The organism is Dysgonomonas sp. UBA7710 (assembly GCF_002482385.1).
GTDB lineage: Bacteria > Bacteroidota > Bacteroidia > Bacteroidales > Dysgonomonadaceae > Dysgonomonas.
Genome location: NZ_DLFW01000019.1, coordinates 1 through 56,444, shown reverse-complemented (window position 1 = coordinate 56,444; position 56,444 = coordinate 1). Strand labels below are relative to the sequence as shown.

Genomic DNA, 56,444 nt, shown 5'->3' with positions numbered 1-56,444 from the left:
TATGCGCTAGCCTTGTCGTGCGTCAGCCTGTGCCGTTAGCTTTATGGAGGGGGTACCCGTAGGATGAAAAGACGAAAAAAACGGAAACGTGTTTGAGCTGATCGGCTGATTCGGATTATACAATATTTCCAGCGAGTTTTTCCGTTTCGTCTTTTAGTCCGTTACGGGTCGGCCTTTGAAGCGGGGCGCTAAAGCGTTTTTGGTTCCTTTTGCGGCTTTGGGCAAAAGGAACACAAGCAATCTCTGATTGCGCGTAGCATTAAAAAATCCAACATTTTTATATTACAATAATCACTTCAACTACTCATTGGCATTAATAATGAAAGATGAAAACTCAAGATGGCTTTTAAGATAAAAAATTTGATAACTTCTAATAAAAAAGAGAAAATGATACGATATATATTTATAACAACCGCGCTGTTGACTCTTAACATCCAGTCACCCGCGCAAAGCGTCTCGCTCGATTTTCCGCACTTTGCGGGGCAGGAGTACCACTTCTGGGCCTTCCGCGGAGAAAAGCGGGACACTATCGCTTCGGGCAAGCTCGACGAACACGGGAGGGGCAAACTCGTCTTACCCGACCGTATGAAAGGACACCGGGGTATGACGCAATGGATGCTCGTAAACGGCGGAGGACTGGATATTATCTTTGCCGGAGAGGAAAGTTTCTCCGTTTCCTGTCCCGAAGCAGAACCTTCGGAAGAAAGCATAACTTATACAGGCTCACGTGAAAACGTGTACCTGTACCCGCGTTTCCGCCGCCAGCAGGATATACTCGGAAAGGCGGACGCCATGCGCATCGCTGCGGAAGCATATAACGACAATCCCGAATTACTGTCCTTCTTTGACACAGAACTACAGAAACAAGCGAGGGCGTACAACCGCCTGCAGGAAGAAACAGCCGTAAATGGCTTGTATGCCGCCCGCTTCGCTCAAATAGCGGACATCAGCAGGGGATTGCCTCCGGTATTCACCGCCGACCAACAGCTCACGGACAGCCTGATGAAAGACTTCATCCTGAACAAACTGGATATGGAGACACTCTATACTTCGGGACACTGGGACAATGTATTGCAACAGTTTACAGACCGCTATACCTACGATGAAAAAGTTCAGGGACAGTTTATCCCCGATGCTATACGCCTGCTCAACCGCACGCAGTCCGGCGAAGCCTATGCGGCGTTAGCGGAAAACGTCATTATCGCCTGCGAAAAGCAGAACTGGTATGACCGGGAGATAGAGCTGGCCTTTTTCCTGCTGAACGACGACAGGATAAAACAGCCGGAGGGAAAGACCGCCGCGCTCTATACCCTTCTGAAAGTCCGCAAAGGCGGCAAAGCTCCGGCACTGACGCAGGGGACGCTCCCCGCTACAAAGACCATACTCGCCTTCTACGATTCGGGTTGCGGCACCTGTACGGGACAGATGGGACGGCTGGCGGAAATGTACCCACGGTTGAAAGCACAGGGCTATGAAGTGGTTTCGCTTTCGTCCGATTCCGATAAAGGCGCATTCGACGCCTATGCGGAAAATCTGCCGTGGGAAAGCAAGTATTGCGATCTTGAAGGTTATGCGGGAAAGGATTTCCGTAACTACGGCATAATGGGTACGCCCACCTTCTATTTACTTGATGCGGAGGGCATCATTCAGGGACGGTACGCGCAAGTGGAGGATATTCCGGGAGCAGGCGAATAGGCCGAACCTGAAGAGTCTTTCCTTTACAGGTATCCGGTGATGTATTGACAACAGGTAAAAACAGTGATAATTCACTATTGACTACATAAATTCTTTTATATTCCTTTGTAATGTATCAGGCAGAAAGCAAAAAACAGATATCCGTCCGATAACAAATAAATATTTGAAGAAATCTTTGTATTCATATACAATAATATAAAACAGATAAATCTTGGAAGCAAGACCCATAAAAGAACAGGATGAGGACGGCCACGGCCGCTTTTATTGTAACGGTAAATACAAATCATTATTTATTCATACCCGTTATATAAAGTAGTCTATATATCACACAACCTGATATTATAGAATCTGCTTCATATATTTAATACTTCGCAGACTGCTACCACTTGTGAAAGCCGTACAGTCTTTTTTAAATTCGATTTCCTCGCCTTTTATTCAATAGGACATTCCATTGTATAAGATTTACTCTGAACATCAGCTAAAACGGTCAAAAAGAAACTAAAAATGAACCCAAATGAAGATACTAATAAAATATATTCTGTTAAAATTAAAACAAATTCTTAGTTAATTCAAAGAAAATTCAAAATCGAGTATTCAATTTGCATTGTATTTTGTTGCTAGACTGCTATAGAGTTATTTACTTGATTTTCATCTAACGAACGGATTCGGAATATATTTTCCAAGTGTCTTTTATATATTTATCGTCTATATATATTTTGAGTCTGTTCGGGATGACTCCATGGGCATGTTAGTGTTAAAGAAAGCCTGTCGGGATGACAGGCTTCTTTTTGTTGTAAAAATCTCAAAAAAATCTACGGATCTTTATTACCCGTAGACTCCAACAGACTCATTAACAAAACGATACACTAAGAAAGTCTATTTTACAGGTAATTATCAATTAGCATTTTATTCATATTTAAGGGAAACATTATCAGTATTTAAATTTCTTTTAAACGCGCCAAAGCCGGCACCGTGTTAATAGTCTTTTTTACAGCGGACAGAATACAATTCTGTTTCATAATGTGTATTATTAAACACATCTGCATCCAGATCATCCAAGTTCCTATATCTAAATCCACTGCCATACAGAGGACTGCACGTAAAAAAATTCGCTTCTTCCCCATAGTCATTATTACTTCCGGCTCTGAGATTAATATATCCGGTCAACAATACGGAAAACCCACCCTGTTTTGCAGAAAAACTCAAGCCATCCGGAAACACACCTCCGAGGACAGCACATTGAGATTTCATCGCCTTGCCATGTGCATCTGAAGGACCGCCCGGCGGACGGGGACCATAAAAATTATATTCCCAGGCAGAATTCCATGGTATGCTATTATTGAAAGCCTCGCGTTGCGCCTTAGTATATTGACTGTACTTCTCCGCATTTTGATAGATTTCTTTTTCCAGTTGATTCCACTCCCTATCGCTGGGAACATGCCAACCATCAGGACATATGCCCTGCAATTTTCCATCCTTAGCCCCGGGTGCGCTTTCCAGTGCCGATACGCTTTCGACCTCTTTATCGCCCGGTACAGAACTTCCGTTTGATTGACTGCGGTCTTCATTATTGCCAATCCAGTATCCGCTTGTGGCTGCAGGAAAACTGTATAGCAGACCTTGTTGGCGTTGCCATGTCGAAGGAGGATTACCATTGTCTGCCGGGGTACCATTGGGATAATAATAGCTTTTCGTCGTATTTGTATCAGCATTTGTACTTAGAACGATACCGCTTGCGGAAGGAGGGATATACCGCAGGTTTTCCAGAAACCACTGTCCTGCCGCACCGAAGTTCCCAGTCAGGTATTGTTCACTATCACGGGTATCGGTCATATATTCCACGCCGGCACCCACTGCTCCGTTTCCTCCATTTCCACCGGATAAGGGCTGCCACTGAGTTCCATCCCATACATAAACACCTTTTGGTATTCCGTTACAGGCATCTTCATAAACATTATATACTGTCAGGCCTATATGCCGGGAGTTTTCAGCACCATCGTATCCGTTCGTAAACATCGGAGAAAGTTTATTCTGATCGGAAAGCTTTACCCTTGGCAGCATCATTCCTTTTTTCGAATTTTCCGTGCCGTCATTCCTTTGCTCTTCTTTTAAGTCCAGCAGGGCGCCATGCACAGGTTCTATTCCCGCACCGATTGTTATCTGTCCGGATATCCGCCCTGCATAAAGCATTAAGGATAACATCACTAATAATGTTGTTAACCAGCAACTTGCAGCATTCTTCACTTTTTGAACTTGATTGTTATATAGGGCAGGTATTATGTTACGGTGCATTCTGTAATGGTTTCCTGCCTCTATTGTGTCTCCTGTCGGATCATCAGAAGAAAAAATTAATTTACAGGTAATTTCGATCTGTTGGCTCTCTTTCATGATAATAGTTTTGTTTATTTAGTGTTTTTCAAGCCTTTCCGGACAAATAAATCTTTATTATCAAAAGAATAGCGACATCAATAAGTCGTGTTCGTTTGATTTCATTATTAGATATACCCGCAAAAATATTTAGAAATTTTGAATTTTTCAACAGAGGCATAAGACAGGATTTTAACCTTTGGTTGTCACTTATTACAAATTAACATATTTATCTCTGTATATCAGATATATATACAAAACACTCCTGAAATAATCCTTCATGCCCGCAAGTCAAAAACAGTGATAATTCACTATTGTTTTTTATTTACTCTTATTCTTACTTTGCAGTCAATTACATTACAAAGCTAAGTTTAAAGAACACAAAAATGAGAAATTATGCAATAATCCTATCCGTAATGTTTTTTCTTTGCGGATTTTCCCTTAACGCTCAGGTTACGATAGGCATGGGGGAAGCACCCACTGACGGTGCACTACTACAACTCAAGGAAAGCGAAGTTACGGACGACGGGCCCAACGCCACCAAAGGGCTTGAATTTCCACGGGTGCAATTAACCAATGAGAATAACCTGTATCCCATGTTTTATGACAATTCAGCTTCCGGTCCTACTCCGGCCTATACACAAAACAAGTCTACATTGGATAAAACCCATTGCGGACTTATAGTATATAATACAAATGGATCAAATCCTTTTCAAAAAGGCCTGTACATATGGAACGGAAGCAAATGGATAGCTGCCGCCTCCGCTCCTGTTACTCCGTGGAGGGAATCCGTTTCCCAAAAAATGATCGATTCGGAGAATAGCGGTATCTACAGGACAGGAAATGTAACTATCGGTACAACGCACGCCAAAACGGAGGACATCATTAATGAGGCTGCCCTCCATGTGGCATCGGCAAGTAAAGGAGTACTGCTTCCGAAGGTTGACCTGAAAAGCGCGACGGATATAGAAACACTCGGAAAACAAACGGGGGAGAAACTGTCCGAAGGGTTGCTGGTGTACAACACCGGAAATACGCTGAAACCTCAGGGGTATATGCACTGGAGCGGAACGGAATGGAGACTGATCAGCAATGTATCATCAGCTACTCCCCGGATAAACAACTGGTTTTATATGCCGCCTATTGCCTTTGCTACCGATCAGGATAAGAAGGGAGTAGAGGTAAATCTCTATAATGAATACATAAAGCAATTCGTAAACATAGACCCAAAAAAAAGAAGTACCGGCGCACCTTCGAGCATTCCTTATATCCCCGCCGCCGATCAGTTATACTATTACATTACATACGCTGATCCGGCTGTATTCACAATCAATAGCATCAGTGATAAGGGTGTAATGAATTATGATGTTACGGCCGCCGCCACGGAAGCCTCTTATATAAACATTGTATTTGTTTTGAAATAAACCGGCGGTAAAATAAAAACGATGACAAGGATATTGAAAATAATTGATAATCAATTAATACCCCGAGTCGGATAAACAAAGAAATATGAGTTCATTAATTTATATATTATATAAAATTCTGCAAAACGGGAAACGTCTGTTTACTGTTTTGCTTTTGTTTTGCATAGCGTTTACCGCTAAAGCTCAGCTGATGGCTCCGGCAGGCATCGATCCATCTTCTGCTCCTTTGAGATTATGGCTAAGGGCCGATATATTGGATATAGCAGGGTCAGCTACTCCTGCCAATGGCGGAAATGTAAACTTATGGAGGGATGCAAGTCTAAAAAGCAAGGCTGCTTATCATCCATACTCGAATACGGCACAGCAAAAAGCGCCGTTATACAAAGCCAATAGCTGGAGTATGAATTTCTATCCTTCCGTATATTTTGACCGGGTAGAGAATTCATATTTACGGTATTTGAGTACTTCAACCGGAATCATGACCAAGAAGTCACCAGATCAGTTTACAGCCTTTGTTGTCGCAAATGTTGATTTCGCACCGGTGCCGAAAGCAGATGGGCAAAGCTGTGTTTATTTTATGGGATTTGGTACTGAAGATGCTTTCACCGCTAATACTAACGGTAATAGCGGTGGTGACAACCGGCGCGGTCCTGCATTCGGGATGACTGGCGGACGTTGGGGAAATGAAGCCGATAGCGGTGGAAAAGGCCGTTTTTATAGTTATAACACAGGAAACAACTTTGATGGCAAAGAGGAGCTTTTCGCGGCAGGATCGACTACAATAGCGGTGTATCAGGTGAGCAAAAAAAATTATATCCAATATGAAGCCGATGCGCATGTGGAACAGGTAACCAAAAGTTCCAGCAGTCTATTAAATCACGACAAAATTACTATGAACGAGAAAAGTATGGTTGGAACAGGAAGCCGTCCTGCGCGTAACGTAATCGGGGATATTGCAGAGATAATCATCTACGAAGGGCTTTTAACGAAAGACCAGAAGGATAAAGTCTACACTTATCTGGCTATGAAATACGGAATTACTCTTGGCGGGGCCGTTACTGCAGGAAGCAAACCGGAGGGATTCAATTATAAGTTTTCAGAGGGGGGGTATTTCTGGTTAGGAAAATCTCTCCAGGTCTATAAAGATTATCATTATGATGTGGCTTCCATATTTACCGATAGAATCAGCCTCATTTCTAATACTAAAAGTCGTTCTACTGCCGAAGATAACTTTATAACCATTGGTTTAAGAGACCCTTTGGAAGAATTACCGGATCAGGTCGCTATCGCATGGGGACATAATGGCGGTTCTGTAAAGAAAAAGACTGTGCCGGCCGCCAGATGCGCGCCATACCAGTATGATTTCGACAGGATATGGATGATAGACCGTGCCCTGACCTTAGGCGAAGATAATTCAAAGAAAGAGCTGGTACTGAAAGCTTCTGCAGAAAAAGGAAAATCCGAGATATATCCTTTCGAGGGTAAAGGCTGGGATACATACCTGCTGATAGCCAAAAACGAAACGAATGCGAAAAATAAAAACTGGAATCTGGTAATACCAGCAACTATACAGTTTGACTATGATAACGGAATATGGGAGCAGGTATTCAATTTCGAACTTGATGAGAATGTCAGCACCCTCTACTTTTCAATCGGTGGTACGGAAAACGAATCAGCCTGCGCCGAGTGCAAATTTACAGGAGTAGACGATTTACTGATGACCAGAAAAAAGGTGGATGGTAAGAATTGGTCTGTTAATCTAGCTAAAAGTGGGACAACAACAACGACTCTACGCAATATGCCATCCGCAAAGGGACTAATCTCGATGGATGCGGAATTCAAGGCGGAAAACGGAGTATCGTTGAGGATAGACGCGCCTTCGAAGCACGACAAAACACATCCCGTGCACCTGAGGGCGAATGGTGCCGCCAATGCTATATCGTCCATAAAATATACATTCAGCCAACCCTCCAATGTAGAGTTTTCGATAGGGGATATCGATTTCAACGAATACGTGAATATATACGGCTATTGTGAGGTAGGCGGCAGCATAACGCGCCCCAAAGAAGTAACACAACCCCCTCTGAAAGGTTTAGATAAACTCTGGGGCTACACATACAAGATAAATAATGTAAGTGAATTTTACGGAACCGGAGCGGCCTCAATAGGCAGGGGTAAGCCCCGGGGGAAGGTGTCGGTCAGCTTCGGAAAAGCCGTGAGGGTGGTCGTAATAGAATATTCCAGTACAAAAAGCGGAGACAGATGGCTCGACCTCTTCCCGCTATCCTTCTCCTGTCCGCCGCAGTTGCCCCCGCCTAACGATGCTGGCTACGCCTTCCAGAAGAGAGGGCCACGGGAACTCGATATCTGCGAAACCGCGGATTATACCTTTACTATCATGAATGCCAATGTGGATTGCGGCCGTGAACCTGTCCACTTCAAAGATTATCTGCCTGAGGGAATGTACTGGATTCCCGGCTCGCTGATAATAGACGGTGAAGCCCTCGATGCCAGCCAACCGATTGTTATGCAAGACCGGATGCTCGACCTCAGCATGCTCATTCGTGGTTCGGGTTTCAAGACAACGTTTAAGGCGCAGGCGGCATTTACCGATGATGCGCTAAGCAACCGCGATTACTATAACGGATCGTTAACGACGAATCCGGCGAATGGCGAATCATACGCTAAAATTACTTATACCCGCAAAGATAACGGGAATGAAGGTACATTACATGCTACCGACGCTTATTATACTTCGGGGACAGACCGGCGGACAAAGACGGAAGTAAAAGGAACAAAATCATATAAGAATATCATTACATCGATGGAATTCAAGCCGTCGGAATGCTTCAGGCAAAATCAGGAAATAGAAGTCAAAGTGAAGATACATAATCCTAACCGGGCGATACAAAGTGACGCAAATAACCAACTGTATTTTGAAAGCTATTTCAATGAAAATTGTACATATAAACCTAACTCGTTGAAAATAGACGGGAATCCGGTAAGCGATACGGCCTCGGGTGTGACCATAGGTACAGGAGACGACAACGGGCTTATAACGCTCGAAGGCGTGTCCGGATTCAGCCTGCCGGCCGGAGGCGATGTTGAAATATCTTATGTGATTCAGGTTCCGGGGAAAGATGCTCTGACTTACGTGACTATAAACAATAGGAAAGAATATGACGATCTGGGAATCGGTCACGTATTGAGCATGATAACTGATGATATTTGTTTGCAAAACGCATTCCTTAATGCATTGGGTGAGTATGCCATCGGCTATTGTAATTCGAAGGGAACCATCATCTCCAACAGGATGATACCTTCCAGATTGAAATAAACAAGGAACTATTTTTCATCAGGAATTGAGGTTCCTGATGAATATTCCCTATAAAAACTAATAACCAACTACATAACCATAAATCAATCACTTTAATAGAAAACAGATGAAGAAAAAGTATCTCCTAGCGTTAATCATCGCTGTTCTGTCGTTCCCGGCTTGCGAACAGGACATAGAGCAGGAAAGCAGTATCCAAGACAGTCCGGATTCCCGGCCCGTTGTTTCGGTAGAAAACAAGAGGGGCGGAAAAGATGGCGTCAGTTATACCCTTAACGGGGTGTCCATGATTTCGGACATTGTATCCCTGACCGAAAAAAACGTTATCTTCAACAGCACGGCAGAAGAAATATCGGAAGGAATGTTCAGCCTATCGGATGTTTCTCCGGAACTGGCCGTTTCCCTAAAGAAGGATAATATCCTGTATATCCGATCGGGACAATATACAGGCTTAAAGAAAATCACCGGCATCAAAGCAGACGGTCCGGGTATTTTTCATCTGGAGACTACCCGCGCCCAACTGGGTGAAGTCTTTCAAGGGGGAACCATCGATGTATCCGTCGACTTGTATAAGGCGAGTATCGCGCAGAAAAAATCGAATCTGAAGTCGGTCAGGGCTTATTCATGCGAAATAATGGACCTGCAGGATGAATACGACCTGGGTAACGGATTTAAATTCAATCCCGCGACGAATATCAGCATGACTTACACCTTCAGAATGGCTTTCTCCAAAACACAGGTACTACCGTCCGAGATAGTGAATACCTTCGAAGTACAGCTTGCCCTTAATCCGGCTCTAAGCTTTGCGGAGTCACTCAACCATACAGGCAATTACGAACTGTCTCAATACATACCGCAGGCATTGCTGGATTATATCAAATCTCAGAGTTTCGATTTCAAAATACCGATTAATACACTGGGTATCGACTCATTGGCCGCTACGCTGAAAGTAAAAGACATCAAAATACCGCTTCGCATAGAGGCGAATCTGTCTGACCAGAGCACACTGTCTTATGGACTGAACGGAAACTACAAGATAGGCTATTCCGTAGCAATCAACGGGTTGAAGCCGACAGTAACTCCTATTTATGAAAATAATCTTGCTGCAACTAACCCTTCCATGTCCGATACATACGGAGAACTATTGACCAGCACAACAATAGACATCACACCCGATATTTCCATTCTGGACGGGGCTTACTCGGTGAATGGAACCTTATCTATGGAAAACAGGACCAGTACTTACGGCCATATCAGCCTGCCGGGAAAAGAGCCTGTCTTCGGATCTAAAGGCGTGAATATAACCAAACTGATAGCGAACCTCGACCTTATATTACTCAAGATACCGGTAACTATTATCAATACTGAAGAAGAATTGTGGAATATCGGTACAATCGTTAAGCCGGTCATATACTCCGATCTGAAATACTCACTGCCTGCATCTTACACGGACGACTATGGTGTTTTGGGCAATATTGTCCAAGTTGGAAGTTTCAAGCGAACTTACAAGAATACAGATTTTTCGCTAAATTATAAGTATCCGATCCTTGGCAAGAAGATTCCTGAAGAATTGACTATCAGTTATGATATTTACGCAGAAAACGGAACTACAAAGCTGACTTCCGTAAAAGACGCAGTTATCCGCCCTACAGAGATTACGTCAAACAGTTTCAAATTCAAACAGGATATTCTCTTTTCCGGAGAAACCTCTTACGAAAAGGTTGGAGAAGAGAGAGTGAAAATAGGCTTTTTCTATATTACGGTGCCGGTCTATGGAAATGTGAGCCGATGCCAGTCGAAGAGCTATCTCAAGAATATCGTTATCCAAGACAATAACGGATACGTGTATGAAGGTATCTTCAACACGGCGAGAAATATTGTAGAAAACAGCATTCAGATAAACAGACCGTAAAAAACGTCAGACAATCGATTATAAAAAACGAGCCGGATTGAACCCGGCCCGTTTTTCTTTATAAAATACCAATTGATATTGTAACCTTGCGGTACTATTTCCATATCTATTCAAAATCAATATCCCATATTCCACATACTTTTTCCAGATTAACTAAAGAAGAGGCATACTTTTTCATTGTCTCCAGATATTGCTCCTGTACCTCATTATAACTACGCTGCGCAATCAGCACTTCCAATATGTTGGTCTCACCTCGTTTGTATTTATATACTATACCATCGAGTACCTTTCGTGACTCTTCGAGCAAGCCTGATTCATACTGACTCAATTGCTTCTTAATCGCTTCAAATTGATAAAACGCCTGAGAAACTTCCGTTTGAATTTGCAGAAGAGCATTATCTATTTCATATTTGCTCTGTTCCGTAAAATAATTCGCAACTTTTATCGCTCCTTTATTAAAATTTGAGAATTTGAGAGGGATCGATATTCCGACAGTCATCATATTACGTGTGGGGAAAAATCCACGCCAATCCCTTTCATATCCTGCGGTCACACCTAAGTCTATCCAACGCTCCGAACGAGCCAGACGAAGCTGATTTATGGCAATTTCACTGTTTTTGTGGGCAGCCATAAGATCAATCCTGCTATCGGAAGCTGTGGTAATCAACTCGGATAGCACAAAATTACGGTTCAACTCATTCCATTTACCAACAGGGATATTCAACGTATCTACCGTAGCACCCATATATTGGTTCAGCACAACCAATGCCGATTTATATTCTGCTTTCTGGCCGTATATTTCATTCAATAAGGAGACTGCTTCGAGTTTCGACTGACGTGCATCATTTTCTGTAATCTCACCCATACGAAAACGTAAACTATCCGAACGGCTGAGCTGGAGCATATACTCATACGAACTCCGTTTTACATTCAGAAGTTCACGCTGATAAATCGCATTGAGAAAAGCCTCGGCTGCTTCAGCACGCAATTCCTGGAAAAAGTGCTCCAATGCTAATTTCGATAACTCAGCTTCGCTTTTGGCTACCCTTACTCTGGCACCTCGTTTGTTTCCTAACTCAAGCGTATAACCCAATCCAACTTTATAAACATCTTCGGAAGCTTCGAAAGTCAATTCCGGATCGGGCATCACTTTGGCTACTATTACTCCGGCATCTGCAATTTTAACATTGTATTTCTCTATCAGCAAACTCAAATTATTTCTACCGACACTATTCAGATAGTGCCCGAATTGAATTGATTGAACGGGAGAATTATCAGTCAAAATATTTTGCGCTTGAATACGCACAATGTTTCCTGTTAGCAGAAAGGTCGTAAAAAATATGATTAATTTATTCATTTTCATTTTTCTTCATTTTTAGGATTTTCACTTTCGATTCCACCAAATAGTAAAAAACAGGTAGGGCGAATAGCGTAATAATTGTCGAAAACATCAGACCGTAAACAATTACTGTTGCCAATGGACGCTGCACATCCGATCCAATACCCGTTGCCAACGATGCAGGCAATAATCCTAATATGGCAACCGTAGCAGTCATCAGAATTGGGCGAAAGCGGTGTCGAGCCCCATTGATTACTGCATTACGCAGCCTCATGCCCTCTTTACGCAAATTATTAATGTGAGAGATCATAATAACGCCATTCTGTATAGCAACACCAAATAAAGCTATAAATCCTACTGCTGAAGATACATTAAGGGTCATTCCTCGCACATTCAGCGCCAGCATCCCACCGAAAACAGCCAACGGAACAATGCATAATACCAGTCCTGCCTGCCGGAATTTTCCGAATGCGGCATAAAGCAGAATGAACATAATAGAAAGTGCTAATGGGATTATCATTGCCAGTCGTGAATAGGCACGATTTTGGTTCTCAAACTGCCCGCCCCATTTAATATGGTAGTTATGATGGTCGTACTCCACATTTTTCTCAATTGCTGTTTGCGCCTCATTAAGGAACGATGACAGGTCGCGTCCGCGCAGATTCAGTTTTACAGTCAGATGGCGTTTATTCATCTCACGTGTTATGGTACTTTCTCCAGTGCTTAAACTTATATCTGCTACCTGCGATAAAGGGATTTTCGCTCCTGTAGCCGAAGTGAGCATCAATCCTGCAATCTTCTCGGGAGAGTTACGCGATTCTTCCCTATATTTGCAAGTAATATCGTAAACCCTGTCACCCTTAAAAATCTGCGAAATAGCTTTACCTCCGATAGCAATTTCAATCAGATCGCTCACGTCCGAGATATTAAGCCCATAGCGGGCAATAGCATCCCGATCCATATGTATCTGCAATTGGGGCAAAGGAGGTTCCTGATCTATATCCAAATCGACAGCTCCACGCACCTGTTCAAGCGTTGACAGCAATTCTTCAGCTATACGGCGGGTTTCCCTAAAATCCTCTCCGTACACCTTCACAACCAACTCGCTATGCGCTCCCGAGATTTTATCCATTACTCCATCGATCATCGGCTGACTGAAACCTACCCTGAAACCAGGCAAGGATTCATACTCGGCTGCAAGCTCCTCAATCAGGTCGTTTTTGGTTTTACCCCCCGGCCACTCACTATATGGTTTTATACCGACTGAAACCTCGAAATGCGATGGAGTAAAAGGGTCTGTCCCATCGTCGTTGCGTCCTGCTTGCACGGCGATATAGGTAACTTCCGAATATTTCATCGTGCGTTGGCGTAATGTATCGGAAAGTTCCCGTGATTTTTCCACCGTAATACCGGGAGGTAGATTCACTTGCAACCAGATTGATCCCTCATCCAGAGAAGGTAAAAAATCTTTACCTACCGATATGGTCAATCCGATAGCTCCCACAAATATAACTACCACGGTTATAATTATCTTCTTCGGTTTCTTAACAAGCCGTTCAATTGCAGACGAATATGTCTGTGTTAATTTTTCCAACCACTTGTTATGGTAAATTTTTTGAGGTTTTCTATAAATTACAAAACCTAATCCCGGAATAAGAAACAGCGCGACAAGCAGAGCTCCAATCAGAGCATATCCCACCGTGAATGCCATAGGGGTGAATAGCTTTTGTTCTACGCGCTCAAAAGCAAACAATGGCATATAAGCCAATATAATGATAACGGTGGCGAAAAGGATTGGTTTGGCTACCATTTGAACGCGCCTGGCAATTGAAATCTCTTCGAGCGGTTCGTCCGGATGGTCTTCACGTTTTTTTAATATAGTCTCCATCATTACAATGGCTCCGTCGACTATGATACCGAAGTCTATCGCCCCAAGTGACAACAAGTTTGCCGGAATATTGGTCAGATGCATCATTATGAAAGCGAACAGCAACGACAACGGTATGGTTACAGCCACCAGCAAAGCTCCCCGCCAGCTTCCAAGAAATACAATAAGCACCACGATTACCAGCAACATACCTTCGAGCAGGGTATGCGAAACGGTATTCAGGGTTGTGTTTACGAGCTCTGTACGATCAAGAAAAACATGAATATGCGCTCCCTCGGGAAGGATTTCATTATTCAACTCTTCAACAGCAGCATGTATTCCATCCAATACTTTCGAAGGATTTTCGTGTTTGAGCAACAATACGATCCCTTCAATGCTTTCGGAGTATTCACGGATACGGTCAGTATAACCGAAAACACCTTTTCGTTCGAGATTACCATACTTCAATTTTCCTAAATCGTTGAGGAAAATGGGAACCCCTTTTTCTGAACTAACTACAATTTTTCCAAGATCGGACAGGTCGGAGATCAGGCCGATACCACGTACCACATATCCCAGATCGCCCCGGTTCAGTACACTTCCTCCCACATTCGAGTTATTGTTTTCAATTGCATCTACCACGTCGCTCAGCGCAAGATGGTATTGCTCTAACTTTTGCGGATCTATCTCTACCTGATATTGCGTTGTTATTCCTCCGAAATTACTCACATCAGCGACTCCGGGAACCTGTTTAATCCGTGGAATAATCACCCAGTTTTGCATATCAGTGAGTTCACGCAATGAATGTTGGTCGCTCTCGATAATATAGCGATAAATTTCGCCCGTAGGCGAAGTCAGAGGGTCGAGTTCAGCAACGGCTCCATAAGGCAAGTCTACCTCATTTATACGCTCCTGTACCCGCTGACGACTCCAATAATCCTCAATACCATCTTCGAAAACGATCGTAATCATTGACAATCCGAAGGTGCTCTTGCTTCGCATTACGTGCATTCCGGGCAAACCGTTCAATGCCCGTTCGATGGGGATAGTAATCTGTTGCTCAACCTCTTCGGCTGCCAGTCCCGGCACTTGTGTCACGACCTGTGATGTCACGTCGGCAATATCGGGATAGGCCTCTACAGATAGCTGTTTCCAGGAATAATAACCAAAAACGGAAATCAGAACAAACAACGCGGCAATAATCCATCGTTTTTGTATGGATAATAACATCAAATTCTTTTTCATGACTCTTTATCTTAAATAGTATCCACCTTCACTTATAACCTTATCTCCACGGTTGAGTCCATGAGTAATCACTATTCTCCCGTTTTTGGTCTCCTCGGTCCGGACCGGAGTGCGAACGAACATGTTCTCTCCTTTTTGGACAAAAACATAGTTCTCCTTATCGTTTTGGAGTAACGTTTTTCCGGGAACAGTTATGCAATTGGTGGGATTATCGAGAAAATGGACGGTCGTATACATTCCCAATTTGAGAAGTTGCTCTTTGTTATCGCAAACCGATAATACTTTTATTGATCTGGTTTCTTCGTCTACAGCCTCATCCACATGATAGACTACTCCTTTTATCGATTTTCCGGGGAAAGCAGAAATCTCAATATCCATATTATCGCCTTCGTGAATGAAGCGGATGTCTTTTTCCTTTACCTGTGCCACTACCCATACTTTGCTCAGGTCGGCTACAATGGCTACAGGCTCGCTATCGCTGTTGATATATTGCCCGGTGACGATGCTGTTTTTTATGACATTCCCGGAAATAGGTGAACGGATAATCAAGGCTTGCCCCAAGACCATATTATGAGGATTGGTTTGATAGACCTTAAGTGCGGCTATACTATTTTCATACTCTTTTTCGGCAATTGACAACACATTTTGTGCTTCTTCCAACTCTCTTTGCGAACCGACACCGTTTTTTATAAGGTCTTCCTTACGTTTTAGGTCTTTTTGGGCAAGGTCGCGTTCTGACTGAGCCTGATAAAAATCTTTTTGGGCAGAGGTGAAGTCTGGCGATATAATTTCAAACAAAGGAGTATTAACCTCAACTTGCTGTCCTAATCGTACATACAATTTCACAACTCTACCCGGGAAAGGTGGCGCAATGTATGCAAATTGGGTAGGAATGGCCTGTACGGTTCCGGAAGTGATGACCTCTTTGACAAACGGTTCTATAGCCACCTCTTCAATCTTGATTTTATCTGATAACAAGCCGCCTTGCAGATAAACGGTATCGCCTTTGAACGTGTATGCTTTTTCTGTTTGTTCAGTGGTCCGATGGGCGCATGCTGTCATGATTATGAACAATAGCAGCAAAATAGTAGTGTTTCTGACTTTCATAAATATTCATTTTTGTATTATTTCTTACGATCTTGACTCTATATCGCATGATTCCCATTTGACTGAACTGACTCCGTTTTCAAGGGTCAGGAAAGAAGCGATCTTCTCGATAGTCGTATCCTGTTTCGAAAGGCTGATAATATCCACTTCGATGATTGCCAGACCGGGAACTTCCGAATCATGGCTACTAAGAGAGCTTAGTAGTAGTCCGTTATTATTGGAGAGGTATTGTACGAACAAAACGCGAATATGATTTTCGACCGGTTCTTTGCAGCAGGCGACAAATTTATAATGGAACTCTTCGGCATCAGTACTTACAAATACTTTCGCTTTCATCAGTTTATTAGACAACGGGCGCATAAACAGATGGATGGCTATAATAAATGCTGCCCCAGTTATTGGTTCATAGATGTATCCAAGTCCACAAAAAGCCCCTATAGCAGCCGTACACCATAGGGTTGCAGCCGTATTGAGTCCCCTTATCGATGCACCGTCTTTTATAATGACGCCTGCACCCAGAAACCCGATACCGCTAATGATGTACGAAAGAACCCTTGCCTCAGCAGTCCCTCCTATTTTACAAGCCATTACCATGAATATAGCTGCTCCGAGAGCGACAAGCGCGTTGGTACGAAGCCCGGTAGCCCGTTGGCGCAACTGACGCTCAAGCCCTATGCATAAGCCTAAAACCAAGGCTAAACCTATGTTTAAAACGAAAGAAAGCATTGTTTTTGTTTTTTATCGTGTTATAACCATCTGTGATATTTGCGGATATACCAATTTTTAACAGTCTGGGTCAGTAAGCAATAACCCGAAAGGATACCTACTAGCCACGGGAAGTAACTCCACGGAAGAGGGACTAGGCCAATGGAAGCTCCCAATCTTGAGAACGGAATAATAATGCCTACGGCCATAACAGCCAGTGTGGTTGTCATTACAAGCCATGAAGCACGGCTTTGGATAAACGGAATCCTTCGGGTGCGGATCATGTGTACAATCAACGTTTGCGAAAGCAACCCTTCGATAAACCATCCGGACTGGAACAACGGAGCCATCTCCGGACAGTTCGCCCTGAAAACAAACCACATTACCAAATAGGTAACAATATCGAAAATAGAACTGATAGGTCCGATTCTAATCATAAAACGCCCAAGGTCGGAAGCATCCCACTTGCGTGGTTTCATCAGATACTCCTTATCCACCGTGTCGAACGGAATAGTCGTTTGTGAGATGTCGTACAATAGATTCTGAAGCAACAGATGCACGGGCAGCATCGGTAGAAATGGTAAAAATGCGCTGGCAATCATCACACTGAATACATTCCCGAAATTGGAACTGGCCGTCATCTTTATGTACTTCATAATGTTGCCGAATATTTTACGCCCTTCAAGTACCCCCTCTTCCAAAACCATCAAATCTTTTTCCAACAGAATGATATCGGCACTCTCTTTGGCTATATCAACAGCGGTATCTACTGAAATCCCGATATCAGCTTGACGAAGTGCCGAAGCGTCGTTTATACCATCACCAAGAAACCCGACAGTGTTTCCTTTCTCCTGCAACAGCGTTATTATACGTGTTTTTTGCATTGGAGTTAGTTTTGCGAAAACTTTTATTTTGCCGATCCTTGCGATCAAATCTTCGTCCGCCATGTCTTCAATCTCATGTCCCAGCAATGTGTATTCGGTATCGACTCCGACCTGACGGCAAATAGTTCTTACCACACCTTCGTTATCTCCTGAAAGTACTTTTACCTCAACACCGTGCTCGTGCAGTTGTCTGATAGCTCCGGCTGCCGATGCTTTGGGCGGGTCGAGAAAAGCCAAAAGCCCGATTAACACCATATCCGATTCATCGGCTATGCCAAAGCTGTGATCTTTTTCCACCCAGCTTTTTTGCGCAATAGCAAGTACACGTAAACCTTCCCTATTCAGGTTTGATGTGTCCGACATCACTGAAATACGTAAGGCCTTATCTATTTCTACCACTTTACCGTTGAACTCCATATGAGAGCAGATATTCAAAATTTCTTCAACTGCTCCTTTGGTGATGATTTGACATTTGCTCTTCTTATCCTCGACAACCACCGACATACGACGGCGGATGAAATCAAATGGTATTTCATCTATTTTGGAATATTCTTTTTCGAGATTATGAAATCCGAGTTCTTCGGTATGTGACAGGATAGCCTTATCCATCAGATTTTTTAGTCCGGTCTGAAAAAAACTATTAAAATAGGCATGCCGCAATACGCGGATATCTTCTTCGCCAGCCATATTCAGATAGCGCTCCAATACAATTTTATCATGGGTCAGTGTCCCGGTCTTATCAGTGCACAAAATATTCATCGCTCCAAAATTCTGAATGGCATTCAGATTCTTGACAATCGTTTTACGCTTCGACATTTTAACTGCCCCTTTGGCAAGGTTTGAAGTTACGATCATCGGCAACATTTCAGGAGTGAGTCCTACAGCAACCGAAACGGCGAAAATGAAAGCTTGCAACCAGTCGCCTTTTGTGATACCGTTGACTAAAAATACAAACGGAACCATAACCAACATAAAACGTATCAGCAGAACGCTAACCTTGTTTATACCCTTATCGAAGCTAGTTTGCGCACGCACGCCGACAATACATTTGGCTATAGTACCCATATATGTATTGTTTCCGGTAGTAACAACGATCGCTTTGGCTGAGCCACTGATAACATTTGAACCCATGAAGCAAATGTTACTGAGTTCGATTACGCTTCCTGTTTTCGGCGGTTGTTCGGTGAGGCCGGGTGTTTTTTCGACAGCATCGGACTCGCCTGTCAAAGAAGCTTGGCTAACAAAAAAGTCTTTTGCCTCTACTATACGAATATCAGCAGGAATCATATCTCCTGCCGAAAGAAATATAACATCACCCGGAACAAGCTCTGTGAAATTAATATCGAAGAACATTTCATGCCCGCACCTAAAGACTGACACTTTATTGTTTACCAGCTTTTGTAAGGCTTCGCTCGCACGTTTCGATTTCCATTCCTGTTGGAAACGCAGTAAACCGCTGATGGTAACCATCGATGTTATTATTATCACGGTCATCCATTCCCTATCCTCCGGCGATGCCAACAACACGTCAAGAATAATGGAAATCACAGCCAAAAACATCAGTATTCCGATAAAGGGATTGATGAAGGCTTTTATCAGCATAGCGAACCAACTGCTTCGCTTTTCGGATACAATTTCATTTTTACCGACTTTCTTCAGACGTTGCGCAGCTTCCGCCTGATACAAGCCTCTCTTACGGGATTCAAAATAGGTATAGATATGTTTACCGGATTGAGATGCAGCAAGGAATAGCCTTTCGCTGTCGAAGTTTAATCCCGCAGATTTTTTCTTTGTTTTATTCCAAAATTTCATCATAACCTAACTTTTTTTACCGTTTTCAGGCGCAAATGTAGAATGATGAAAAAGAAATAGCTATTAGGAAACCATTAGACTGCTATTAGAATATCATTAGAATCTTGTAACGGAATAGTCTAAATATGGGGTATTTCGACAACAAAAGTTGTTCCTTCTCCTCTAACGGAGTGAATAGTTAATGTACCCTTGTGTAGCAGGATTATTTTTTGAGTTAAGGCCAGACCTATACCTTGTCCTTTGATATGGGTAGTGTTCGAGCCTCTGTAAAAAGGCGTGAATATTTTTTCGATTTCGTCCGCAGAAATACCTATGCCTGTGTCGGAAAAGCGAACAATTGTATTTCTTCCATAGAACGATATCTGGACATCAGACGATTGGTCGTTTGAAAACTTACAGTTGTTTTCAATGAGATTTACAAATGCGGTTTTCAACAGATAGGCATTACCGCATACTGTTATAACCTTGTCGTCTTCGGCATCCTGATCGAAAATCAAATCAATAGAGTATTCTTTATTCGCTTTCAGAACTGTCTCGCGCGCATCCAGCAAGAGTTCGTCCATTCTCAACTCTTCGGTGGATATGCGGCTTATGTCATAGTTTGCCTTAGCCAGATCGAGTAACCCGGTTATTAGATGTTTTAGCTTTTCGGCATCGCTCAGTGCATTAACGATAACTGTACGGTATTCCTCTTCCGAACGATCTTCCCGAAGTTGCGCCACTTCCAATTCGGCGATCAGTGCTGCGAGCGGAGTGCGTAATTCATGCGCCACATTACTTACAAACATTTTCTGATTATCGAACGATTGCTCCAACCTGTCGAGCATTTGATTGAAAGTTTCCGCCAATTCATCCAATTCGTCATGCTCTTTTTTTACATACAGCCGTGTATTTAGATTCGATTCGCTGATGGCATCTACTTTTTCAACGATCCGGCTTACCGGACGTAAAGCCCCTCTAGCCAACAAATATCCTATCACTGCAATGATTCCCAATCCGACCCCCCACAGAATTATTAACAAAGTAGTCAGCCGTGTCAACTTTGCATAGCCGTAACCATCATAAGCTGCGGCAGTTATTACATAATCTACCCCTTTATAGGGATATGTCATTGCAATGCCCTGATATTTATCTTCGTAGAATTCAATCTCTTTCTTAGTTATTGCCGTTGTTATCAGTCCGGGAGCCTCTTTAATGATGTCTATTTCTTGTGCATCATGATATAACAACCGGAAGTCTGTTGTATATACTGCAACTTCTACTTCATCTATAAACTGCCGGTTGTTGTGATATATCGACTGCATCGTTTGTGCATCCACCTTATCACTCAAGAACAGATTCGCTTTTGTTACGGCCTCCCGGGTAAGATCGCGGAAAAACTCCTTTTCGCGGGTATGTTCGGAAAAAAGAAAAATAACCAGAACCACAGCTGAAAAGATCGCGGCAGTAACACAGGTATATCTCAACGTCAGTTTATGTCTGATTTTCATCTTCGGAATATAAGATAAAACCCATACCTGGCTTGGTCTGAATTAATTTCGAGCCAAAATTACGGTCTATTTTGTTACGCAGATAGTTTATATAAACATCTATAAAATTCGTTCCCGTATCGAAATGCGTGTTCCATACTTTCTCTGCAATTTCAGCTCGGGAAAGCACCCGTTCGGGATTGCGAACCATATAGACTAACAGATTAAATTCCTTCGGTGTCAATTTTATCTCCTGTTCCTCTCTGTATACAGTTTTAGTTAGTAAGTCAACCCTCAGGCTGGCGTAACTAAGCTCCTTTTCCTGTGGTGTTTCTGTCGTTGCTTTACGTTTAAGCAGGACCCTGATTCTTGCCTCTAATTCGCGTATATCGAATGGCTTGACCATATAGTCATCTGCTCCGGCATCGAATCCTTCCAATTTATCATCAGTCGAGCCAAGTGCTGTAAGCATGATTACAGGAGTGCTTTTATTCAGTTCCTTTATCTCTTTAACCAGTTCGAAGCCATTCATTCCTGGAAGTACAATATCAGAAATAACAAGATCATATTCACCGGAGCGGAATAATCTTATCCCCATCTCCGCATCATAGGCGACATAAACGACATACCCCATCTCCTCCAATCCACGACAGAGAAGGTCAGCCACACGTCGTTCATCCTCTATAATTAAAATTTTATTCATCTCGCAACTGATATATGTTACAAAAGTAAATTATTTAGAAGATATTACAAAGGGTTAGTCACGAAACGGGATATAAACGGATTCACATCAGAAATTATTTTCTCCCGCATTAACAAACAGGGTTACTTTTAATCCAGCTTTTCTATAAAAATAGTAACGGATGAAGTAGTCGCGGGAATGTTACCATTTGCAGCGATAGAATCGCTGGCATTAAGGGTTACCCGGTAAACCTCCCTTGTATTATGCAGTGTGATTATAAGATAAGCAAGATCCCTTTTACTTTGATTAAAGTTTGCGGGATTTTCAACACCATTTGAAGATATACTATTTAGTCGTGACCATGTGTTTGCTGGGTCATTATTCGGATTTTGTCCATAAGCCTCTAAATTTGCCGATCCTCCTCCCGACTTATGGAATACCCAGCTATAATGGGATTGTACTTTAGTCTTGATTTCCAAAAAGCCCGGACTTGTCGAACCATCATATCTTACTTGTAGGTTACCTAACTCTGCAACGGTATTTTTTGAATTAGCATTGATAGGGGAAACAATAGTCTTGGTGTATTGTATACTTTTGGAATTGGGTGAAATAATAGTACCCACAAAATCCCAGTCCCAGGTAGCATTTGCAGTTCCCGATTGACCGGGAAGCAGTCCGGTGGAAACCAGTCTGGCATAATTTCCCGGAGCCAGTGTTCTGGATGCCCGGTTTGGTTCGGTTCCGCCGAACCGAATGCTTTCTGTAGTGGTATTCGCCGTAGTGATAACCAATGTATCGGAGGTACTCACATTTTTGATATAATACGCTCTTCCTGAAAAATTTCCCGAACCACTGGCTGCCGCAGGAAGTGTAAATGTTGATTTTCCTGATCCTCCTGTAAAGGTGACATTACAATCATTATTACTAATTGTATATGAGCCAGTTTGAGTTATATATTTCGCAGCAACAGACCCATTTACCGTCAGGGTACTGGCGGGCGTTGCTGTGGCTATACCTATGTTACCCGTAGCAGTAGCACGCATCCTTTCGGTTCCATTGGTTCGTATGCTTAAATCCACGGCATCGGATGTCCCTATGTAATTCGTTGCGGGACTTGTTCCTGCATTTCCCAGCGTGGCCCACGAATAACCATTGGTCTGGTGAAGATTGAGCCACTCGTCGCCATCCCAAAAGTATAAGTCTTCCTGCAAACCGTTATTTGTAGCCAGGTTATACACTACAATCCCTTTGTGGATCGTCTTTTGTGTAGCATTAGCCGCATCGGTAGCGTTTAACAAGGGCATCAAAGAAGTCAGGCTGACCAGCCTGACACGCGGGAAAATAATACCTTTAGTACTTGTTACATCCCCGTTGGGAGCTTCATTTTCTTTCAAATCCAGAAGTGCCCCATTAGCCGGGGGATTTCCGCTGCCAATCGTCACTTGTCCCTGCATACTAATTACAAAGAAACTGTTTATTAGAAATAAAGAACAACACAATATTAGCCTGTATCGGCCGTTTTGACAAATTCTATGTGTCATATTTGTAAGTTTTGGTTAAAATAAAGATTTTATTAAGGGTATAATACGAATCAAATATTCGAGTGGCTATATTAATTACAATTCCAAAAAAATTAAATGTCCTTTTTAAGTATGATTATAAAGTATGGTTAATTATAAATTATGGTTAAATAACTATTATTTTGTTTTATAAAATATAACAAGTACTAAATAGATTTGTTTATAGCATATATAAAAACAGTTAATTATCACTGTTTTTATACTGACATATATTATATACCCCTGTTAATATTAAGGTTGGCAACTAAGAGCCTGTTTTATAGAACCTTTGGATATATATTATTAGAAATTGTTAAATCTGTGAATCAGTTATGTTCGTTAAAGGAGATTTCGATTATGGACCAATCGCTTACTTTGCATATAAATTGATTTGGGAGATAATCAGAATGGATATCCTATACCGAAATGCCAGGCCGTACGATTCAATCGGGGTCGAAAGAGTACAAAACGTTTCGACAGGTCTTCTACCGGATCATAAGCTCTTATCCCGAAATCGTTGCGAAGCAAGAGATAGCCGAGGTCGAGGCGGAGCCCGACGCCATATGCAACGGCAATTTCCTTATAGAATTTATTGAACCTGAACCGGCTTGCTTCTCCTTCATAATCCTGCGTCGTCCATACATTCCCGGCATCGATAAATTGGGCGAACTCAAGTAAGCTACTTATTTTCATTCTGTTTTCGATACTAAATTCCAACTTCATATTCCCCAGATGCTCCAGAAGATCAATCCTGTCATCATCAAAAATAAACGGATTATACGACCCCGGCCCCAGTGTGGAGGTACTCCATCCTCTGATACTGTAGGGCCCTCCGGCAAAGAAACGCTTCACGTAAGGAACTGTAGGCGAATTGCCATAAGGAAATGCCAAACCCAACATGACATGGTATGCCAATGTATGTTTCTTTGAGAAACGGAAGGTCGGCGCGTAATCAGCGCTAACCTTTACATACTCGGCATAGTCAACACCCATTATAGTTTTTGCCCACTCCTCATCCTTCGTCCAGCCTAAGGTATTCGCCAGCCGTGGGAGCAACCCTCCTACCTCGACCGATCCCCGGAGGGTATATGTCGGTGCCAGATGAGAAAAGTTACGGTCGTTAGCTAATGTCAATGTGTAAGCTGTGCGTGAGATCAGTTCATCCCGGTAGCTTGCAGCCAGCATTGAATTGCCAGAACTGAGGTAAATGCTGTCAAATTGCTCTGACACCCATGGCATATGTACATAAGTTATGTCGATTAGTTCCAATTTACTACGAAGCCTGTCCTTGTATGTCGACCAGTCATAAGCAAGCGTCATATTAAAGAACTGCCGATTGTATTCATGTCTGTGTTGATTCCTTAGCCCGATAGAAATACTACTGCTTGCCGACGGATGTTCGCGCCAACTCTCTCTCAGCCATGGAAATAGAAACATCGGAAAAGAAAGACCTGATTCAATCCCATATTCAAAATAACTTCGGCTCAGAAGATCACGATTCCTGCCTCCGGCAATAAATTCATAGGCGCCTTTTAGCTTTATACTGAATTGTTCTCCTCCGTTAAAAAAGTTCTGATGTAGGTATGTTAAATCCGGAGCAATCCCAAAATCCCCTACAGCATTTGTGCCGGTAAGCCCGGCTTTAATCTTGTGCATATCCGCCGGCAGTAATGTAATAGTAGCATCGAGTGTAGAACTGTCTTTCAGGGATGGCGAAAGCTCGATATTCGTCAGCTTTACAGCGTTCATTTTATTATACGCATCATATGTTTTACTCAACACATTATCAGAAAAATAGGCTCCCTTTTTTATATGAGTATTGCGGATAACAGTTGAATTTCGCAGAAAATTATCTTTTCCCCGTATGATCCTTATACCATTTATGTCGGTGGTATCGGCCTCTGTATCAGACGGACTCTCTCCGGAAATCACGGTGATACCATCTATTTTGTAACGCCTGTGCGGCCGACCGTTTTTTAAGGGATAAACATCCATAAACAAATCTACTTCATGCGAGTTGAGCGTTGTGTCGGCTTTGAAGAACAAATATTCTTTCGAGAAGCCGAAATACCCTGCATTACGCATTGTGTTGCCTGTTTGGAGCCGCTCCCGTTCCATCATATCCAGATCGAACATATCTCCTTTTTCCAATAAGGGTTCTACCGGGTTCCGATTTATAATTCCGGTCATAGCGGTATCACTGAAAGTATAGGTATAATTCCGTATACGATAAGGAATACCTCCCTTCAGATTATAGGTGACAGATATTTTTCTCCCTTTTATTTTAAGGGTTGTATCTACTTCTGCATTCAGATATCCCTGATTATTCAGCTGCCTTTTAAGCTGATCCATAGACATGGCCGTCTGCCTGTTACTAAATATCACGGGGGGATACCCGATTTTCAGGAGAGCCCGGTCCAGCCATTTGGCCGTATCCTGTCCGGCCATGCTGTATATACCGAGGCGGACTTTTTCCAGTAATAAAAAACCGGAATTAGGTTGCTGCCAGACAAAATCCTTTAAGTAAGACGTCGAATTTTCCGTATCATGCCTGATATTAAAATCATCCAGCAGGTAACTACCTTCCGGAATATTTTTAGTCGTATTACACGCAGAAAGTACAAGAAATAGTATTATCCGTACGATTTTCCACTGTGTATTCTTCCAAATTCTACTTTTCATGGGCAATAAAATGTAATCTAACCGGGCTTCGCAATTATTATCATCTATTCGAAAACTTTCCACCGAAACTTTGGCATAGCCTACAATAGAAATCAAAAAAAAGATATCAGCTTAAGCCCCGCAGATAAAGAACTTATAGGTAAGCGCCCTTTATCCAAAAGTCTGTTGTCTATATCTTCGTAATATTTCGAGACAGATGTTTCGATCTTCGGGTTAGCGTACTTGTAATCCATATACAGGGCTAAACCCAAAGTAGGCGCGACCATTCCGGTAAGGGAAACTCCCCCGCCTATCATCCATGAACTGCCTACCGTATATTCCATAAAAGGAATATCGATTTCTGATATTACGCCGTCTATATTCCGGTCGGCCTTGATGTTCATATTACCCCCGATACCTGTTCCGAAACCCGCAAGTATTTTACCTTGCAATATAAGTTTAGCACCTAAAGCTTTCGAGTAATATCCTCCGATCATCAGAGAGGTAAAACCCAGCGATTGAACATCCATACGCGTATTGGTTATATCTTCCGGCAAATCTTCCTGGTCAAAAAGGTCGATAACTTCCTGTTCGAACGGCATATGCATAAAGCCCAGTTCTCCGCCAATCCCCCATTTTTTATTAAAAAAGTATGCTCCTTCCATGGCTCCTTCCAGACCTAATTTATCAAACGACTTTAATCCGTCCAGATAAAAGGCGTTTCCTAATTTTATAGATAAGAACGAATGTTTTTCCAATTCTTTGTTCACATCGAAAGGAGAGAAGAAGTCCCCTTTGTTTTTATAGAAACTATCGATTATCAGATAGCTCAATTCCGTGGATAAAATACCAATACCGGCTCCGGCCAGAATATCCGAGAGCCAGTGGCGGTTATTCAGGCTCCGGCTTATACCCGTATAAGTAGCCATTGAATATCCTAAAACACTATACAGCGGATTTTCCTGTCCATACTCTTTATGCATGAACGTCGCGTTCATAAAAGCTGTTGCGGTGTGCCCGGAAGGAAAGGAATTCCTCGTCGTCCCATCGGGACGCATAACTCTGGCAGAGTATTTCACCCCATTGACCAGCCCTCCCATGACAGCCATTCCCCCACCCCAGTTCAGGACAGATCGCCCAAGTTTATTGCGTCCTTTAACCCCGGATAATTTTAAGGCAAAAACCGTAGCCGCAGGGACATATTGCGTATAGTTGTCAAGCGTACTCCGAAAACCGGGAGTATAGCGGTTCCTGATAGCTCTTACACTTTCATCCGATTTCCAGGAAATGGCAGACAGCCCCAGAAGAACAGAGGGCGCAATGGTGCGTTTCCAAAATACATCCTTATATTTCAGATCCAAACAAACAGAATCTTTTACATTAGTAATCGTAGTCAGGCCGTTCAGGTCTATGCCGGGCAAAATTACCCGCATATTAGCATCAGCTGTGTCATCCGGATTATCTTCTTGCCCTAAGCCGGGTATAGAAATATTTACACATGGAACTCCCATGGCCACAGTTACTTGAGCATTTATACCCGTAGTAAAGATTAGAACCGCGTAAGCGGCAGCTGATAGCCGCCGCTTCGCCTTCTGTAGTTTTGATTTCTGCGTCATTATCGGTTTATTCAATTTACAAATCAGGTAAAGAAATCAGACTTGTCTGCTGACAGACATATTCCTTTTTTATATATCGAGTGTAAGGTATATTTAATAATCTCCGGATTCTATTGAGGCACTTTTGCCAGTACATACATATTGGCAAGTTCACCTTCTATCGGCTTGCCTTCCATATCGAGCTGTATCAGTTTGTTTTCTCCGACTTTATAGTGAGGAGGGATGTCCTTACTATCCAGCGTGATTATGCTTCCATTATCATCCCAGATAAACTTTCCCGTATAAATAGCAGGTGCGCCTTTCCTGTCTATATATGTATATTTTACCTTATATGTCTCATCCTGATTCAGTGTAATCAGAACTCTGATACCCGGACAATCGGCACAAGGGATCTTTCCGGTATAGTCTCCGTCCCAGTCCAAACTGTTTCTGGAGTTATGCTCTTTATCCTGTTCGATCTTGTTAAGGATATACCTGACGGCCAGTTCGCCCTCTATCGGCTTACCTTCCATATCGAGTTGCGTCAGTGTATTTTCACCTACTTTAAAGTAATGGGGCATGGTTTTGTCGCTGAATATTACAGTGCTTCCGTCCTCGTTCCATGTGAATGTCCCTCTAAATGGTTCTACTTTGTTTTCCTTACCGATATAATAATAATGCATTACATAGGTATTATCTTCGTTCAGAGTCACCGAAACTTCAATGCCTTCACAGTCGGCGCACGGAATAGTCCCTATATAGAGACCCTCCCAATCCAGGCTGTTTTCGGGATTATGAATATCGGCAACATCGTCCTGTTCAGACTTTCCCTTTTGTTTGCATGCCTCAAATAGTAAGAATAACGATGCAGCTATGACTGCAATAAAAATAAATCTTTTCATATATAAAATATTTAAAAGTAAGTCTTTCACAAACATCCATTTATTGCGAAAGCGAATCCGGTAATCATTCCGGTATTATTTATAATTTATATTGTATATAAAAGTAACCTGTCAATTTTGTAGAATTTTTGAATTTTTCCATATTATTCATTGATCTGACAAATTTTATTTATCCGGTACTGTCTCACTTTGGCCACACAGGTCGGGATAAAGTTTTTTCCATTTGGCGAGGGTATTCCTGCTGAGTCCGTACTTGTTGGCAAGCTCATTATTATTCAACATATTGTTCTGTTGGTATAAAAGGATTTGTTGTATACTTTCCTTGTCATAGGCCCGGTGCTTCTTATCAATAGACAAACCGGTTCTCGTCTTTGAACCGAAAAGTAGTTCATTGACTTGTATAACATCCAGCGCCGTCCAGTTTTCTTTTTGCAGATAACCGGAGCAATCCGGCATTTTGTCGGGATATTTATCCCGGATAAGGTCGGCATACAACTTATGATAAAAAGGCCTGTTATCCATAGTATCAGCTTATTTTATTTTTGTCTGTATTCTCATTCGGCGGAGTATCGTCCATCTTTTCATCTTCCGGCTTCCCGTATTTATGTATCCAGCGAAGAACAGTAGTGGAAGGGATATTGTATTCTGTCTTTATTTGTTTATATGTCTTTTTCCCGTTTACAACCAACTCTACTAAATAATAGATTACCTCCTCCGTGTAGATATTCTTCTTAAAATCAGGCAAGCTGCTTTTTACTTTCTTTTTACGCTTGGTTATATTGGTATCCTGAGGCGAATACAGGATCAGATGCTGGGAATAGATACGGAAGAAATCGTATTTGAGCAACTTGCTCCAGCGAAGCAGTGTATCACAATCCAAAGACTTCCGGGTGTACATTTGCTCCAGTTCCTCTTCGTCTACTTTCAGGAAGGCGGCAGCACGTTCAACATCTATGCCGCATTCCTCCATATACCGGTGGATCAGCTTACCCACATGGATATTTTTTAAATTTTCATGCATATATCGTTATTTTTAATCTGTATTAATACACAGGTCCACCCTTACAGACATCGTAACTAATGTGACATTAATTATTATCGTTTACTTAATCCGTACTGTCTTACCTTTTAAGAAAATTTATTTTTCCAATGGCCTTAGTCACCCTAAAACTACCCGGATCATTGACGCCCAGATCTCTTAGTTCACTTTGAGACAAATTGCTGCATCTGTTCGTATAATCCTTCTCAAATGTCATCACATCACTTGCGACCGAAACTTTCATTGTCTCTTTGTCTCTTTCCCCCTCAGTTATAAAGGTCAAAAACCCGTTCGCATAGGTATATGTAGCTGTTAACGGCTTTTCGTCCTTATAAGAACTCCGGAATGTGCCGTTCGTGCTGAATTCGTACCAAAAGCCTATATACTCGTCTACTCCTTCTCTCGCGACATAAGATTTTATTATCGCGTCATTAGCCGCGCTGTTGGTCTTTATTTCCCCGGCTGCGACGTCTCTGTAGTACCATGTACCCACAAGAGAATCCGAATCGTCATCATCATTCTTGCAAGAATTAAAGGCTGGGAGTAACGACAATGCGACTAGCGAGATAAATAAAAATTTCATTTTCGTTTTCATTTTCATTTTTGTAAATCTAATTATTGTTAAAGGATTACTCTATAATAAATTATATTTCACACAAGAATACAGGTCAATTTTGTAGTTTTTTTGAATTTCTTTAATAAAGATATAAAAGAAAGAATTTTTAACTTTTGATTGTATCATTTTCTCCGGATACATTTATTACGGAAAATTCGCCGGAATATTAAATAACATACTAATACACAAATTTTTACAAAAAAAAGACAACAAAGTTTATATTAAATAAGATTAGATGTGTTCTATTATCCGCATTTAATGTGAACCGATATTTGGAAATTTTATCTATATGGGTAGAGGGTGTGTCAAAAGTAATTTTTACTTTCATTTTGTCATGTTGAACGGAGTGAAACATCTCGTGTCTGGAGGGTCGGGATTCTTCATTGCATTCAGAAACAGCGTTCGGCAGAGCGAAGCGGAGCCAATGACAAAGAGGGTAATAATTTGATAGTGCAATTTGGCTTTTGACACACCCTCTATTAGTTCTTTGAAAAATTGAACAGGCCCCTGCGGGCAGTTACAGGTTACAAGATACTTTATTTGTTTCACGCGAAGACGCTGAGGCGCAAAGTTTACATCTTACAAGTTGTTGACTGATAACTGTAAAAGCTGTTACTTTTGTTACTTTTTGGGGAAGTTACGAGTAGACAAGACACGAGATACAAGTTGTTAACTGATGACTGCTAACTGTTGACTGTAAATAGTGTAACCTTTGTTACCTTTTTGGAGAAAGATACGGGATACAGGCTGTTAACTACTCTCTGACGAGATGCTTCGTTTCTCTCAGCATGACAAACCACGAAACTGTTGACTGTTGACTGAAACATCTGTTAAATCACGAGAAAATATCAGCCATTGATCCGTGTTATCCATAAATCAAAACAGAATCGAACAACGGAGTATTAAGAAAGTAACCCTTGCCTGCGGGCCAGATTAATCGCTTCTGCCAGATTCTGTACTTTCATTTTTCGCAAAATCTTCTGTCTGTGGCCGTTTACTGTATGAATACTGATAAATAGTTTTTCCGATATTTCTTTGCTGAGCATCCCTTCTCCAGCCATTTTCAGTATTTCAAGTTCACGGTTCGATAATGAATTACTGATAGTATTCTCATGGGCAGGGAACGGGAATGAGACAATCTCCCCCGTTTTACTGTTAATCAGCCGGATACTGAAGGGCTGATTCGAGTTCTGGTTGGGGGAAAGATCCACAACACCCATTACTACCGGCGTATTGTCGGAACTGATACCTAACAACCAGTGCTGGCTGACTATGCGTGTCCACACCCCCTTATGTAAAGCCCTAAGTTCACAGATATATTTATAGTGCAGCCGTTCTTTATCCGATAATGTGGTATAAAGAAACTCAATAATCTTATCCTGTGCTTCCATGAAAGCCGCTATATCATCCGAATGAAGATGCCGGACGAGAAACTCCCTTGATTGTCTTATTTTCAGTGACGAAGGATTATAGCCCCAAAATTTACTGAAGTTTGGCGACATATATAAAAAGGTATTATTCTTCCTTTCCAGTACATAGACACAGCTATTATTCATTCTGACCATGAACTCGATAAACAGCCTGTTTCGCTCAAAGATAGTCTCTACATCTACCGTTCTGTAACTAGTTATATCAGGTTTGAATTTGGCTAAAGGGAAACCGGAACTTTCGTTTGACTCAAAGGAAACAATATCTCCTGTTTTGAAATTAACCAACTTGTAGTTGACTGCCTGATCCAGTGCCTGGTTCGGCGAAGGATCTACGATTCCCAATGTGATGGGCCTGTTGTCGAAGCTGATACCCAATAGCTGGCGCTGGTCGGTTACCCTCCTCCATTCGCCCTTGTACAACACCCTGAACTCGAAGATATGCTTATAATCCATCTGCTCCTTGTACGGCAGACTGGCCACGAAGCCGATAAATTGATCTTGGATATCGATAAGTTCCAACAGATCGTCAGGATGTATGTATCTGGTGATGAATTCCAAAGGCTGCTTTTTCTTTAACTCCGACGGGTCACACTTGAGATAGTCACTGAAATTCGGCGACAGATATAGATAAGTAGACGTGTTCCGGTCCAATACCCAGACCAAGCTATTATTTACTTGTGAAAGAAATTCGACATAGGTTCTGTTCTTTTCAAGAATATCGTCTACGCTTTCCAGTTTAAAATCATCCATATATAAAAACAGTGATAATTAACTATTGACAGGTTACGGCCATTTATCTTACCTTTGTCAATAAATAAGATTAAAAAAGCGGATTCTCTATATAATTGTTAGTTTTAATTGTCTTTCCGGATTCGAATTCATAATACAAATATTTTTTCAGGACAAAAAATACTAAGAATTCAAATCACTTTACAAAAGTATTCACATTTTATGAAAAAAAACATCATTTTTTACACATTTTTTTTTGGAATTATTTTAAACACAAACTCACAAGTTACCATAGGAATGGGCGAAGCACCCATCCCGGGAGTATTACTGCAACTCAAGGAAAACAGTGTTACCGATGATGGTCCCAATTCTACAAAAGGACTTGGACTTCCAAGGGTTTCGCTAACTCACAAAGGTGACCTTCGTCCGATGTTTTCATCGAATACAACCTCCGAACAGAAGCTGACACATACAGGATTAGTCGTTTATAATACCAACACGGCAGTAGCCATGGATGATAATAGTTTTATGTTCAAAAAAGGACTATATGTGTGGTCAGGAGCCGGATGGGAGACACTTGACCCATCCGTAGCGGGAGGAAGCCGGTGGGCAGTGACAGCGGAAAGAGCGACCCAGCCGCTCACCGATGATCATAAAGACCCTATTTACAGGCCGGGAAGCGTAACTATCGGCAAAGATGACGTCAATACTTCCGATGCCATACTCAATATAGCAGCTACAGACAAAGGAGTTTTACTTCCCAGAGTCGCGCTTACTTCGCCGACGGACAAAACAACCATTCCCAATCCCAGTACCGGATTACTAGTGTACAATACCGGAACAGGGACTCTCAAAACCAATGGCTATATGTACTGGAGCGGAACGGAGTGGAACCTTATCAGTTACCTACCTTCCGTAGCGCCTCAAATTTCGACCGTATATTGCGAGAGGGCAGAATTAAACCCCTCTTACTTCTACGATAATAACAAAACGGCGGCCAATCAAGCCGAATATACGGGGATATTGAAAGTCCCTTATGATGGAGGTAACGGCGGTTGGTACAATAAGGGTACCTCATTTAGTATAAATGGTCTGACCTTAGTACTACAGAGTGGTCAATTGAGTAATGGTGTCGGCGAACTGGTATTTTCCGTAAAAGGGAAACCTTCGTCCAACTCATTTTACTGTCCGATAGATCCTCTGACTGTATATTTCTATAACAAAACTTGTACTGCCACAATTGAAAGCGAACGTAATGCCGAAATCCGCAGCATCGCCACGATGGGATCGCTGGAATATACCTCCGAAAACAGCACGCCGGGATATGGCAGGACACTGACCTCTCCCGACCGTAAGTTTTCGGTGAGGGTATTTGTTCCGAGTGGGACAACTTTTAATAACGCTGATATACAGATCAGAAACAACCTGGGCCAATCCGTTGATATTATGTGGAGTTCGACTTATTCATGGGAAAGCGGGGCAAACGGAGCTTCGGCCAACTCGTTGGTATTACCCGCCCACCAATGGGCCGGAAACGGAAGCGGTAAATCCGGTGACAATACGGTGCTCGTAAGCAATAATAAGGATGCCTCTTGGGGTGACCCGGATGTTTACGCTTTCAATAAACCGGAACAACGCTCGTTTATGTGGACCTCTAAAAACACCAATGACAAAGTTTTCTATCACATGGTCTTTATGATGGGGGCACAGGATCTTGGAGAGGCGAATGCCTCCCGTGCCGCTAGCACTAAAGCTTTTTTAAAAATCGACCAGATTCGGGCCTTAGATTAATAATACGGTATATGGCAGTACGCTGGTCGTGCTTTTTATTATTTCTAAAATAATATAATAGATGCATATTGAAAATTATTCCAATCAGAACTAAAAGATAGCATTTATATGATTGAAAAATAAATGAATGATTCGTACAACTTATTATTTGCGGAAGATGGTGATAATTACATTCATAATTTCTATAAAAATCGGTATTGACATTCATCCTACTAATATAGAATTTCATCTATACTCTTTCTACATTGATTATATATTAAAAAATAATAAGATAGTAAGCAATGAAAATACTGGTTATTGAAAAAGAAAGGGACCTTTCCCAGAATATAGTAAAATATCTGTCTTCGGACGACTATTTATGTGAGCAGGCTTTTGATATAGATAGCGCTTTAGAAAAAATTGCCTTGTATTATTATGATTGTATTCTTTTAGATCTGAATCTGCCCGGCGGAAACGGTTTTGAGATCCTGAAAACAATAAAACAAAACAATGGCAATAGCGGGATAATCATTATTTCAGCATGGAATTCACCGGATGATAAAATAAATGGGCTTAAGATCGGTGCGGATGATTATTTGGCAAAGCCGTTTTCACTTTCCGAACTGAGCATCCGCATTTATGCCTTGTTAAGGAGACTGCAATTCCAGCACCATAATGTACTGAAATCAAATAATATCGAGATTAATCTTTTATTAAAAACAGTCATTGTAGATAAGCAGCCTGTAAACCTGACCAAGACGGAATACGATCTGTTGTTATTCCTGATAGGGAATAAAAACAGGGTAGTCTCAAAGGACACGATAGCCGAATATTTATTGGGAGAAACGGCAGATATCTTGGATAACCATAATTTCGTATATGCCCATATCAAAAACCTAAAATCAAAATTAATGAATGCCAACGATGCAAAATACATAAAGACAGTATATAAAATAGGATATAAATGGGAAGAATGAAAAGTCTCCGGAGGAAATATTTAAAGCCTTTTCTTATCTATATAACGACCTAAAATTATACTTATGTTTTAAAATTAATATTTACATATGAGTATGGGATCATTTTTATTTATAGGTAGCTTTAGTTTGTCAGAATTTCTGATTCTGTTATTTGGATATAGTTGCAGTATGGCTCCGGTTATCTTTGTTGTTATTCGCAGATATCTAATTAAGAAAAGAGATAAAGAGAGGGAGAGGGAATCTCAATCGATATAATACCTGATAATAATTACACAGATTACTTAAATAATCATATTTAAGTAAATAATAAAGAAAAAAGCTAATGAGTATGTTAAAAGACAAATTACAAATCTTATTACACATCTGTATGTCGAACTTCAGGATAATATTTTTTATAATGTCTATAATATCTTGTCAGATTCTGTCCGCAGAAGCATTGAGTTATGGAGAAAACGAAAGTATTTTCATCTTTTATTATAACGGAAAGGATTCGGGATACCTGGAGAGTATCCGGGAAAACCGCCATGAAATGAAAGAACTGGAAGACTTACTATCATCCGCCGAATTAGAGAATAATACCGTGAAACAAATCCGGATTACCTGCTACAGTTCTATTGAAGGTACATGGAATGACAATAAAGAACTGGTGGAAAAACGATTAATAAATTTTACGGAGTATCTGTCTGCCCGTACCGGGATCGAAGAAGAAAAGTTTGTGACCCGCACTGTCCCGGAAGACTGGGACGGACTGGTGCAATTTATTGATACAGACGCCTACATGCCGATGGCAGGGCAGGTCAATGAAATTATCCTGACTACTGACGTGATGAAAGGGAGGGAGAGAAAACTAATGGAACTTAACGGCGGTACTCCTTATCGTTATATGAAAGTAAATTACTTTTACCAGCTGGAGCGTATAGAATGTGCCGTAATCCGGTAAAGGCCAAAATTCCTAATCTGCGGTGAAAAATAAGAATGTCAATTATACAGAAACAGGTATGGAAGTAATTAAACTAGAAGGCGATGATCCACGATTGTATTATCTGGTGGCACATCTTGCCATGAATGAAACCGTACTCGCATATAACCTGAATTATCCTTACAAGACTTCGCCGGAACATTGTTGGTATGTCGCATCCAAAGACGGGGAAACACTTGGTTTCTTACCTGTCAGATGCCGGGAAGGACTTGGGACCATTAATAACTATTACGTGGTCAATGATGATCGGTCCGTTTTTGCCCTGCTTATTCGTGAGCTCATGTGGGACTTATCAGCCGATTACATAGTCGAAGCTGTAGTTCATCTGCGTCACGAAGAAATATTTGCCGCAAATGGTTTTATCGTAAACCTCTGGTGGAAACGGTATGCCAGGATGATACCAAGCCAAACCATGTGGAACGGGCTTACCAGAAAAAAAAATCAGACATGAGTAAGAATGTTTACGACTTGACAATGAGTCGGATCAAAACTTTATTTCAGGAATTTGACAATATATACATATCATTTTCAGGAGGTAAGGATAGCGGTGTACTGCTAAACCTTTGCCTTCATTATATGAAGGAAAACTGTATAGAGAGAAAAATCGGCGTTTTTCACATGGATTACGAAGTTCAGTATAACGAAACTACAAAGTACATCGACCGGGTACTTGAAGCCAACAAAGAATATCTGGAAGTATACCGGGTCTGCGTACCCTTTAAAGTAACTACCTGTACGTCAATGCACCAGATATACTGGCGACCGTGGGATCAACTATGTAAAGATTTATGGGTAAGAGAATTACCTACCGGATGCTATACGCAGGCAGACTTTTCGTTTTATTGCAGTGATATGTGGGATTATGATTTTCAAGAGTTATTCGGAAACTGGTACCATTTGCTTAAGAAAGCCCGAAGGACATGCAGCCTTATCGGTATTCGAACGCAGGAAAGTTATCATAGATGGAAGACCGTATATGGAAATAAGCGGCGATACATGTATAATGAACTGAAATGGACGCGCCTTGTAACCCAGGATGTGTATAATGCTTATCCGTTGTATGATTGGCTAACCACAGATATATGGACTGCCAACGGACGTTTCGGCTGGGACTATAACAACTTGTATGACCTGTATTACCAGGCCGGCGTACCATTAGAGAAACAGCGGGTAGCCAGTCCGTTCCTTTCGGCTGCACAGGAAAGCCTCTCGTTATACCGGGTGTTAGATCCCGATATGTGGGGGAAGATGTTATGCAGAGTAAACGGTGTAAATTTCACGGCACTTTATGGTCATAGCTATGTTGTAGCAAGGAAAAAAGCTATTCTTCCTCCGGGACATACATGGCAAAGTTATATGAACTTCTTATTATCTACATTACCGGAAGATACCCGGATGAATTACCGGCGCAAACTTGCAGTAAGTATAGACTTTTGGCGTACTCGGGGAGGATGTCTGTCAGAGACAACTATTGAGAAGCTTCGGTCATACGGTATTCCGGTCGAAGTACAGAACTACACCAACTATCATACAGATAAGCTACCCGTGCGAATGGAATATCAGGACGATCTGGATATAGCTGATTTTAAAGACTTACCTACATATAAACGGATGTGTATTTGCATTCTGAAGAATGACCATCTATGTAAATATATGGGATTTTCGATGACAAAAAAGGAGCAAGAAGACCGTCAAAGAATAATGGAGTTCTACAAAAATATAAAGTTATGAACGATAAAGCAGGCTATAAGCCTATTACTTATTCAGGTGTCAACAAAGCTGATGACAGCGGGGAAAACCTTGCCATATACCAGCAAACCACAGGATTTATCAGTCCGGTGTACAATATATTACGCGTACCGATAGAAAAAATACGGGCTAATGCTTATAATCCGAATGTGGTTGCTCCTCCCGAAATGCAATTACTGGAGCTATCCATATGGGAAGACGGATATACGATGCCCTGTGTATGTTACTATATTCCTGAGGAGGATGTCTTTGAGCTGGTCGATGGGTTTCACAGGTACCAGGTAATGAAAACCTCAGACAGGATATACAACCGTGAGCAAGGCCATCTTCCGGTATCGGTACTAAACAAGGACCTGTCCGATCGTATGGCCTCTACAATTCGTCACAACCGAGCCCGTGGCACACATAATATCGGTCTGATGACGCATATAGTCGGTGAATTAAAGAACGCAGGTATGAGTGATGACTGGATATTGAAGCATATAGGCATGGATAAAGATGAACTGCTGCGACTTAAACAGATATCCGGACTGGCTGCGCTGTTTGCAAATAGTGATTTCAGTGTGCCGTATAAGCATGGTGAGGAATAGTGGTTGGAGTGACTCAAAGAAATAGGGTTATTGTCAAAGATCATTCTATACATTATGATTAGGTCGTGGCATTCATTGAAAAGTTACAAGATTAGCTTAATACGTCCCTAAAAAAGAATGGAAGCAGTAATATACATCAAAAAAATAGCTTCCAATCCTTTGATTTGAAAGCTATTTTCTACATTTTTCTCTCTGATATCTTTCAGAGTCTGAGCGAAAGACGGGATTCGAACCCGCGACCCCGACCTTGGCAAGGTCGTGCTCTACCAACTGAGCTACTTTCGCATTTTTGCCGCTTGAGAATTCTATTAAACCAACACTATGGCGCTAATTCCCGTTTAGCGAGTGCAAATGTAAAAAATGTTTTTGCTTTCTGCAAGGTTTATCCAAGTAAAATTAACGTGTGACATAAAAAACATCCGGATTCGATGTCGGACTGACTGAATATCTTTGTAAATGCAGGTCAGAAGACTCTGAGATCACCCGTCCATTTTCCATTAAGTTATAAACCCTACCACATTTTGAACATTTAGCATTACCGTCATCCGATGCTTTTACCAATACAGACCTCAATGCCTCATAAGGGCAACTAAGATCATAAGCCAGTAAATCCGGCCTGTCTGTCGCATAAAAACTATTGACAATCAACAGGCCGCCATATCCTAAATATTCACCCACTAATACAGGATATTTCCCATTTATATACTCCTTGCTATTTCCCGGTGTTCGTAATATCTGGTCTGCATAGGCTAAATTTAGCTTAAAATTTACCTGCTCCACCGGAATAACATTCCTCTCCTCCTCTTTCCCACAAGAAGAAACCGCAAACAATAACAAACCTATTATCAATATATCTTTAATCTTTTTCATTTATATATAACGTAAATCAGACAACCAATATTACTTCTTATTGCACTTTAATGCCTCCAGATTTCTTTTCAACCCGCTATACTTTGCCCTTTTCACTGCCGAACCTCTGAAAATCTCCTGATACTCTTCCACTGTCAGCTTATCGAGCCTCTCAAAAGATAGATCCAGAAAAGCCTGCGAGGGATTAAATTCCATAGTCTTATGCGGCTTCGAATACCGGTTCCAAGGGCAAACCTGCTGGCAAATGTCGCATCCGTAAAAACGGTTATTAAGATTAGGTACAATGGCCTCGTCTATCTCTCCTTTATTTTCTATCGTTTGATACGAAATGCACTTATTGGCATCTACCGTCCTGGGCCCGACGATCGCTCCTGTAGGACAAGCCTCAAGACACCGCTTACAGTTACCGCACGAGAGGGACAGAGGTATATCATACTCCAGTTCCAGATTAAGAATCAATTCTCCCAAAAAGAAATAAGAGCCTCTTCCGGGAATGATAAGTAGTGAATTCTTACCGATAAATCCTAATCCCGCCTTTTCCGCCCAATAGCGTTCCAGTACCGGAGCGGTATCAACAAAAGGGCGTCCTTCGACTGATGGGTCTAATGACTTAATGAAATCAAAGAGTCGTTGCAATTTAGCTTTTACCACATCGTGATAATCTTTCCCGTAAGCATAGTATGCAAACTGAGGATTTTCTTCGGGCAACTTTGTCCCCGGATAGTAATTTAATGCCACGCATACTATCGAACGGGCACTTTCAACTAACAAAGCAGGATTGCAACGTTTCTCCACATTACGTGCCATATAGTCCATTCCTGCATAGAATGAATTATCAATCCAGTTTTTATAACCTTCCTGATTTTCCACGTCTACTTTTTCGGCACGGCAGATGCCACAGGCATCGAAACCCAATACCAGGGCATATTCCTTTATTTGAGCAGAAGTTATCAAACCGTCCTGTCATTTTTCACGTTTATCGACCCGCCTTGTTCCGAAATAGTCGAATGCAGCAGGATCTACATATATTTCTTCCTTAGTGTTCTTATTTCTGAAGACAACAAAGTCATGATCTTTAAACCAACCATCTTTAGCATTCTTATGCACATTGTTTCCAAAGAAATATAGCTTCCCTTTTTTGGGTTTAGCTTCCCACACCTTATCCATTCCGAAACGCTTTATCAGGTAGTTGCCCACAGCGGCAGTAAATGAAGCATAACCCACATAATTAGCGCCGCCATTCTCAAATGCTTTATGCGGCTCGCTATCACTATACATTGCTGAGAAATCAAGAGCATCTCCCGTCATATCTAACGATAGATCAATAATGGTTTCTATATCTATATTCGCATCCAGCGATTCGTCGTTTGGCAGGCTCCGGTTGATATAAGACGCCAGCTTTTCGTCCTTTATATCATATGATTTGCGCCCTCCGGCATCCTCATATTTCACAGCCATGCGGTAGATACTGCCTTTCAGAAAAAAAAGTAGTATAATAACGACTACCACAGAGACAATAACCATGTAAATCGTATTCTTCTTCATATATAACTGTATATTATAATATTAATCTAAAAAGTAACAAAAGTAACACTATTTATCAATATTGATGCGGCTACTTTCTGTACGATACATGACAAAAATAGACATTTAACTTACAACCTATCACACCTGCTACATTCTACCCGTTATTTTAACTTTTCCAAAGCCGAATCCCTTATACGATTAACCTTAGTTCACTATTCCGTGTTAAAAAGTAACAACAGTAACACCTTTTCAGTTATCGGTGAACAGTCATCAGTTAACAACTTGTATCCCGTATGATTTTCCGTTCTTCACTTTTGGCTCCGCCGATTTTCAATTCGTTCTTCACTTTTCGTTTTTCACTTATTATTTCCCCCTTCCTCAATCCGTTCTCGATGTATATCCCGGCGGCAGAAACGGATAAAGATTCACCTTGGGCTTCTCTACCGGAGCGGCAGCCGGCTGTGCCTGCAATTTATCCTGTTCATTTTTTAATTCTTCATTTTTCACTTTTAGTTCTTCACTTTCCATTTTTTTATTCTCTTCCAACTCCCGGTTCACGGCCGCCACTATCTCCGGATTGAGCGAGCCGCCCGAACGGAAGCCGTTCCCTTTCAATATCATCAGCTGTCGCCTGGTTTCCTCGTCCTGTACTTCGATGACCAGCGGGCGTTTCTCCCAGCTTTCCAACTGCTGCTTCTCTTTCTTCCTTTCCTCCCGGTCGAGTACATACTTTATAGCGCGGATGCTCGGCGGGCAGAATTTCTTTTCCACTACACGGCATTTCTCCACATCATTCACCGGATCGTTCTTATCGGGGATATAGCTGATCTTCTCTTTTTTCTGTATGTATCCCTCTAATAATTGTTTCAGGCCTATCCGCGCCGAGGCTATCATCACATCTTCGCGGTGGTCGATGGCTTCTTCTACCGCTTCTTTAAATTCGGGCTTTTCTTTTTTCCATTCGTAAAATGTTTTTCTGCTGATCTTGAATGTTTTGCATATTTCGGAAATGCTGCAAAGGTCTTGTTCTATCATCTGGATAATCTCCGAGGCTGTTTTCTCTTTATACTTCATAAGACTTAAATATTAATGTTAATAATCAGTTTCTTATATAGATAAAGATATTTGGTTTTGATAAATTTTTAGTTATGCTGACATAGCCTCTGCTCACGCAGACGCCCGTCTGTGTGTTGCGTAATAAACATTTTTGCCCTGTCAAGCAAGACACGGACTGGAAGTCCGCGCCAGCGGGTGTTTAAGGAATTTACACTTGATAAATTGTTTGATTAGTTATCCAAAAAGAATTTTTTTCAATCCTTTATTTTTATTTAAAAGAAAAATAGTGAAATAAAAAGTTGAGAAAAGGATAATACTTAACAAAAAAGAAAAGAAGTTATTATGTAGTACTTTAGGGTATCTCGGAATTATTGTAACTGTGTAAATGTAAAAGAACAAACCTTGCACCAAATATAAACTCAATGTCTTACTTCCAATATCTAACAATAAAGAATTGATATTTTGTTTTAATAGTTTTGTATAAATGAAATAAACAAATAGAAGAAAACTGATTGAGCATAGACATCCCGTGATAAATCTAAATGCGGATATTTTAATTTCAAATATGCTGGATGGCGTTATATACAAAAAAGCATTTTGCGGATAAATAATAAAACATATAATTGAAGCTGAAAATATAAGAGTGTTATATTTCTTCAGCTTTATGATAATGGTTGATAAGTCTACTTTAGCTACTAAATATCCGATAACAAAATAGGAGTATATGCTTTTTATCCAAGGATACCAAAACATATCGAAAGGTATTGATATAACAATGGGAATGCTTATCAGCCAAAAATAGATATTATCCACCTTTAATTTTTTAGCACAACATGTAATAAAAGAGAATAATAACAAAGCCCAAATAAACCAATAATTCAGTTCAATAACACTAAATAAATCAGTAAATGAAAATGTTTTAAAAATTAAAGATTGCACAAGAAAAGCCAATACACACCATGCTAACATTGGAATAAATGTGTTACAAAATCTATCTTTCAAAAAGTTAAGAATTGACTTCTTTGCTAATGAAAAATAAGTAAAGTATCCACTTATCGCAATAAATAATTGCATGTGAAAAGAGTAAATTGCCTTAAATAAAGAATCATCCCAAAATGGTGCTGTGCTTTTATAGCCAATGAGTTGGATTGAATGACCAAGTATTACAAGATATATCAAGATAGCTTTGACCAGATCCATGTATGTGTTTCGTGTTTTTGTCATGACACAAATTTATAAAATTTATATATCACACTGTATGAGTTAATAATATAATGCGATTTTAGGTAATAACGGAAAAGGGGTAGAATAAAAGCCCCTCATTTGGCGAAGGCCCTGCCCCCGCTATAGCACGATTGCATCATGTGACGGTCAATAACCCTCTGCTCGCGCAGACGTCCCGTCTGTGTGTTGCATAGTAAACATTTTTGCTCTATCAAACAAGACACGGACTAGGAGTCCGCGTCAGCGGATTACCGCACTATTATATCATATGGTAATGATAATTCAAATCATTTACCCAGCAACCCCTTACTTACATACCATCTGAATTGCATCAATTTCCAGCCCTTGCCCGGAGAAAGCGCCAGTGTGTATCCGGCAAACAGGACAAGAGATGCCATCCATTTCTTGCATTCCGCCAATACCCTGTTCCGGTATGCCTTCGGGGAGACACCTTTTGTGCGGATTCGCTCGCTTTTTCCTATAGAATATGTCAGTTCTCTGAAATGTGCTTTGGTCAGTTTCTTTTCGGGTATATAGTGATAAATACCCATCTGCGGCAGATAGTAGAATTGTTCGCTGCCACGTATAAGCCTGTCGTAAAGGTCTTTTTCCTCCGCCCCGATCAGCCCTGTGCCTTTCCGTCCGAGTTCGACATTGAAAAGCCCGTATTTTTCAAAAACTTCCTTTCTGAATGCGGAATTTCCTCCTCCGGGATATTTTCCGTTCCTGAACGGTTTCACTTTATCGCCTTCATATAATGCACCTCCAAGAAGCTGCTCAGTATAATGGGATAGCCATTTCGGCTTTTCCACCTCATAGACGGGGACAATAGGGCCCCCGCAGGCATTCACCTCCGGGTAGGCATCAAAAAAAATATTTATTGAAGGCAAATATGATTCGAATACAGTAGCGTCATCATCCACAAAAACAAGAATATCTCCCCTACTCTCCTTCACACCTCTGTTGCGGGCATACGACAGCCCCTGATTTGTCTCGATAAAATAGCGGAATCGGACCTGTGGATAATCTTCCCTGAACCGGTTGCAGATATTTTCCGTACTGTCTGTACTGTTATTATTTATAAGGACTATCTCATAGTCCGTGTATGAAAAATCCTGTTCTGCAATGCTTTTCATGGCATTATAGATATATTTTTCCCTGTTGTAAGTACAAAATATGACGGAAAATTTCATTCTGTCTCGTTTTTCTCTGTCATTCTGAACGAAGTGAAGAATCTCATGTTTTGTAGATTCTTCACTTCGTTCAGAATGACAAGAGTATATTTATTCTTCTCGTTTTTTCCTGACAAAAGGTATTACCACCATACCAATCAGCAGCAATACCAGAACAGCAGATGAAGCGGTAGCAACAGTGCGGCTCAGGTAATAGTCTTTAGGTTCGAACTTGAATACAATTTCATGCTCGCCCGCAGGAACACGCATCGCCCTCAGTGTCCAGTCGGCACGGAAATGCGGCGCTTCCTTGCCATCAATATATGCCTGCCAGCCGTCGGAGAAATAAACCTCTGATAATACTGCTAGTTGCTCGGTTGCGGCTTTCGACTTATATTTAAGTATATTCGGTTTATATTCAGTCATTTTAATCGTAGCTGTCGAATCCGCAACGATATTCAGCCCCGACAACTCCTGTTCGAAACGTTTATCTACAACCGCCATTTCAAGCGGGTTAAGGGTATTAACAGCCGCGATTTCCTCATCGGCATTACTCACAAACTTATATGCCGGTACAAACCATGCTTCACCCAGAGCATAGGGGTTCACTATCGGCGCCAGTTCCGGATGATAAATCACATATTTGGCATTCAGCATATTCAAAGCTGTGGTGGCTCCAAACATCGGAGAAATACTATCTTGCATAACCTGGATGATAGTCTCGGGACTCCCTTGTCCTTGTTGAAGTTTAGCGACTTCCTGTTGCAATAAAGCATTCGCTTTTTGCCGGATAAATCCGACCTCATTAAATAAACGGTGGTCTATCAACTCCTGATAACGTTTCAGTTTGGCAGCATGATAACCGCCTATAGATTTATGATAATAAGATGTATTAGCATCCTCGAATGTATTTGCAAGATTCAATACCCTGTACGATGGATATTTATCCTGCAGGATAATCTTATCAACTGTCGCTTGTGGGAAACTTTGCGTTTCGTATGTATTTTTATTTACAAATTTAGAGTCATTCAGATAACGTTTATCTATACCCCAAAGATCAACCAATACCAATAATATGATAGCGATGGAAGCATATAATGCCAGTTTTTGTTTTTCCATCTTTGTCCGAAGCGAGAAAAACAGTACTGCACCTGCCAGCAATACAAATATCAATGAACGCAGTGCATCGGACGACAACAGATCTTTACGGTCGGCAAGCAAAGCATTGTAATACCAATCAGGAACCTGTGTGCGCCATGCGGCATCGGATTCAGCCATAAAATTAAAGAAGAAACCCGGAGCGATCCAAAAGAACAGGCACAACCCACCTATTACACCAAGAGAGATATAAAGCGCCTTTTTCAGTTTTTCTTTATCTATATCTGCCGTGAAAAACTCCTTCAGTCCCCATACGGCAATTATCACCATCGTGAGAGCCGGAATAACCAAGGCTGTAGATACCGCCCTAAACTTGCTATACAGAGGAAAGTGGTAGAAGAACAGATCATTGAACCACTCCATATTCTTACCCCATGCAAGAAAAATAAAGAATACGGTGGCAGCCAATAGTCCCCACTTTACTTTGCTACGGATAACAATCATCCCCAATACAAAAAGGAAACATATAATCACCCCGAAATAGACAGAGCCCTGAGTGAATGGCTGGGCACCCCAGTATGTATAAGCCTTTATTCCTTTAGGGTCTACCTGCGCCCCTTGTTTCACCATTTCTTTATACAAATTCGAAGACTGGTCCAATGTACCGCCGGATACTCCCCCGTATATATTCGGTATCATCAGGGTGAAAGTCTCTGCTTTCCCGTAACTCCATGCAAAGACATAATCTTTGTCGAGCCCCGTCGATTGTTTTTCTCCGGAAGAAGCTGCAGCAGCGGTAAGCTCCGATTTTCCCCGTGTACTTTCCCTTGCCATTTCCATATTGGCATAGATACTCCCCATATTACATAAAGCAGCGAGTACGAGTGCGACAGCCATCGCCCCGGATGCTTTAAGTAATGATTTAATATCTTTCTCCGAAATCATCTGCACGGCAAACGCAATGAACAGAATAGCACAAAGGATGCCTGTATAATAAGTTATCTGCAAGTGATTGCTTTTAATCTGCAATGCCAGTCCCAAGGCAACGAGGAAACCTCCGAGAAGTATTTTCTTTCGGAACAGCACCATTATTCCCGCCACGATCAGCGGCATATAAGCGAGTGCCCACGCTTTGGTTACATGTCCGGCTTCGAGTATGACGATATTGTAGGATGACAGCGAATAGGCGATTGCCCCAAGTATGGAAAATCCGGGTTTGAAACCCATCAGGCAGAATAATATATAAGCCATCAGCATCCCTGCAAAGACAGGCCCGGCCGAACTTCCACCCAAGGCTTTCAACGGATATTCTATATAATCGAGAAAATTGGGACTTCCTCCCCATATCCCTATCTGGTAGGCAGGCATACCGGAAAATATAGCTCCTGTCCAGGCGGAAGATTCTCCTTCATTGTTATAATATTCGCGCAATTCCTGTGATCCCCCGGTATAGTGCATCACGTCGTTCTGAGACAATATCTTACCTTCCATCAACGGGCTGAAATAAATCATTGTTATTGCCAAAAAAGCTATAATCGCAATAATATGCGGCAATATTTTCCCAACTAATGATTGTTCCTTTTTTATCATCCTATTTTATTATTTTTTGTTTTTCTTCAGTATATAAATCAGCGAACTGCTTTTTCTCTTATCGGCTAATGTACGCAGAAAGAATATTCCGCCTTTAGCCAGTCCGACTACAGTAGCAAAAGAGGTTCCTTTATTTTTTTCGCTAAGCATGGAAATATAAAAAGCATCGAAATACATCGGCTTCACATCTGTCACTTCGAAGTGGTGTTTCTCTGCCAGACGCTCGAAATCGGAAAGAGAAAAATGCCACAGATGACGGGGTACGTCATAAGCTGCCCAGTGTTCTTTATAATGAACGGCATCGAAAGAGCTTTTATTAGGTAATGCGATAATAACAGTCCCTTCATTTTTTAATATCGTGGAAAGATGGTGCATCACACGGTTCAGATGTTCCATATGTTCGAGTACGTGCCACATGGTTATGACATCTTTTGTTTTTTCGCAAACCTTGTACAGATAATCGGAACTCTGGCAATCGATATCAAACTTCTGCTTTGCATACTTACGTGCGAACTCCGATTTTTCGATACCCGTCACAATCCACTTTTCCTCTTTCATCTTATTCAGGAAATAGCCTGTACCGGAACCGATATCAAGGAGCATCCCAGTTTTTTTAGAAGCGTAACGGCTTACTATTTTCGATTTGGATTTCAATGCCATCTTCCTCGCCAAATGGTACAAGGTATTTATAACACCTCTGTGTGTATCGGAATGGGAGATGTATTCCGGGGCATCATAATAAGGGCCGATTTCGTCTTCGGCAGGAAAATCCTGCGTAAGCGCAAAACCACAAGTTTTACACTGGTAAATATCAAAGACTTCCTGTGTTGTCAGATAATCTTTACAGGACAGATACGGAACCAGTTCGGTACTTCCGCAAACAGGGCATATATCAGTGTGTATTTTCTTCATAAACGCTTAAATTGGGTCCTGTCCACTTCATCGAAATCCTTGATAATCTGGCAATCCGCCCAATCAGTATAGTCATCATCATTGGAATCGACAACGATAATTTTTCCGGCCCGGGCATTTCTTGCAGATTGTAAACCTGCGACGGCATCTTCAAAGATAATTACTTCTCCGGGTTTTTTATTTATTACAGACAATGCAGTCTGGTATATCTGAGGATCGGGCTTGCCTTTTATCTTACCATTATTGTAAACTACCTTATCATATTCGAACCACCTGGAGAGTGGCAGGTATTCGAAGTAAAAATCAAGATTTTCTTTTCCTGATGCCGTCGCTATTGTAAAAGGAATATTTTCATCTTTCAGGAAATCGAGAAAACCGGTAACTCCGGGAGCCAGTTGCATGTCTGTCTTTAAGCATAATTCCTGATAAAGCAGTTCTTTTTCCATTGTATAATCGATTATCTGCTGATCGGAAAGTTGCCCGCCAAAAATAGAGATAAATAAATCCCGGTTATTTTTCCCGTGCATTTTGGAAAATTTATCTTCATCGGAAAGATATAAGTCATGCTTTGTCAGGAAAATATCCCATGCTTTGTTATGCAACTTGGTATCCCAAAACAATGTCCCGTTAAAATCGAAAATTACTCCTGAAAACGACATCTGTTAAATATTAAAATCAGCCACAAATGTACGAAATACTTGGATATGGTCGCAGACCTTTTTATGACTTTTATGAGTATAAGGCCTAATTTTAAATTCGCAGGACTTTTTATTACGTTAATTAATAAAACATTATAGATAAAAATACATTATTAGCAGCCTCTTTTCTTTATATTCCGACACGCGTCTTACCTGTACTAATATCTCTTATCTGAATCAGTAGTTGAGTTTTAACGTTCAATTACATTACTTATATAAATATATATAAGAATATCTATTATTATTTTTATACTTTTAATTAAAACTTTTGAGCTTACTTTAATGTTAAATAGTCAAATAAGCTATAACAGTAATACACAAAAGCAGACACATTATGAAAAATTTGAGAAAAGCAATCGAAGGACGCCGTACTTATTACAGCATCAGTGATAAAAGTCCTGTATCGAACGAGGAAATAAAAGAAATCATCGATTTTGCAGTATTAAACGTTCCGTCAGCATTCAATTCCCAATCGACAAGAGTAGTTCTTTTATTGAACGACAATCATAAGAAATTGTGGAATATAGTAAAGGAAGTATTGAAAAAAATAGTTCCTGCCGATGCATTTCCATCGACAGAAGCAAAAATAGACAATGCTTTTGCTGCCGGTTACGGCACAGTGTTATTCTACGAAGACCAAAATGTTGTGGAAGGCTTGCAAAAGGCATTTCCTTCATATAGCGACAACTTCCCTGTATGGTCGCAACATACATCGGCTATGCATCAGTTCACCATCTGGACAATGCTTGAAGAAGTGGGATTCGGAGCATCGCTGCAACATTACAACCCTATAATAGATGAAGAAGTAGCTAAGTCTTTTTCTATCGATGCTAAATGGAAGTTGATCGCTCAAATGCCATTCGGCACTCCTACCAGCGAACCTGCGCCAAAAGAATTTCAACCGCTCGACGAAAGAATTGTGGTTTTTAAATAAGCAGGTGATTACATATAATTCAAAAGCGGATGAATATTGATTTCATCCGCTTTTTCTGTTTAATCTCTCACTACTAATCTACAAATAAGGTCGCAGACCTTTTGTTTGTTATAATCAAAATACTATTACATCAAATCCTTTCTACTTCTCACAGTTCTTCGAAACGTGCCTGGAAGAAACGAAGATATTTCGGTTCATAAACCATTTTCAATCCTCTTGCCTTCTCCCTGTTTTTATACATTTCTATAATACTCCATGCTGCCACATCGAAATGCGCCTGTGTATATACACGCCGGGGAATAGTAAGGCGTACCAGCTCCAGCGCAGGATAATAATGGTCGCCCGTCTCCTTATTCCTTCCTGCAGAAACAATTCCGCGTTCCATACCCCTCACTCCTGATTCTACAAATAGATCGGCGGCTAATTTCTGTGCCGGAAACTGATCCTGTGGAATATGGGAATAAAACTTTTTGGCATCCAGAAATACTCCATGACCGCCTATTGGTAAAACAATCGGAATCCCGGCATCTTTTAGCAGGTTGCCAAAATATTCTACCTGTCTTACACGTGAAGCAATCATATCATCCTGAACGGCTTCGATTAAACCCTGTGCCATTGCTTCCATATCGCGACCGGCTAGTCCGCCATAGGTAGGCATACCTTCGTAAACCACAATCAGGCTGCGGAGTTCATCAAACAGATCGGGGTCATTGCACATTACCAGCCCTCCTATATTCACATACAGGTCTTTCTTGGCGCTTACTGTCGCGGCATCGCTATATGAGCAAAATTCATGGTTAATATCTTCTATTGTTCTGTTTATGTATCCTTCTTCACGTTGCTGGATAAAGTAAGCGTTTTCGATATTACGGGTGGCATCCAATACAACCTTAATACCATGTTTATGTGCAAGTTCGGATACAGCTTTCATATTCGCCATACTTACAGGCTGACCTCCGGCCATATTTACCGGAGCACCTACTGTAATATATGCTATGTTTTTTGCTCCTTTATCATTTATCAGTTTTTCAAACTTATCCAGATCTATATTCCCTTTGAACGGGTGATCCGACTGGCTTTTATGCGCTTCGTCTATAATCACATCAACGAATGTACCTCCGGCAATTTCCTGATGCTGGCGTGTAGTGGTAAAATACATATTTCCGGCAACAAACTGCCCGGGTGTGATAGTACATTTACTCAACAGGTTTTCCGCCCCCCGCCCCTGATGGGTAGGTAAAATATATTTATATCCGTAATATTTCCGACAAACTTCTTCCAGGTAATAGTAGCTCCGACTACCTGCATATGCTTCATCACCTATCATCATACGCGACCATTGCATATCGCTCATAGCATTTGTTCCGCTATCGGTAAGCAAGTCGATATATACATCATCGGCATGAAGCAGGAACGTATTCCACCCGGCCTCTTTCATTGCTTTTAAACGATGTTCGCGTGTTGTTGTTTTCAATGGTTCTACAACTTTGATGCGGTAGGGCTCTGCCCATGGTTTCTTAGAGAATGCCATACTGTAGTATTTTAGGGTTAAACTTCTATATCGAGAATATACTAACCAAGGCTAACAGCTATCTATTTGACTATAAAGACAGCGACATTCAACAAATATAAGATATTTAGATGAGAAAATAAGCAATGAACTCATTTATTTTTCTATCATTTTATCACAAAGTAATTTACTTAACAAATAGACTCTCCAAGTTTATTTATCTTTATTCTTTTTATCCTTTCTGAATTCGTAAGGATGAACCGGATTCTTCATACTCCATATATTCAACTTCTGACGACGGGCCGATTGCTCCCAAGCCTCAAGTTTCGGGTCATTCGCATAATAGCTGTAATACCATGCCAGACCGTTGCGCACCATTTCTTCATTCAGGTTCACGCCATTCACAAATGCAACACCCAGGATACGGCCATATTGGTCTGTATTCTTCTTTTCTATAGTAACCATCTTCCCATAGCATAAATCATTCAGGAATTCGCGCGATTTAGTCCCGAAATCCTGTCCACGCTCGGGCGCATCTATGGCGTACAAGCGAATCTTAACCTGTTCATTATTGTCCGTCAGCAGGGAAAAAGTATCTCCATCGGCAACACTTATTACCTTTCCTTTCAATGGTTCCGGTTGGATATCACTCTCCCCCTCTCGTGTATAGGCTGTATAAACAATCAGCGCAGTGCTTAGAAGAAGAAATAATATGGATAGTATTTTTTTCATTAGAAGGGTATTTGGGATATATTGTCGGATATGTAGTAGTTGGGATTTATGCAATAGCAATCGTTGGCCTGTTTACATCGGTAGTATATACAATTATAAATGATAAATAAGCTTATGACTCTCCAAGAAAAAGTTCAAAAAATACCAACCTCATCTCTTTCAAAATGTACAGTATAATTGCCCGGTAGCATCGGCAAACGGCATTCCGAAAGGATAATACTGCGTACTCTGAACCACCGATACCACTGCATTGGCCACTATCCGGACGTTACCCAAATGATTTTGAATATAAAAGTAATATTTTTCATCTTCATAATAACCACCATCGACTAATATTCTTTTAAATGACAGGAGTTATAACCATTAGCTCAAAAAAGGTAACAAAAGTAACAGACTTTTCAATAACTTTTATCCTGTATCTTTTTTGCTCCGCTGAACAAAATGTATATGCTATAGATAAATAATCCTGCCGACGATGATACCGGCAGGATTATAATTATTGCTGTGCAACACTCAGACGGGGCGTCTGCGCGAGCGGGTGAAAAATCAGATAAATAAAAACCCCGCCCGGTACAAACTGCGGGGTTATAAATATTAAGTTATCTAATACAAGCCAATCCTTGATGTTCACATAATTTCTGATTCTTATTTTCTAATTTGATCCTATCAGTAAAAATTAAACTTAAAGTATCGTTACCTCTGTCTGAATACATCTGTAAATACAGATTTTCATCATCCAAAATTTTAATATCAGCTCTACTTGTGGAGTAGATTGTTTTATCTATCCCAAACAAATATACCTGTTGTAGCTCTTTTTCTTTAAACTTAAAAATAAGGATTGAGCCAAAATTACAGAAAGAACCATTACATCCATAATAATATCCTTCCATTATTAAAAAATAATTTGTGTCATTCTTTGCAATTAAAGGTGTAAAACCTTCAATATTATCTATAGAATCACCTCTATATACCCCAAAGTAATTTTCACATTCAGAGCAGTCCATATTAATTATATGATTATAAATACTATCGTTATAATCAATACTAAAGCCTGTATATAAATCTCTGACAAAAGGATTACTTTCATCAAAAACAGAGTCCTTTTGAAAAGTATTTATCATATTAAGTTTTCCATACTCAAAATCAAAGGAAGATATCAAACTAATAGTTTTATTATCTTGAATAGTATCAAATTCTATAAAATCAATATTATTATTTGAAGATGATTTAGCAAATTGATTTTGACAGGCCATTGTAAATATATTTATAACAATGGTAACACATACAATGAGTCTATTTAAGTACATTATTATATTTAAATTTAGTTATTTGGTTTGATGTACTGACTGGATATCCCGTAAAAAATCTATTAGATGTAGAACCGGAACCTGTTCTTGCTCCCCTCCATTGAGTCGCTGTTTTTCCATCGAGACTTGTAGTATAATCAATCCCTGTAGAACTTACAGCATTCAACGCTGCGGCATTGGAGTTTTTCATTGCAGCATTATTGTTACGTCCTCCTAAAGTGGTATTCATAAATTTCGCATAAGCTTTCGTTGCTGTACCTGGCAAATTCTGAATATTACCCATTCTTGCTTCGTGAGAATCATTATTATATCTAAGTTTATCTATTGATTTTTGAAGAGTTCCTCCAGCTTCCTCTTGTCTATTTACTATTGCGTTAGCAACTCTAAATTTATCTGTTGTATTATTATCATACGTTTCATTATAAGCAAATGCTGCTAATTGCTGAAATTCAGAATGCGTGACTCCTGTCTCTTCCGTTACGTTCGTTATTTGGGTTTCATCAAAAATAACAGTATTACCTGCATCATCTGTTTGATAGTTATCATTCTGTACTGCATAAAGAATATCATCATCCATACCGTCTGTACCTAAATATGTTCCATTCATAGCATAATAATCACCGTATGCCATTCCCGTTGGATCAATAAACCTCAATGGATTATTATTACAATACGCATACGGACTAATGCTATAATACTTTTCCGCCATTGGATCAATTGTAGGCATAACAGGAAAATCTAAAGCCAGATACCTTGCACTATAATCATACCAATTCAGCCCATTCCTCCCATCCAACTCCTTATTATTATACTTGTACGGCTGAACACTTACTCCCGCCGCATCCGCAAACGGCATTCCGAAAGGATAATACTGCGTACTCTGAACCACCGATGCCGCCGCATTGGCTACTATCCGGTTGTTGCCCAGATGGTCGGTAATGTAAAAGTAATAATTTCCTCCTTCATTATAACCCCCATCGACCAATATTCTTTTCAGTGTGTTGTTTTCATAGATGATATTACCCACGTAATCAGTCGTAGCGCTCATTGTCAGCGAGCTTACATTTATTCCTGAGCCTATGACAGGCGCAGTATTGTAGTTCGGGTTCCATTTCTGAACAACTTTCAACTTCTGTCCCGATGCCGAATAAGTATATTCATTCCGTCCTTCGGCATTCATATTCTTTATATCCACCATTTGCGGCAGGTTCAGCGTGTTGTAGGTTATAGCCGATATTCCCTTGTTCAGGTCCTTAACCATCGCCCCGTTGGCATTGTAAGTATATTCGATACCTGTCCCCTTGGTATAATCCTTAAAATCCATAGACGCATTCAGAGTTACATTAGGCCCTGCGTCCGTAATATATTTCAACTGGTTACCGGTATGCTCGGCAGTCAGGTTGTCTATAATCCCGTAGGCGGAGGCTGTCGTCATGCCATAGCGTTGCAGGGTTTTAATGTTGCCGTGCTTGTCGTAGGTATACGAGGCTGCAAAGTTGGTAGGGGATTCACCCGTATAGACTGCGCCTTTCAACCGGGAAAGGTTGTCATAGGTAAAGGTGTATTTTCTTGTCTTTCCTGCCTGTCCCCACTGCATGGATGATATATTACCGTTATAGCTATAGGTTAATGCCTGGTTGAAATGCGCGTTAGTTATACTGTTAGTCCATGAACGGATGTTGTAGGCATAAATAGTATTCAGGTTCGCCTGTCCCCCTTTCTTATTTGTCTTTAGCCTTCCCAAATCATCATACGTATTTTCAGCCAGTGCGACTTGCGGTTTTACCGTTGTCCCGTCTGTCAGTTGGTGGGTGGTGGTCAGCAACCGGCCGGCATGGTCGTAGGTGTAAGCATAGACTTCGGTCTGGGTGTTTTTACCTGTGGCCTGATGTATATGCTTCCTTTGCGTCGGTTGTCCCGTGAAGTTGTAAGCGATATATTCCTTTTCAATTCCTCCGGTCAGGTGGTTGTTGCCTTTGGTTTGTACCAGTTGTTTTTTATTGTTATAGTACATCACCGAATAGAGGTATGTTGAACCGGTTGTTCCGTCGGCATTCATCTGCGCGGTTATACTTCCGGTTAGCAGGCCTTTGTTCTTATACTTATTGGCCTCGGTATAGTCTGTTCCATACCATGTACCATAGCCTGTTTCGGGGTTATACTCCGTGCCGCCTGACGGTATTTCAGCCATGCCCCGGAAATCATAGCTGTCATAGAAATTAACGGACAGGATGGACGGGCTATTGGTGAATGTCTTATTGACGCCATCGACCTGTATATTATATCTTTTGTAGCTTCCTGAACTTGCATATACGCCTTTGACCACCTTATTGCTTACCGGGATGGTATCCTTGCAAATGCCGGTCAGCACCACCCGACCGAAAGCATCGGGGATAGTGAAGGTCCATTCCTTCGGGCTTTTATTATACTGTACACCATCCTGCGTATAAATCAGCCTGTCAGCCTTATCATAGACATAAGATATCCATTCGCAGCCCGGTATTTTCTTGGCTATACAGCGGTTGCGCGTGTCGTATTTATATAGGTAAGCCAACTCATTGAGTTTAGCTTGCGTTATCCCCTCATCCTGAATCCGTGGGGGAAGGACAAAACACTGATTGCCGAAGTCGTTATAGACATAATAAGTATCAAGGGGTGTTGTTCCGTCCATCTGTCTTGTCAGGACTATCTGTCCCAGTTTGTCCTTGAATTCATAGGACGTATTGCCGTCCTCGTCCTTTATCTCTGTGACATAGAGCTGCCCTGTCGCATAATTTGTGCTTTGGCTCAGGGTAGGACTTTGGTTGCTACCCCCGGCTAAATAAAGCTTACAATTGAGTCTGGCATCACCCGCTATATTGGTCAGATAAGCCGTACTCACTTTTTTACCGTTATTATGCCAGTCCTGCCCGGGGCCGTATTCTTCCAATACCCTGTTCAATGGTGAGGCTTCGTAGAGGGGATAGGTATAAGGCTTCTGGTCGTTGGCATTGGTGGCTTTTATATATCCTTTCGCCGTTTCTAAAGGGACAAATGCCCCATTGTTGCTTGTGCTTACCTTACCGGCAAGCCAAGTGTTGCTCTCACGCCCGAAAGCGTCGTATTCCTGTATAGAGACCAGGTCTTTGCCATCCGGGGTGATGCCCCGCTGTACGGTTTGCATGGGGCGGCCTAGGCCGTCGAAATACTGGATGGTTTCCATATAGCGGCTGCCATCGTCAGTAGTATAGGTCTTGGTCTGTATATAGTTTTGATTAGAACTGACGGACGATACCGCCCCGGCATAAGGATCGCAGGTGGAAGCATTGACCGTCAGGGTCAGGCTCTTTCCCGCAGACGAGACAAAACTGAAGCCGGGCAACAGAGTTATACTCTG

General features: G+C 41.3%; 40 protein-coding genes and 1 tRNA gene. 11 read left to right on the top strand and 30 right to left on the bottom strand.

Going from position 1 to position 56,444, the window contains the following annotated elements:
- The first annotated feature begins 387 nt into the window (after positions 1-387).
- Complete coding sequence (locus B3317_RS06055) at positions 388-1,695, top strand: peroxiredoxin family protein (protein WP_291109626.1); 1,308 nt, start codon at positions 388-390, stop codon at positions 1,693-1,695.
- A 975-nt stretch (positions 1,696-2,670) separates the two neighbouring features.
- Here B3317_RS06055 and B3317_RS06050 read toward each other — a convergent pair.
- Positions 2,671-4,083 (bottom strand): FISUMP domain-containing protein, encoded by a 1,413-nt coding sequence (locus tag B3317_RS06050; protein WP_291109624.1) that lies wholly within the window; start codon positions 4,081-4,083, stop codon positions 2,671-2,673.
- Positions 4,084-4,448: 365 nt separating this feature from the next.
- Here B3317_RS06050 and B3317_RS06045 point away from each other — a divergent pair, with 365 nt between their 5' ends.
- The 3 genes from B3317_RS06045 to B3317_RS06035 all read left to right on the top strand — a co-directional run bounded on the left by B3317_RS06045 (position 4,449) and on the right by B3317_RS06035 (position 10,732).
- A complete protein-coding gene (locus B3317_RS06045) occupies positions 4,449-5,486 on the top strand; it encodes a hypothetical protein (RefSeq protein ID WP_291109622.1) in 1,038 nt (345 codons plus the stop codon).
- An 85-nt stretch (positions 5,487-5,571) separates the two neighbouring features.
- Positions 5,572-8,823, top strand: a complete 3,252-nt coding sequence (locus tag B3317_RS06040) for a hypothetical protein (RefSeq protein ID WP_291109620.1) — start codon at positions 5,572-5,574, stop codon at positions 8,821-8,823.
- 106 nt (positions 8,824-8,929) lie between these two features.
- Entirely contained in the window at positions 8,930-10,732 is a 1,803-nt protein-coding gene (locus tag B3317_RS06035; protein WP_291109618.1) for a hypothetical protein, read from the top strand.
- A 106-nt stretch (positions 10,733-10,838) separates the two neighbouring features.
- Here B3317_RS06035 and B3317_RS06030 read toward each other — a convergent pair whose 3' ends face one another.
- The 15 genes from B3317_RS06030 to B3317_RS05960 form a co-directional block, all read right to left on the bottom strand.
- Positions 10,839-12,095: a TolC family protein gene (locus B3317_RS06030; RefSeq protein WP_291109616.1), complete on the bottom strand. Its 1,257-nt coding sequence runs from the start codon at positions 12,093-12,095 to the stop codon at positions 10,839-10,841.
- Positions 12,082-15,183 carry an efflux RND transporter permease subunit gene (locus B3317_RS06025; protein WP_291109614.1) on the bottom strand — a complete coding sequence of 1,034 codons (3,102 nt, stop codon included), beginning with the start codon at positions 15,181-15,183 and terminating at the stop codon, positions 12,082-12,084. The genes B3317_RS06030 and B3317_RS06025 overlap by 14 nt, the downstream gene beginning before the upstream one ends.
- 6 nt (positions 15,184-15,189) lie before the next feature.
- Positions 15,190-16,296 carry an efflux RND transporter periplasmic adaptor subunit gene (locus B3317_RS06020; RefSeq protein ID WP_414647458.1) on the bottom strand — a complete coding sequence of 369 codons (1,107 nt, stop codon included), beginning with the start codon at positions 16,294-16,296 and terminating at the stop codon, positions 15,190-15,192.
- Between the two features lie 18 nt (positions 16,297-16,314).
- Positions 16,315-17,016 (bottom strand): MgtC/SapB family protein, encoded by a 702-nt coding sequence (locus tag B3317_RS06015; RefSeq protein WP_291109612.1) that lies wholly within the window; start codon positions 17,014-17,016, stop codon positions 16,315-16,317.
- A 20-nt stretch (positions 17,017-17,036) separates the two neighbouring features.
- Positions 17,037-19,691 (bottom strand): magnesium-translocating P-type ATPase, encoded by a 2,655-nt coding sequence (mgtA, locus tag B3317_RS06010; RefSeq protein WP_291109632.1) that lies wholly within the window; start codon positions 19,689-19,691, stop codon positions 17,037-17,039.
- A 119-nt stretch (positions 19,692-19,810) separates the two neighbouring features.
- Complete coding sequence (locus B3317_RS06005) at positions 19,811-21,181, bottom strand: HAMP domain-containing sensor histidine kinase (protein ID WP_291109610.1); 1,371 nt, start codon at positions 21,179-21,181, stop codon at positions 19,811-19,813.
- Entirely contained in the window at positions 21,165-21,863 is a 699-nt protein-coding gene (locus B3317_RS06000; RefSeq protein WP_291109608.1) for a response regulator transcription factor, read from the bottom strand. The genes B3317_RS06005 and B3317_RS06000 overlap by 17 nt, the downstream gene beginning before the upstream one ends.
- Positions 21,864-21,991: 128 nt before the next feature.
- Entirely contained in the window at positions 21,992-23,383 is a 1,392-nt protein-coding gene (locus B3317_RS05995; protein WP_291109606.1) for a hypothetical protein, read from the bottom strand.
- A 420-nt stretch (positions 23,384-23,803) separates the two neighbouring features.
- Positions 23,804-26,083 (bottom strand): BamA/TamA family outer membrane protein, encoded by a 2,280-nt coding sequence (locus B3317_RS05990; RefSeq protein ID WP_291109604.1) that lies wholly within the window; start codon positions 26,081-26,083, stop codon positions 23,804-23,806.
- A gap of 92 nt (positions 26,084-26,175) precedes the next feature.
- A complete protein-coding gene (locus tag B3317_RS05985; protein WP_291109602.1) occupies positions 26,176-27,678 on the bottom strand; it encodes a phosphatase PAP2 family protein in 1,503 nt (500 codons plus the stop codon).
- A 110-nt stretch (positions 27,679-27,788) separates the two neighbouring features.
- On the bottom strand, positions 27,789-28,559 hold the full coding sequence (locus B3317_RS05980; RefSeq protein ID WP_291109600.1) for a copper resistance protein NlpE: 771 nt from the start codon (positions 28,557-28,559) through the stop codon (positions 27,789-27,791).
- 165 nt (positions 28,560-28,724) lie between these two features.
- Positions 28,725-29,081 (bottom strand): hypothetical protein, encoded by a 357-nt coding sequence (locus B3317_RS05975; protein ID WP_291109598.1) that lies wholly within the window; start codon positions 29,079-29,081, stop codon positions 28,725-28,727.
- 4 nt (positions 29,082-29,085) lie between these two features.
- On the bottom strand, positions 29,086-29,580 hold the full coding sequence (locus tag B3317_RS05970; RefSeq protein WP_291109596.1) for a hypothetical protein: 495 nt from the start codon (positions 29,578-29,580) through the stop codon (positions 29,086-29,088).
- 100 nt (positions 29,581-29,680) lie between these two features.
- Positions 29,681-30,181 (bottom strand): hypothetical protein, encoded by a 501-nt coding sequence (locus B3317_RS05965; RefSeq protein WP_291109594.1) that lies wholly within the window; start codon positions 30,179-30,181, stop codon positions 29,681-29,683.
- 935 nt (positions 30,182-31,116) lie between these two features.
- Positions 31,117-32,394: a LuxR C-terminal-related transcriptional regulator gene (locus tag B3317_RS05960; RefSeq protein ID WP_291109592.1), complete on the bottom strand. Its 1,278-nt coding sequence runs from the start codon at positions 32,392-32,394 to the stop codon at positions 31,117-31,119.
- A 276-nt stretch (positions 32,395-32,670) separates the two neighbouring features.
- On the opposite strand from B3317_RS05960, the gene B3317_RS05955 reads away from it, so the two are divergent.
- From B3317_RS05955 to B3317_RS05930, 6 genes are all read left to right on the top strand, one after another.
- On the top strand, positions 32,671-34,164 hold the full coding sequence (locus tag B3317_RS05955; protein WP_291109590.1) for a hypothetical protein: 1,494 nt from the start codon (positions 32,671-32,673) through the stop codon (positions 34,162-34,164).
- A 281-nt stretch (positions 34,165-34,445) separates the two neighbouring features.
- On the top strand, positions 34,446-35,120 hold the full coding sequence (locus tag B3317_RS05950) for a response regulator transcription factor (protein WP_291109588.1): 675 nt from the start codon (positions 34,446-34,448) through the stop codon (positions 35,118-35,120).
- A 397-nt stretch (positions 35,121-35,517) separates the two neighbouring features.
- Positions 35,518-36,060, top strand: a complete 543-nt coding sequence (locus B3317_RS05945; RefSeq protein WP_291109586.1) for a hypothetical protein — start codon at positions 35,518-35,520, stop codon at positions 36,058-36,060.
- A 22-nt stretch (positions 36,061-36,082) separates the two neighbouring features.
- Positions 36,083-36,550: a hypothetical protein gene (locus tag B3317_RS05940; RefSeq protein WP_291109584.1), complete on the top strand. Its 468-nt coding sequence runs from the start codon at positions 36,083-36,085 to the stop codon at positions 36,548-36,550.
- Positions 36,547-37,830, top strand: a complete 1,284-nt coding sequence (locus B3317_RS05935) for a DUF3440 domain-containing protein (protein WP_291109582.1) — start codon at positions 36,547-36,549, stop codon at positions 37,828-37,830. Before B3317_RS05940 ends, B3317_RS05935 begins: the two co-directional genes overlap by 4 nt.
- Positions 37,827-38,438 carry an IbrB-like domain-containing protein gene (locus B3317_RS05930; RefSeq protein WP_291109580.1) on the top strand — a complete coding sequence of 204 codons (612 nt, stop codon included), beginning with the start codon at positions 37,827-37,829 and terminating at the stop codon, positions 38,436-38,438. Before B3317_RS05935 ends, B3317_RS05930 begins: the two co-directional genes overlap by 4 nt.
- Before the next feature lie 212 nt (positions 38,439-38,650).
- On the opposite strand, the gene B3317_RS05925 is transcribed toward B3317_RS05930, so the two are convergent.
- The 10 genes from B3317_RS05925 to B3317_RS05880 form a co-directional block, all read right to left on the bottom strand.
- Positions 38,651-38,723 (bottom strand) — tRNA-Gly (locus B3317_RS05925).
- Between the two features lie 111 nt (positions 38,724-38,834).
- Complete coding sequence (locus tag B3317_RS05920) at positions 38,835-39,308, bottom strand: hypothetical protein (RefSeq protein ID WP_291109578.1); 474 nt, start codon at positions 39,306-39,308, stop codon at positions 38,835-38,837.
- Between the two features lie 30 nt (positions 39,309-39,338).
- Positions 39,339-40,262, bottom strand: a complete 924-nt coding sequence (queG, locus tag B3317_RS05915; protein WP_291109576.1) for a tRNA epoxyqueuosine(34) reductase QueG — start codon at positions 40,260-40,262, stop codon at positions 39,339-39,341.
- 9 nt (positions 40,263-40,271) lie between these two features.
- Positions 40,272-40,853 carry a hypothetical protein gene (locus B3317_RS05910; RefSeq protein WP_291109574.1) on the bottom strand — a complete coding sequence of 194 codons (582 nt, stop codon included), beginning with the start codon at positions 40,851-40,853 and terminating at the stop codon, positions 40,272-40,274.
- A 360-nt stretch (positions 40,854-41,213) separates the two neighbouring features.
- Positions 41,214-41,909, bottom strand: a complete 696-nt coding sequence (locus tag B3317_RS05905; RefSeq protein WP_291109572.1) for a phBC6A51 family helix-turn-helix protein — start codon at positions 41,907-41,909, stop codon at positions 41,214-41,216.
- A gap of 216 nt (positions 41,910-42,125) precedes the next feature.
- Positions 42,126-43,091 (bottom strand): acyltransferase family protein, encoded by a 966-nt coding sequence (locus B3317_RS05900; RefSeq protein ID WP_291109570.1) that lies wholly within the window; start codon positions 43,089-43,091, stop codon positions 42,126-42,128.
- Positions 43,092-43,402: 311 nt separating this feature from the next.
- Entirely contained in the window at positions 43,403-44,308 is a 906-nt protein-coding gene (locus B3317_RS05895) for a glycosyltransferase family A protein (protein WP_291109568.1), read from the bottom strand.
- A gap of 90 nt (positions 44,309-44,398) precedes the next feature.
- On the bottom strand, positions 44,399-46,975 hold the full coding sequence (locus B3317_RS05890; RefSeq protein ID WP_291109566.1) for a hypothetical protein: 2,577 nt from the start codon (positions 46,973-46,975) through the stop codon (positions 44,399-44,401).
- Positions 46,976-46,984: 9 nt separating this feature from the next.
- The gene (locus B3317_RS05885; RefSeq protein WP_291109564.1) at positions 46,985-47,887 is read right to left on the bottom strand and encodes a class I SAM-dependent methyltransferase; all 903 of its coding nucleotides are present in this window, start codon (positions 47,885-47,887) and stop codon (positions 46,985-46,987) included.
- Entirely contained in the window at positions 47,884-48,546 is a 663-nt protein-coding gene (locus tag B3317_RS05880) for an HAD family hydrolase (protein WP_291109562.1), read from the bottom strand. Before B3317_RS05880 ends, B3317_RS05885 begins: the two co-directional genes overlap by 4 nt.
- Before the next feature lie 373 nt (positions 48,547-48,919).
- Between B3317_RS05880 and B3317_RS05875 the strand changes: the two genes are divergently transcribed.
- On the top strand, positions 48,920-49,519 hold the full coding sequence (locus B3317_RS05875; RefSeq protein ID WP_414647454.1) for a nitroreductase family protein: 600 nt from the start codon (positions 48,920-48,922) through the stop codon (positions 49,517-49,519).
- A 148-nt stretch (positions 49,520-49,667) separates the two neighbouring features.
- Here B3317_RS05875 and B3317_RS05870 read toward each other — a convergent pair whose 3' ends face one another.
- From B3317_RS05870 to B3317_RS05855, 4 genes are all read right to left on the bottom strand, one after another.
- Positions 49,668-51,050 (bottom strand): tyrosine phenol-lyase, encoded by a 1,383-nt coding sequence (locus tag B3317_RS05870; RefSeq protein ID WP_291109560.1) that lies wholly within the window; start codon positions 51,048-51,050, stop codon positions 49,668-49,670.
- 192 nt (positions 51,051-51,242) lie between these two features.
- Positions 51,243-51,761: a thermonuclease family protein gene (locus tag B3317_RS05865; protein ID WP_291109558.1), complete on the bottom strand. Its 519-nt coding sequence runs from the start codon at positions 51,759-51,761 to the stop codon at positions 51,243-51,245.
- Between the two features lie 599 nt (positions 51,762-52,360).
- The gene (locus B3317_RS05860; protein WP_291109556.1) at positions 52,361-53,014 is read right to left on the bottom strand and encodes a hypothetical protein; all 654 of its coding nucleotides are present in this window, start codon (positions 53,012-53,014) and stop codon (positions 52,361-52,363) included.
- 40 nt (positions 53,015-53,054) lie between these two features.
- Positions 53,055-56,444, bottom strand: a 3,390-nt coding sequence (locus tag B3317_RS05855) for a DUF6443 domain-containing protein (RefSeq protein ID WP_349680493.1), incomplete at its 5' end; no start/stop codon positions are given.

Excerpts from the sequence above, each read along its gene's own strand:
- B3317_RS06030 (WP_291109616.1), bottom strand. The coding sequence starts at position 12,095 with ATGAAAATGAATAAATTAATCATATTTTTTACGACCTTTCTGCTAACA.
- B3317_RS05880 (WP_291109562.1), bottom strand. The coding sequence starts at position 48,546 with ATGTCGTTTTCAGGAGTAATTTTCGATTTTAACGGGACATTGTTTTGG.
- B3317_RS06035 (WP_291109618.1), top strand. The coding sequence starts at position 8,930 with ATGAAGAAAAAGTATCTCCTAGCGTTAATCATCGCTGTTCTGTCGTTC.
- B3317_RS05955 (WP_291109590.1), top strand. The coding sequence starts at position 32,671 with ATGGGCGAAGCACCCATCCCGGGAGTATTACTGCAACTCAAGGAAAAC.
- B3317_RS05985 (WP_291109602.1), bottom strand. The coding sequence starts at position 27,678 with ATGACGCAGAAATCAAAACTACAGAAGGCGAAGCGGCGGCTATCAGCT.
- B3317_RS05965 (WP_291109594.1), bottom strand. The coding sequence starts at position 30,181 with ATGAAATTTTTATTTATCTCGCTAGTCGCATTGTCGTTACTCCCAGCC.
- B3317_RS05930 (WP_291109580.1), top strand. The coding sequence starts at position 37,827 with ATGAACGATAAAGCAGGCTATAAGCCTATTACTTATTCAGGTGTCAAC.
- B3317_RS05935 (WP_291109582.1), top strand. The coding sequence starts at position 36,547 with ATGAGTAAGAATGTTTACGACTTGACAATGAGTCGGATCAAAACTTTA.
- B3317_RS06000 (WP_291109608.1), bottom strand. The coding sequence starts at position 21,863 with ATGAATAAAATTTTAATTATAGAGGATGAACGACGTGTGGCTGACCTT.
- B3317_RS05995 (WP_291109606.1), bottom strand. The coding sequence starts at position 23,383 with ATGACACATAGAATTTGTCAAAACGGCCGATACAGGCTAATATTGTGT.
- B3317_RS05910 (WP_291109574.1), bottom strand. The coding sequence starts at position 40,853 with ATGAAGAAGAATACGATTTACATGGTTATTGTCTCTGTGGTAGTCGTT.
- B3317_RS05895 (WP_291109568.1), bottom strand. The coding sequence starts at position 44,308 with ATGAAATTTTCCGTCATATTTTGTACTTACAACAGGGAAAAATATATC.
- B3317_RS05905 (WP_291109572.1), bottom strand. The coding sequence starts at position 41,909 with ATGAAGTATAAAGAGAAAACAGCCTCGGAGATTATCCAGATGATAGAA.
- B3317_RS06045 (WP_291109622.1), top strand. The coding sequence starts at position 4,449 with ATGAGAAATTATGCAATAATCCTATCCGTAATGTTTTTTCTTTGCGGA.
- B3317_RS06005 (WP_291109610.1), bottom strand. The coding sequence starts at position 21,181 with ATGAAAATCAGACATAAACTGACGTTGAGATATACCTGTGTTACTGCC.
- B3317_RS06050 (WP_291109624.1), bottom strand. The coding sequence starts at position 4,083 with ATGAAAGAGAGCCAACAGATCGAAATTACCTGTAAATTAATTTTTTCT.
- B3317_RS05950 (WP_291109588.1), top strand. The coding sequence starts at position 34,446 with ATGAAAATACTGGTTATTGAAAAAGAAAGGGACCTTTCCCAGAATATA.
- B3317_RS05920 (WP_291109578.1), bottom strand. The coding sequence starts at position 39,308 with ATGAAAAAGATTAAAGATATATTGATAATAGGTTTGTTATTGTTTGCG.
- B3317_RS05860 (WP_291109556.1), bottom strand. The coding sequence starts at position 53,014 with ATGGCCTGTCAAAATCAATTTGCTAAATCATCTTCAAATAATAATATT.
- B3317_RS05870 (WP_291109560.1), bottom strand. The coding sequence starts at position 51,050 with ATGGCATTCTCTAAGAAACCATGGGCAGAGCCCTACCGCATCAAAGTT.
- B3317_RS05875 (WP_414647454.1), top strand. The coding sequence starts at position 48,920 with ATGAAAAATTTGAGAAAAGCAATCGAAGGACGCCGTACTTATTACAGC.
- B3317_RS05975 (WP_291109598.1), bottom strand. The coding sequence starts at position 29,081 with ATGGATAACAGGCCTTTTTATCATAAGTTGTATGCCGACCTTATCCGG.
- B3317_RS05945 (WP_291109586.1), top strand. The coding sequence starts at position 35,518 with ATGTCTATAATATCTTGTCAGATTCTGTCCGCAGAAGCATTGAGTTAT.
- B3317_RS05865 (WP_291109558.1), bottom strand. The coding sequence starts at position 51,761 with ATGAAAAAAATACTATCCATATTATTTCTTCTTCTAAGCACTGCGCTG.
- mgtA (WP_291109632.1), bottom strand. The coding sequence starts at position 19,691 with ATGAAATTTTGGAATAAAACAAAGAAAAAATCTGCGGGATTAAACTTC.
- B3317_RS05885 (WP_291109564.1), bottom strand. The coding sequence starts at position 47,887 with ATGAAGAAAATACACACTGATATATGCCCTGTTTGCGGAAGTACCGAA.
- B3317_RS05890 (WP_291109566.1), bottom strand. The coding sequence starts at position 46,975 with ATGATAAAAAAGGAACAATCATTAGTTGGGAAAATATTGCCGCATATT.
- B3317_RS05990 (WP_291109604.1), bottom strand. The coding sequence starts at position 26,083 with ATGAAAAGTAGAATTTGGAAGAATACACAGTGGAAAATCGTACGGATA.
- B3317_RS06055 (WP_291109626.1), top strand. The coding sequence starts at position 388 with ATGATACGATATATATTTATAACAACCGCGCTGTTGACTCTTAACATC.
- B3317_RS05980 (WP_291109600.1), bottom strand. The coding sequence starts at position 28,559 with ATGAAAAGATTTATTTTTATTGCAGTCATAGCTGCATCGTTATTCTTA.
- B3317_RS06040 (WP_291109620.1), top strand. The coding sequence starts at position 5,572 with ATGAGTTCATTAATTTATATATTATATAAAATTCTGCAAAACGGGAAA.
- B3317_RS06015 (WP_291109612.1), bottom strand. The coding sequence starts at position 17,016 with ATGCTTTCTTTCGTTTTAAACATAGGTTTAGCCTTGGTTTTAGGCTTA.
- B3317_RS05960 (WP_291109592.1), bottom strand. The coding sequence starts at position 32,394 with ATGGATGATTTTAAACTGGAAAGCGTAGACGATATTCTTGAAAAGAAC.
- B3317_RS05900 (WP_291109570.1), bottom strand. The coding sequence starts at position 43,091 with ATGGATCTGGTCAAAGCTATCTTGATATATCTTGTAATACTTGGTCAT.
- B3317_RS06025 (WP_291109614.1), bottom strand. The coding sequence starts at position 15,183 with ATGAAAAAGAATTTGATGTTATTATCCATACAAAAACGATGGATTATT.
- B3317_RS05970 (WP_291109596.1), bottom strand. The coding sequence starts at position 29,580 with ATGCATGAAAATTTAAAAAATATCCATGTGGGTAAGCTGATCCACCGG.